The 57,671-nt window shown below is 39.3% G+C and carries 52 protein-coding genes, 2 tRNA genes and 1 pseudogene (1 of these 55 running past the window's edge); 40 read left to right on the top strand and 15 right to left on the bottom strand.

The features are described from left to right. A partial coding sequence (locus tag ABVT42_RS00005) for a transposase (protein ID WP_367023312.1) occupies positions 1 to 493 on the bottom strand: 493 nt, incomplete at its 3' end. A gap of 140 nt (positions 494 to 633) precedes the next feature. On the opposite strand from ABVT42_RS00005, the gene ABVT42_RS00010 reads away from it, so the two are divergent. Continuing rightward, the gene (locus ABVT42_RS00010; RefSeq protein WP_367023314.1) at positions 634 to 828 is read left to right on the top strand and encodes a hypothetical protein; all 195 of its coding nucleotides are present in this window, start codon (positions 634 to 636) and stop codon (positions 826 to 828) included. A gap of 239 nt (positions 829 to 1,067) precedes the next feature. Here ABVT42_RS00010 and ABVT42_RS00015 read toward each other — a convergent pair whose 3' ends face one another. From ABVT42_RS00015 to ABVT42_RS00025, 3 genes and pseudogenes are all read right to left on the bottom strand, one after another. Further along, positions 1,068 to 1,451 carry a hypothetical protein gene (locus ABVT42_RS00015; protein WP_353898132.1) on the bottom strand — a complete coding sequence of 128 codons (384 nt, stop codon included), beginning with the start codon at positions 1,449 to 1,451 and terminating at the stop codon, positions 1,068 to 1,070. Next, positions 1,414 to 1,890, bottom strand: coding sequence for a type VI secretion system amidase effector protein Tae4 (locus ABVT42_RS00020; protein WP_353898131.1), 477 nt, complete (start codon positions 1,888 to 1,890; stop codon positions 1,414 to 1,416). The genes ABVT42_RS00015 and ABVT42_RS00020 overlap by 38 nt, the downstream gene beginning before the upstream one ends. A gap of 491 nt (positions 1,891 to 2,381) precedes the next feature. After that, positions 2,382 to 2,546, bottom strand: a pseudogene (locus ABVT42_RS00025) (transposase); the annotation flags it as partial. A 61-nt stretch (positions 2,547 to 2,607) separates the two neighbouring features. Between ABVT42_RS00025 and ABVT42_RS00030 the strand changes: the two are divergent. Beyond that, complete coding sequence (locus ABVT42_RS00030; RefSeq protein ID WP_353873039.1) at positions 2,608 to 3,048, top strand: hypothetical protein; 441 nt, start codon at positions 2,608 to 2,610, stop codon at positions 3,046 to 3,048. Positions 3,049 to 3,202: 154 nt separating this feature from the next. On the opposite strand, the gene ABVT42_RS00035 is transcribed toward ABVT42_RS00030, so the two are convergent. Further along, complete coding sequence (locus ABVT42_RS00035) at positions 3,203 to 3,391, bottom strand: hypothetical protein (protein WP_353873040.1); 189 nt, start codon at positions 3,389 to 3,391, stop codon at positions 3,203 to 3,205. Between the two features lie 310 nt (positions 3,392 to 3,701). Here ABVT42_RS00035 and ABVT42_RS00040 point away from each other — a divergent pair, with 310 nt between their 5' ends. From ABVT42_RS00040 to ABVT42_RS00050, 3 genes are read left to right on the top strand one after another with little or no spacing between them, the layout of a single operon-like run. Next, positions 3,702 to 3,986 (top strand): BrnT family toxin, encoded by a 285-nt coding sequence (locus ABVT42_RS00040; RefSeq protein WP_353873041.1) that lies wholly within the window; start codon positions 3,702 to 3,704, stop codon positions 3,984 to 3,986. A gap of 4 nt (positions 3,987 to 3,990) precedes the next feature. Then, positions 3,991 to 4,194: a hypothetical protein gene (locus tag ABVT42_RS00045; protein WP_353873042.1), complete on the top strand. Its 204-nt coding sequence runs from the start codon at positions 3,991 to 3,993 to the stop codon at positions 4,192 to 4,194. Continuing rightward, positions 4,187 to 4,378 carry a hypothetical protein gene (locus ABVT42_RS00050; RefSeq protein ID WP_353873043.1) on the top strand — a complete coding sequence of 64 codons (192 nt, stop codon included), beginning with the start codon at positions 4,187 to 4,189 and terminating at the stop codon, positions 4,376 to 4,378. The genes ABVT42_RS00045 and ABVT42_RS00050 overlap by 8 nt, the downstream gene beginning before the upstream one ends. Positions 4,379 to 4,390: 12 nt before the next feature. Here ABVT42_RS00050 and ABVT42_RS00055 read toward each other — a convergent pair whose 3' ends face one another. Next, positions 4,391 to 4,570, bottom strand: a complete 180-nt coding sequence (locus ABVT42_RS00055) for a hypothetical protein (protein WP_353873044.1) — start codon at positions 4,568 to 4,570, stop codon at positions 4,391 to 4,393. Positions 4,571 to 5,422: 852 nt separating this feature from the next. Between ABVT42_RS00055 and prfC the strand changes: the two genes are divergently transcribed. The 3 genes from prfC (at position 5,423) to tfpB (ending at position 10,146) form a co-directional block, all read left to right on the top strand. Next, a complete protein-coding gene (prfC, locus tag ABVT42_RS00060) occupies positions 5,423 to 6,994 on the top strand; it encodes a peptide chain release factor 3 (protein WP_353873045.1) in 1,572 nt (523 codons plus the stop codon). Between the two features lie 314 nt (positions 6,995 to 7,308). Beyond that, positions 7,309 to 8,091 (top strand): TatD family hydrolase, encoded by a 783-nt coding sequence (locus ABVT42_RS00065; protein ID WP_353873046.1) that lies wholly within the window; start codon positions 7,309 to 7,311, stop codon positions 8,089 to 8,091. A 285-nt stretch (positions 8,092 to 8,376) separates the two neighbouring features. After that, the gene (tfpB, locus tag ABVT42_RS00070) at positions 8,377 to 10,146 is read left to right on the top strand and encodes a type IV pilus assembly ATPase TfpB (RefSeq protein WP_353873047.1); all 1,770 of its coding nucleotides are present in this window, start codon (positions 8,377 to 8,379) and stop codon (positions 10,144 to 10,146) included. A gap of 79 nt (positions 10,147 to 10,225) precedes the next feature. On the opposite strand, the gene ABVT42_RS00075 is transcribed toward tfpB, so the two are convergent. The 3 genes from ABVT42_RS00075 to pepA all read right to left on the bottom strand — a co-directional run bounded on the left by ABVT42_RS00075 (position 10,226) and on the right by pepA (position 15,298). Next, a complete protein-coding gene (locus ABVT42_RS00075) occupies positions 10,226 to 13,054 on the bottom strand; it encodes a valine--tRNA ligase (protein ID WP_353873048.1) in 2,829 nt (942 codons plus the stop codon). A 50-nt stretch (positions 13,055 to 13,104) separates the two neighbouring features. Further along, positions 13,105 to 13,536 carry a DNA polymerase III subunit chi gene (locus ABVT42_RS00080; RefSeq protein ID WP_353873049.1) on the bottom strand — a complete coding sequence of 144 codons (432 nt, stop codon included), beginning with the start codon at positions 13,534 to 13,536 and terminating at the stop codon, positions 13,105 to 13,107. A gap of 268 nt (positions 13,537 to 13,804) precedes the next feature. Next, positions 13,805 to 15,298 carry a leucyl aminopeptidase gene (gene pepA, locus ABVT42_RS00085; protein WP_353873051.1) on the bottom strand — a complete coding sequence of 498 codons (1,494 nt, stop codon included), beginning with the start codon at positions 15,296 to 15,298 and terminating at the stop codon, positions 13,805 to 13,807. Between the two features lie 500 nt (positions 15,299 to 15,798). Here pepA and lptF point away from each other — a divergent pair, with 500 nt between their 5' ends. The 10 genes from lptF to ABVT42_RS00135 all read left to right on the top strand — a co-directional run bounded on the left by lptF (position 15,799) and on the right by ABVT42_RS00135 (position 25,105). After that, positions 15,799 to 16,911 (top strand): LPS export ABC transporter permease LptF, encoded by a 1,113-nt coding sequence (gene lptF, locus ABVT42_RS00090; protein ID WP_353873053.1) that lies wholly within the window; start codon positions 15,799 to 15,801, stop codon positions 16,909 to 16,911. Positions 16,912 to 16,927: 16 nt separating this feature from the next. Next, positions 16,928 to 17,998, top strand: coding sequence for an LPS export ABC transporter permease LptG (gene lptG, locus ABVT42_RS00095; protein ID WP_353873054.1), 1,071 nt, complete (start codon positions 16,928 to 16,930; stop codon positions 17,996 to 17,998). Between the two features lie 108 nt (positions 17,999 to 18,106). After that, the gene (locus ABVT42_RS00100; RefSeq protein WP_353873055.1) at positions 18,107 to 18,589 is read left to right on the top strand and encodes a hypothetical protein; all 483 of its coding nucleotides are present in this window, start codon (positions 18,107 to 18,109) and stop codon (positions 18,587 to 18,589) included. Positions 18,590 to 19,191: 602 nt separating this feature from the next. Continuing rightward, complete coding sequence (locus tag ABVT42_RS00105; protein WP_353873056.1) at positions 19,192 to 19,917, top strand: RNA methyltransferase; 726 nt, start codon at positions 19,192 to 19,194, stop codon at positions 19,915 to 19,917. A 173-nt stretch (positions 19,918 to 20,090) separates the two neighbouring features. Further along, positions 20,091 to 21,269 carry an IscS subfamily cysteine desulfurase gene (locus ABVT42_RS00110; RefSeq protein ID WP_353873057.1) on the top strand — a complete coding sequence of 393 codons (1,179 nt, stop codon included), beginning with the start codon at positions 20,091 to 20,093 and terminating at the stop codon, positions 21,267 to 21,269. 193 nt (positions 21,270 to 21,462) lie between these two features. Then, positions 21,463 to 21,538: transfer RNA gene (locus ABVT42_RS00115), tRNA-Lys, on the top strand. Between the two features lie 561 nt (positions 21,539 to 22,099). Then, positions 22,100 to 22,175: transfer RNA gene (locus tag ABVT42_RS00120), tRNA-Lys, on the top strand. A gap of 250 nt (positions 22,176 to 22,425) precedes the next feature. Next, positions 22,426 to 22,896, top strand: coding sequence for a methylated-DNA--[protein]-cysteine S-methyltransferase (locus ABVT42_RS00125; RefSeq protein ID WP_353873058.1), 471 nt, complete (start codon positions 22,426 to 22,428; stop codon positions 22,894 to 22,896). After that, positions 22,889 to 23,830: a site-specific tyrosine recombinase XerD gene (xerD, locus tag ABVT42_RS00130; protein WP_353873059.1), complete on the top strand. Its 942-nt coding sequence runs from the start codon at positions 22,889 to 22,891 to the stop codon at positions 23,828 to 23,830. Before ABVT42_RS00125 ends, xerD begins: the two co-directional genes overlap by 8 nt. A gap of 393 nt (positions 23,831 to 24,223) precedes the next feature. Beyond that, a complete protein-coding gene (locus ABVT42_RS00135; protein WP_353873060.1) occupies positions 24,224 to 25,105 on the top strand; it encodes a thioredoxin fold domain-containing protein in 882 nt (293 codons plus the stop codon). Positions 25,106 to 25,203: 98 nt separating this feature from the next. On the opposite strand, the gene ABVT42_RS00140 is transcribed toward ABVT42_RS00135, so the two are convergent. Next, positions 25,204 to 25,572, bottom strand: coding sequence for an MTH938/NDUFAF3 family protein (locus tag ABVT42_RS00140; protein WP_353873061.1), 369 nt, complete (start codon positions 25,570 to 25,572; stop codon positions 25,204 to 25,206). A 379-nt stretch (positions 25,573 to 25,951) separates the two neighbouring features. On the opposite strand from ABVT42_RS00140, the gene acs reads away from it, so the two are divergent. The 4 genes from acs (at position 25,952) to recJ (ending at position 33,271) form a co-directional block, all read left to right on the top strand. Next, positions 25,952 to 27,898: an acetate--CoA ligase gene (gene acs / locus ABVT42_RS00145; RefSeq protein ID WP_353873062.1), complete on the top strand. Its 1,947-nt coding sequence runs from the start codon at positions 25,952 to 25,954 to the stop codon at positions 27,896 to 27,898. A gap of 238 nt (positions 27,899 to 28,136) precedes the next feature. After that, complete coding sequence (locus tag ABVT42_RS00150) at positions 28,137 to 30,122, top strand: methyl-accepting chemotaxis protein (protein ID WP_353873063.1); 1,986 nt, start codon at positions 28,137 to 28,139, stop codon at positions 30,120 to 30,122. A gap of 323 nt (positions 30,123 to 30,445) precedes the next feature. Next, positions 30,446 to 31,372, top strand: a complete 927-nt coding sequence (locus ABVT42_RS00155; protein ID WP_353873064.1) for a hypothetical protein — start codon at positions 30,446 to 30,448, stop codon at positions 31,370 to 31,372. Positions 31,373 to 31,432: 60 nt separating this feature from the next. Further along, a complete protein-coding gene (gene recJ, locus ABVT42_RS00160; protein ID WP_353873065.1) occupies positions 31,433 to 33,271 on the top strand; it encodes a single-stranded-DNA-specific exonuclease RecJ in 1,839 nt (612 codons plus the stop codon). On the opposite strand, the gene yacG is transcribed toward recJ, so the two are convergent. Continuing rightward, the gene (yacG, locus tag ABVT42_RS00165; protein ID WP_353873066.1) at positions 33,257 to 33,448 is read right to left on the bottom strand and encodes a DNA gyrase inhibitor YacG; all 192 of its coding nucleotides are present in this window, start codon (positions 33,446 to 33,448) and stop codon (positions 33,257 to 33,259) included. The two genes, recJ and yacG, sit on opposite strands and share 15 nt — an antisense overlap. A 234-nt stretch (positions 33,449 to 33,682) precedes the next feature. On the opposite strand from yacG, the gene ABVT42_RS00170 reads away from it, so the two are divergent. After that, a complete protein-coding gene (locus ABVT42_RS00170) occupies positions 33,683 to 33,961 on the top strand; it encodes a peptidylprolyl isomerase (protein ID WP_353873067.1) in 279 nt (92 codons plus the stop codon). Positions 33,962 to 34,143: 182 nt separating this feature from the next. Here the strand turns inward: ABVT42_RS00170 and ABVT42_RS00175 are convergent, their stop codons facing one another. Together ABVT42_RS00175 and ABVT42_RS00180 are read right to left on the bottom strand one after the other, a co-directional pair. Then, on the bottom strand, positions 34,144 to 35,679 hold the full coding sequence (locus ABVT42_RS00175) for a phosphoenolpyruvate carboxykinase (protein WP_353873068.1): 1,536 nt from the start codon (positions 35,677 to 35,679) through the stop codon (positions 34,144 to 34,146). A 288-nt stretch (positions 35,680 to 35,967) separates the two neighbouring features. Continuing rightward, the gene (locus ABVT42_RS00180; RefSeq protein WP_353873069.1) at positions 35,968 to 36,936 is read right to left on the bottom strand and encodes a polyprenyl synthetase family protein; all 969 of its coding nucleotides are present in this window, start codon (positions 36,934 to 36,936) and stop codon (positions 35,968 to 35,970) included. A gap of 319 nt (positions 36,937 to 37,255) precedes the next feature. On the opposite strand from ABVT42_RS00180, the gene rplU reads away from it, so the two are divergent. The 3 genes from rplU (at position 37,256) to cgtA (ending at position 39,188) form a co-directional block, all read left to right on the top strand. Beyond that, positions 37,256 to 37,567 carry a 50S ribosomal protein L21 gene (gene rplU, locus ABVT42_RS00185; RefSeq protein WP_353873070.1) on the top strand — a complete coding sequence of 104 codons (312 nt, stop codon included), beginning with the start codon at positions 37,256 to 37,258 and terminating at the stop codon, positions 37,565 to 37,567. A 31-nt stretch (positions 37,568 to 37,598) separates the two neighbouring features. Next, positions 37,599 to 37,856, top strand: a complete 258-nt coding sequence (gene rpmA / locus ABVT42_RS00190; RefSeq protein ID WP_353873071.1) for a 50S ribosomal protein L27 — start codon at positions 37,599 to 37,601, stop codon at positions 37,854 to 37,856. Positions 37,857 to 37,994: 138 nt separating this feature from the next. Continuing rightward, on the top strand, positions 37,995 to 39,188 hold the full coding sequence (gene cgtA, locus ABVT42_RS00195) for an Obg family GTPase CgtA (protein ID WP_353873072.1): 1,194 nt from the start codon (positions 37,995 to 37,997) through the stop codon (positions 39,186 to 39,188). A 164-nt stretch (positions 39,189 to 39,352) separates the two neighbouring features. Here cgtA and rpsT read toward each other — a convergent pair whose 3' ends face one another. After that, on the bottom strand, positions 39,353 to 39,616 hold the full coding sequence (gene rpsT, locus ABVT42_RS00200; protein WP_353873073.1) for a 30S ribosomal protein S20: 264 nt from the start codon (positions 39,614 to 39,616) through the stop codon (positions 39,353 to 39,355). 370 nt (positions 39,617 to 39,986) lie between these two features. On the opposite strand from rpsT, the gene murJ reads away from it, so the two are divergent. The 12 genes from murJ to ABVT42_RS00260 all read left to right on the top strand — a co-directional run bounded on the left by murJ (position 39,987) and on the right by ABVT42_RS00260 (position 54,946). Then, positions 39,987 to 41,534, top strand: a complete 1,548-nt coding sequence (gene murJ / locus ABVT42_RS00205) for a murein biosynthesis integral membrane protein MurJ (RefSeq protein ID WP_353873074.1) — start codon at positions 39,987 to 39,989, stop codon at positions 41,532 to 41,534. A 168-nt stretch (positions 41,535 to 41,702) separates the two neighbouring features. Continuing rightward, positions 41,703 to 42,641: a bifunctional riboflavin kinase/FAD synthetase gene (gene ribF, locus ABVT42_RS00210; RefSeq protein WP_367023319.1), complete on the top strand. Its 939-nt coding sequence runs from the start codon at positions 41,703 to 41,705 to the stop codon at positions 42,639 to 42,641. A 48-nt stretch (positions 42,642 to 42,689) separates the two neighbouring features. Beyond that, the gene (ileS, locus tag ABVT42_RS00215) at positions 42,690 to 45,542 is read left to right on the top strand and encodes an isoleucine--tRNA ligase (protein ID WP_353873076.1); all 2,853 of its coding nucleotides are present in this window, start codon (positions 42,690 to 42,692) and stop codon (positions 45,540 to 45,542) included. Beyond that, positions 45,535 to 46,062: a signal peptidase II gene (gene lspA, locus ABVT42_RS00220; RefSeq protein WP_353873077.1), complete on the top strand. Its 528-nt coding sequence runs from the start codon at positions 45,535 to 45,537 to the stop codon at positions 46,060 to 46,062. The genes ileS and lspA overlap by 8 nt, the downstream gene beginning before the upstream one ends. Then, positions 46,055 to 46,504: an FKBP-type peptidyl-prolyl cis-trans isomerase gene (fkpB, locus tag ABVT42_RS00225; RefSeq protein ID WP_353873078.1), complete on the top strand. Its 450-nt coding sequence runs from the start codon at positions 46,055 to 46,057 to the stop codon at positions 46,502 to 46,504. Before lspA ends, fkpB begins: the two co-directional genes overlap by 8 nt. 24 nt (positions 46,505 to 46,528) lie before the next feature. Next, positions 46,529 to 47,458 (top strand): 4-hydroxy-3-methylbut-2-enyl diphosphate reductase, encoded by a 930-nt coding sequence (gene ispH, locus ABVT42_RS00230; protein ID WP_353873079.1) that lies wholly within the window; start codon positions 46,529 to 46,531, stop codon positions 47,456 to 47,458. Positions 47,459 to 47,824: 366 nt separating this feature from the next. Beyond that, positions 47,825 to 48,283: a GspH/FimT family pseudopilin gene (locus ABVT42_RS00235; RefSeq protein WP_353873080.1), complete on the top strand. Its 459-nt coding sequence runs from the start codon at positions 47,825 to 47,827 to the stop codon at positions 48,281 to 48,283. Beyond that, positions 48,277 to 48,906, top strand: coding sequence for a type IV pilus modification protein PilV (pilV, locus tag ABVT42_RS00240; RefSeq protein WP_353873081.1), 630 nt, complete (start codon positions 48,277 to 48,279; stop codon positions 48,904 to 48,906). The genes ABVT42_RS00235 and pilV overlap by 7 nt, the downstream gene beginning before the upstream one ends. Next, entirely contained in the window at positions 48,903 to 49,745 is an 843-nt protein-coding gene (locus ABVT42_RS00245; protein WP_353873082.1) for a PilW family protein, read from the top strand. The genes pilV and ABVT42_RS00245 overlap by 4 nt, the downstream gene beginning before the upstream one ends. Before the next feature lie 27 nt (positions 49,746 to 49,772). Next, positions 49,773 to 50,321: a pilus assembly PilX family protein gene (locus ABVT42_RS00250; protein ID WP_353873083.1), complete on the top strand. Its 549-nt coding sequence runs from the start codon at positions 49,773 to 49,775 to the stop codon at positions 50,319 to 50,321. A 120-nt stretch (positions 50,322 to 50,441) separates the two neighbouring features. Further along, complete coding sequence (locus ABVT42_RS00255) at positions 50,442 to 54,506, top strand: PilC/PilY family type IV pilus protein (protein ID WP_353873084.1); 4,065 nt, start codon at positions 50,442 to 50,444, stop codon at positions 54,504 to 54,506. Positions 54,507 to 54,526: 20 nt separating this feature from the next. Then, positions 54,527 to 54,946, top strand: coding sequence for a type IV pilin protein (locus ABVT42_RS00260; RefSeq protein ID WP_353873085.1), 420 nt, complete (start codon positions 54,527 to 54,529; stop codon positions 54,944 to 54,946). A gap of 47 nt (positions 54,947 to 54,993) precedes the next feature. Here the strand turns inward: ABVT42_RS00260 and ABVT42_RS00265 are convergent, their stop codons facing one another. Continuing rightward, entirely contained in the window at positions 54,994 to 55,608 is a 615-nt protein-coding gene (locus tag ABVT42_RS00265) for a hypothetical protein (protein WP_353873086.1), read from the bottom strand. Positions 55,609 to 55,820: 212 nt separating this feature from the next. On the opposite strand from ABVT42_RS00265, the gene queA reads away from it, so the two are divergent. After that, positions 55,821 to 56,861, top strand: coding sequence for a tRNA preQ1(34) S-adenosylmethionine ribosyltransferase-isomerase QueA (gene queA / locus ABVT42_RS00270; protein ID WP_353873087.1), 1,041 nt, complete (start codon positions 55,821 to 55,823; stop codon positions 56,859 to 56,861). 110 nt (positions 56,862 to 56,971) lie between these two features. Beyond that, positions 56,972 to 57,671, top strand: the 5' portion of a protein-coding gene (gene tgt, locus ABVT42_RS00275) for a tRNA guanosine(34) transglycosylase Tgt (protein ID WP_353873088.1). The gene runs 419 nt beyond the window's last position; the window shows 700 of its 1,119 coding nt (coding positions 1-700); its start codon is at positions 56,972 to 56,974; its stop codon lies off the right edge, out of view.

A 57,671-nucleotide genomic window follows, 5' to 3' on the forward strand; every position in this document is an offset into this window, starting at 1 on the left:
GATAAACAATGGGGTAAACTGGGTCAAGGGGGCGTGATTGCCATTCCACAACTTGCTCTATCACTGCGTTAGTTACTCGAGATATCAAAGAGGCTGAGACCTCAGCCCCATACATTTCTTCAAAGGATTTGACGATTTCTCGGGTACTCAAACCTTGTGAATACAGGTGGAGTATTTTGTCATCCATTGAGGTAAAGCGCGTTTGATGCTTCTTAACTAATTCCGGTTCAAAGTTACCTTGACGGTCTCGGGGGGTGTTTAATTCAAACTGACCATCTTCCGTTCGAATCGTTTTGGAAGAATAGCCATTACGGCTATTGCTAGACTGGCTTTTACTATTTTTCTCATAACCAAGGTGTTCATCGAGCTCAGCATTTAATGCTGCCTCGACCGTTACCTTAGTAAGTACTTTTCGGAATTCATTCAAATCATGCTCTGATTTGATGCCTTTGGCCATTTCTTTGCCAAACTTTTCTAACTCTTTTTTATCTATCATTTGCCTATCTCTCCTATAATAAGGATACTAAAGATAGGCAGTTACACAAAATAATTTATAGTCTCATTTCCGCACCTAATTACCAAAGCGGAAAAATTCAAAATCTTACAGCTACTACTGATGGCATAATGTTCATAATGGATACAGGGCTTCCTGATAATTGTAAAGATACTCCATATGGTTGGATGTTGATCAAACAAGAGCATACTGCAATTATATCAACAGTTTTAGCGGCTTGGGCTTCGGATAACAAGTCGGGTACTGCATATACTTCAGGTCGTTCAGGTGGAACAGGTTATTGTATTGTAAATCAGTTTAATCCAGTCAATTAGTATTACAAGTGGCATTATGCAAAACTAAGAACTAGACAGACAAAGATCATGCTATGCCACTACTAAACTCTCACCTACTAAATTCTCACCACTCGTTACTCCTTGCTCACCTACTCAATACTCACCACTCGTTACTCGCCACTCATCTACTCATCATTTTAATTGATGGCTGTCCCCGTTCAGTTTTCATATTCAAACAAACTTTTTCTATAACTAATTCTATGGATGTCTTTTTCTGGTTAACTAAAACAATTAATTTGTTGCCTCTGTTCATTGGCAACTTTAAGACAGTTGACAATATCAACTAACTGTTTAGCTGTTTTGCCATCAAGCTTACTTAAAGGAAAGTCAGATTCAGTACTGTACCAATCTAACGATTGGTTAAATATTTTAACATTCTCTTTTTTCAATGTTTGTGTAATTTGGTCAATATTTTTTAAACCTTCATTTGGAATAAATTGAATTACTATTCCTCCTATTGGTAATGAGTTTTCAAATACGGCATCAGATGGTCGTTCCTCTAATTGACAACTAACAGTAACCAATAAAATTAAAGATATTAAAAAACGGATAGCCACATCAATATTATTGTATCGGCCAGAACCAAATTGTCGCCTTTTCATAATGTTCTCCATCTCTCCAGTTAAATTCGAACCAAGTTGAAAACTTTGTTAGCCGGTTAATATTCCATAAATCAATATGATCACCTTGATTATTTTCTCCGTAATAATCTTTAAAAAATATTATTCCTTTTTTACCATAAATCTTTTTAAATCCTTCAGATGCTTTAAACTCAATTATTCTATTAAATGGAGAAAATGAGCTTTTTAACCATTTTGCTAATTCTTCTGCTCTTAATATATGTGAAGGTTTATGTCCATGCCAGCAACGAACGCCTTTAAAACTTTTCAAATCAACCCCCGCCTTTTCTAGACTGACTCCCAATCGAATAGCACATTGATTTGTAAATGCCCTCGCGCCATTAGTAAGACAGGGTGCATCATCTGAAAATATTGACGCGCTTACTGTTGGGTGATTATCCCATAATTCTTTGAATTTCATTTTGTTTTTTTACCTTTATCGCTATTCAAACTCCTTATGTGGGATGATTGTACTGCAAACATTTACAAAATTCACTTTATAGTGACTACTTAACTTATATTTTACAGATTGAAATCATCCACATTTATATTATGGTTAATAGTATCTAAGTAAATTGATGGCTGTCCCCGTTCAGTTTTTTCAAATACTATGAAAATTAAGACTAATACCAAAATCAAAATTAACCAATTAGAACCATACTGGTTAAATAGAAGAAATGTTAAAACTATAAGAACATTTCTTACTATCGCACCACTTGATAATCTTAATTCTATATCACATGCTTCACATTTAATTTCACCCAAAACACTTGTGATTTCCCACATTAATGTCGAACCATTCAATCCTTTTCAGCCAAATTAACATGATCATTCAATTCTTCTTTATAACGTGAATTCGGGAAACTTAATTTTTCTGTAGAANTGCGAATCAATGAACCCACAACAGAGTATACCTTGTTGTGCTTTTTTGAGTTGCCTTACCCATTTATCCATGGTTGATTTACCAACCCCCATGGCGATAGCTGCTTCACGAATTGAATAACCTTTTTCTGTGACTAATTGCGCAGCTTCTAAACGAAATTCGGCTGTAAAAGTTGGTCTGTTTCTTTTGTTCATTCTGTCACCTATTTTATTCACGAGGTATAATAGCACCTCTTGTTAGGTGGCCAAAATTAGTATGCCACTACAGGGTAACAAAGAGATTCCATCTTACTTTTTCAAACAAGAAAATTCTAAATATGTAAGTGCCATACTTTTTTCAAATGCGGCGACCATTACTACATTTAATCGTATGGGCAAGCTTGCTGGTTTAGGTAGTAGTCGGGTAAAAATGCTTCGTCAGGGAATGAAAGCTCATCCAGAACCATCATCGTTTTCAGCAATGCCTTTCGTATGTGATGTTGATGATGAAAATTATGAAGAAGCTTGGGGGGATGGAGTTGTTATGTACCATAATCCATTTGCTCTTTATCCCGTAGATCCTGATATGTTTCCTGATATATCTCACATTATTTATGATCCGAATACTGACGACTTTATGGCTATACCAAATCCTAATGAAGTTTTTTCATCAACGACAATGGTTATCACAGAAACAAAGGAAGATACTGAAGAATAGTTAGAAAGATTTTATATTTACCGTCTTTTTCTTTTCCTTCTAACTTCCGCCGCAAACTGATGGGCAAAAAAGTTGGATTTAGCATGAGTTTCATTTAGCTCAACTTATCCCTAGCGGGGTTCTTTGTTTTTCTTCGGGTGAGGTGGGTTTTGTGTTATTCGTCATTGTCATCATCCTCATGAACAAAGCTGCCGTCAGGTGCGGTTTTTCCTGATACTAAATCTTTGGGTTCGTCTTTGGCCTTACGGTTTTTAAAGACCTGCTTTTTTGCCCATTCAGCAATTTCTTTATCGCTCATTGGTTTATCTTTTTTCTTTTCATTGATATCGACTATCTTGCTCATGCTTTAAAGCCTTTTGTATAAAAAATCACCATGCTTGTATAGATAGAGCTGAGGTGGTGGTTTGATAAGAACTAAACCAAATAACTGACTGACAGTATCGGCTATTTTAGCATGGGAGAGAATGGTTCCGATAATAGCTCAAAAAGCCATACTTTCATCTTTAGATAGAGTTTTTATTGTTAACTGAGATTGTTTTTAACACGATTTTTCAAGTTTTATAATAATTGATAAAACTGTGAACAATCCCAAATTCACGACCTTCATAGTTTGGTAGGGCTGCCTCATATTATGGCATAATAAGGGGAGAGCCGTGAATTTTGAGTGGGATGAAAACAAAAACCAGACCAATATAAGGAAACATGGTATTGACTTTAGGGCTGCTTCTAAAGTTTTTAAAGATGCTAATTTTATTGTAAGCGAAGATACACGATATGATTATGATGAAAATCGATTTCAAATTATTGGTGCAGTAGATCCTCATGGTGTTTTGGTTGTAATTTATACAGAATGTTATGAAGACACAATTAGGCTCATTTCAGCTCGTAAAGCAGATAAGAGAGAACGACGTTTATATCAACAAAGTAATTCATGGTGATGCGATGACGATTAAAAAATATACGCAAGAAGAACTTGAAAATTTGGAAGATAGATCTGATATCGAGCGTCTTAGAAACATGACCGAAGAAGAAATAGAAGAAGGTGCTAAATCAGATCCCGACAATCCGCCTTTAACCGAAGAAGAACTCAAGAAGTTTAAACGTCCTAGTGACGAATACCGTAAGAGGTTTCAAAGCGGTGACTAAATATACACAAAATGATATCAATAACATAGGTGATGGTAAGACAGATTGGAAGAAGGTAGAAAAGCTAACCGATGAAGATATTAGAAGAGCTGCTTTAGCTGATAAAGATGCACCTTTGATTTCTGATTGTGATGCCAACAAGTTTAAACCTAGAAAATTAATGCGCCATAAACTCGGCTTATAGTGTGCCACTGTATTAAGGGCAAGGTGCCCTTAATGTCATTTCAATTTCGATATTTTCCAATGATTTTTTTGCGGCAATTTGTTCAGCAGAACAAGGCTTGGTATTCACTATCCAGTTAAATACTTCTTTGTGTAGTACTTTAAGCTCTGTGGCAGTTTTTGTGGCTAATTCAAATCTTGTAATCAATCTCATTTTTACCTCCTGTATTGGAGGCCGTGACATTCACGACTTTTGATAAGGCCGAGGGATGCATTTGAGATTTAAGGCTCACACCGTTGGTCGTAACGTATGTGTAGAAGCTTTACGCTTGGTAAGGTTTAAAGCTTTATGCTTGGTTTGGAATTAGAAAAGGTATGAAATGTTTCGTCTTAAGAAATAGGAATGTAAAAAAGATGATGGGAGATTGGTTGAAGTAAAAACAACTGAGTTTTTAAGTATAAAAAGAGAAATGTTCTAAAAGGGAAAAGTCTTTCCTCTGCTGCAAACACTTTAAAAAAACATAAGTGTTTTCCGGCACCCCTTTCTAACGGGATTCCCGTAACGCCCTTTAAAATCCATTAGGTTACTTTTTTCAAAAGCAGGTTTTTAAGAATTTATTGTCCCCCCGCAGGGGAGGACACAGCGTAATCTGCGCGATTAAAAAATCAAGCCATCGTACTCACCCGTTCCCACTGGTAAAGCTGGTGTGCGTGCGGACTTGCGTGTGCTAGCTGGATTTTTTTCTCTAGGCGCAGCTTTAACGCTCAATCGATTCACTTGGGTTTTCTCTATCGCTTTTTCACAGGGGGGTTCAACCCCTGCGGGGGGAATGTGAAATTGAAGATTAAGGAGCCAAAGACTATGACACAGCCAAGAATTTATGTAGCGGATTTAGCAGCCTATAACAGTGGAGAACAAAAGCAACTACACCCCAGCTAAAAACTACATGCCTACTGGCTATTTTCCTCAGATTTGCTAAAATCTCGCTCCTTTTATGTATACGCCATTATTAACAAATTTGTGCCAGACTAGTGACACAAATAGTAACTTGTGAACCTCACTAACATGTCAACAGAATCAAACCTTAGAAGAACATTTGCTATTATCTCTCATCCGGATGCTGGTAAAACAACCATTACTGAAAAGCTCCTGTTATTGGGCCAGAAAATTCAGGAAGCTGGGACAGTTAAAGGCAAAAAGTCCGGTAAACATGCCACCTCTGATTGGATGGAAATGGAGAAACAACGGGGTATTTCGGTTACTACGTCTGTCATGCAATTTCCCTACAACGGACGAATTGTTAACCTCTTAGATACCCCCGGCCACGAAGATTTTTCTGAGGATACTTATCGTACTTTAACGGCAGTTGATTCGGCATTGATGGTGATTGACAGTAGTAAAGGGGTTGAGGATCGTACTATTAAGTTAATGGAAGTCTGTCGTCTGCGTGATACGCCAATCGTTACTTTTATGAATAAACTCGATCGGGATATTAAAGATCCGATTGAACTGATGGATGAAGTCGAAGAAGTCCTGAATATACAATGTGCACCCATAACCTGGCCTATTGGAATGGGGAAACAGTTTAAAGGGGTTTATCATATTCTCGAAGATAAGATCTATTTTTACTCAACAGGGCAAGGACATATCATACAAAAAGAAGACTGTATTGAAGGACTTGATAATCCGGAGCTTGATAAACGAATTGGTGCAATGGCGCAAGACTTACGGGATGAACTTGAGCTGGTTCTTGGTGCCAGTCATGAGTTTGAACTGGAAGCTTTTTTAAAAGGGCAGCTGACGCCCGTATTCTTTGGGACTGCATTAGGGAATTTTGGGGTGACACAAATGCTTAATGGATTTGTTAACTGGGCACCCGCGCCTTTGAGCCGACAATCGAACGAGCGCGAAGTTGAGTCTAACGAAGATCAGTTCAGTGGCTTTATTTTTAAGATTCAGGCCAATATGGATCCCGCGCATCGTGACCGGATTGCTTTTATGCGTATTGTTTCAGGTAAGTACGAAAAAGGTATGAAAATGAAACATGTACGTTTAAATCGAGATATTCAGGTTTCTAATGCGGTGACCTTTTTGGCTGGTGACCGGGCTAATCTTGAAACTGCTTACGCTGGCGATATTATCGGGTTGCATAATCATGGCACAATTCAAATCGGTGACACTTTTACTGCCGGTGAAATGCTTAAGTTTTCGGGCATTCCCAACTTTGCGCCAGAACTGTTTCGACGGGTAAGGTTAAAAGACCCACTTAAAAATAAAGCGTTACTCAAAGGGCTTATTCAACTATCGGAAGAGGGCGCAACCCAGGTTTTCAGGCCATTTCATTCTAATGAGCTGATTTTGGGTGCCGTGGGTGTACTTCAGTTTGATGTTGTAGCGCATCGTTTACAAGATGAATATAAGGTGAACTGCATTTTCGAGCCCGTTTCAATTCATACGGCACGTTGGATAATGTGCGATGATGAAAAAATGTTAGAACAATTTAAAAGCAAGGCAGATGATAATTTGTCTTTAGATGGTGGCGATAATTTAACCTATTTAGCACCTACAAGGGTTAATTTGAATTTAATGCAAGAGCGTTGGCCTGATATTCAATTTTGTGAAACACGAGAACACTAAACTACCTGCAAGTGGATTTAGTCAATAGCGAATAGGTAGATTATCTGAGGTAAATTAAAAGAAATACAAACTAATTAGTTTTAAATAGTTGTGCATATTATTAAATATTTTGCCAAAATTACCAATTAAACTAATTTTTGTATGTTTGTATGCGAAATGATTGAAATGTAAGTAAGTTTTTACAGATTAGTTAATTTTGTCGAGACAAAATAGTCTATTTATCTCACTAGAATTTGCTAAATTTAAAGAGTCAATCTACATTACAAACAGCAAATCATATTTCAATTTGAGATGTGATGGTTTTTAGGAAGTACATGACAGCCCAATTACAATTATTTGATTCACATTGCCACCTGGATTTTCCGCAGTTTGCGGGAAAAATTGATGCGTTGCTGCACAAGGCCGAAGAAAGCGGAATTTGTGGTATTTTAATACCCGGTGTTAAGCGTGAAGGATGGCGAGTTATTCGCCAAATTACTGCGCGTCATCGAATCTGCCATACAGCCTTGGGTCTTCATCCCATGTTTATCGATAGTCATCAGGAGAGCCATTTGCACGATCTAGAAATGGCCTTATCGGTGGGGCCTTTGGCTGCTGTCGGTGAAATTGGACTTGATTATTATAAATCTGATAGTAATCGTGATGAACAGCGAAAATACTTTCAAGCACAAATTGATATTGCAAAAACGGCACGATTACCCATTCTTTTACATGTGCGCAAAGCACATGATGAAGTGTTGCAAATGCTACGTAATAGCCATTTTAATTTGGGTGGTATTTGTCATGCGTTTAATGGCAGCGAATATCAAGCTGAGAAATATATTGAGCTTGGCTTTAAGTTGGGTTTTGGTGGTGCAATGACCTTTCCAAGGGCTGCAAAATTGAGAAAACTGGCAGCTACTTTACCCTTGGAGTCGATTGTGCTAGAAACTGATGCGCCAGATATGCTACCAATCACTTGTAAAATGCCATTTAATACACCACTTCATATTTTTGATAATTTTCGTTCATTGGTCGAGTTAAGACAGCAAAGCGGTGTACTGATTGCCAAACAAACTACCGCTAATGTTTTGTCGGTACTTAAGCTGGATAAATAGCCTCACCTCAAAGTCAAATCAAGATAAGCACTATGATACCGCTACTATACAAATAAAAATATTGGGCCTGTCTTGCAATAAAGCCCAACGCTGATGAATGCCCAAGCATAAATAAAATGTTCAGATTGTCATTATTATCGTTGTTGTGAATAGTAGATATCGGTCGCATTTCATGGTGTGAGGTATTTGCGATTTATTATCAATAGGTTAGACTTACTTTAGGCAACTAACCAATTTTTCAGTCTGGTTAACAAATTGAGAATTAACCCAAGGTAAAACTGATTTATGCTGAAAACTGCTCATTCAAAAACGGATATTGTCAGTATTTTAAGTCAATTAGAAAAAATGGAAATTATTGATGCAACACAAGCTAAGGAAGCATTGACTAAACTGCGTGCGTCAAAGCCGGTAGGTCATCCACTCAATCAAATCGGTTCTTTGAAAATTCGCTCTAAAATGCGCCGAAATCAAATTTTAACGGGTGAAGTTTTATCGGAATGGTTTGCTGAGTTACATCAATTACCTTATGTTCGCATCGATCCCTTAAAAATTAATGTGGATCAGGTTACCTCTGTGATGTCGAAAGCTTTTGCTATTCGTCATGATATTTTGGCGTGTGATGTGAATAAAAATGAAGTGGCCATTGCAGTAATAGACCCAGATGAACAAGGTTGGGAAGCCGGTTTAACACATATTTTACGTCGTCCAATCAAGCGAGTGTTTGCTAATCCTGAAACGGTGCGTCGCTTGCAGCACGAACTTTATAATTTAAGCCATTCAATTAAAGGCGCATCGGGCGAGTCTTTACAAAATCTAAAAGTTTCCAATTTAGAACAACTATTGGAAGTTGGTAAAGCAGGAGATATTGATGCAAATGACCAGCATGTTGTGCAAATTGTTGATTGGTTACTGCAATATGCATTTGCTGAACGGGCTAGTGATATTCATGTTGAGCCTAGGCGTGAAATGGCCAATATTCGCCTTAGAATTGATGGGGTACTACATCAGGTTTATGAAATGCCTGCTAATATTGCGGCAGCAGTCACGGCAAGATTTAAAATCCTGGGGCGAATGGATGTTGCTGAAAGACGCAAGCCATTAGACGGACGAATTAAAACCAAAACACCGAACGGTTTAGAAATCGAATTACGTCTTTCTACTTTGCCTACCGCATTTGGTGAAAAACTGGTCGCACGGATATTTGACCCAACGGTTTTGTTACGTGATTTTAAAGCGCTGGGCCTAGATCGACAGACTGAAAAAAGTTGGTTGCAAATGGCAAAGCAGTCAACTGGCATTGTGTTATTAACCGGACCTACAGGTTCGGGAAAAACGACCACTTTATATACCACGCTTAAGTTGATAGCCACTTCAGAAGTCAACGTTTGTACCATTGAAGATCCTATCGAAATGGTCGAGCCGTCATTTAATCAAATGCAGGTTCATCACGATATCCAGTTAGATTTTGCCAGTGGGATCAGAGCTTTACTACGACAAGATCCCGATATTATCATGATTGGAGAAATTCGAGATCGCGAAACGGCTGAAATGGCTATTCAAGCTTCGTTAACCGGACACTTGGTCATTTCAACCTTGCATACAAATGATGCGTCTTCAGCCATTACTCGCTTGCAGGATATTGGGGTACCGCCTTATTTGATTAACGCAACGCTGTTAGGGGTAATGGCCCAACGATTGGTACGAACTTTATGTCCTCATTGTAAGGTCGCTATTCAGCCTGATGAAGCGGGTTGGCGAGAATTAACTGTTGGTTTTAAAGTGCCATTACCCAAGTTAATGTTCGAGCCGGGTGGATGTGATGAATGTCGCCATTCTGGTTATTCGGGACGAGTGGGAATTTACGAATTGTTAGAGGTTGATAGTGATATCAAGGCATTAGTTTCTGAACAATGTGAAGTCGCGCCCATTAAACGCCAAGCACTCAAAAACGGGATGAAATTATTACGTATTAGTGGTGCTAAGAAAGTGATGGAAGGACAAACAACGATTGCTGAAGTGATGCGAGTGGCATCACCCGCGATGGAAGAGCTTTAAATTATTTTTTGATAGGACTTAATTAACAGAGCCGTTAATATCGGCGCTAATTAAGTCCTATATTTATTGAGTAAGAAGACTAAATATTTTCTAATTGCCGCTTTTGCTCGTTTAGTTTGCTGATTGCCTCACTCGCTTCTGCCAGCTTTTGTTTTTCTTTCGCAACAACATCTGCTGGCGCACGATCAACAAAGTTGGCATTTGACAGTTTACCTGCTAATCTGGCGTGATCTTTAGCTAATTTATCTAGTTCTTTTTCCAGCCTTGCCAGTTCGGCACTGACATCGATCAAACCTGCTAAAGGAACTAGCACTTCAAGGTGGCCAGCTAAGGCTGTTGATGCTGGTGGTGTTGTTTCCGATGCCGGTTGAATACTTTCAAGCTTTGCCAACGCAGAGATGAAGTTCAGGTTTTCAGTTAAACAGCGATGATCATTTTCTGTCATGTTTTTGAGTAAAACATTCACGGGTTTACCTTGTGAAATATTCAGCTCACCGCGAATATTTCTGACGCCAACAATCAGTTTTTTCAACCACTCTAAATCCTGTAAGGCTGTCTCGTCAATTAATGCCGAATCAAATTGTGGGAAAGAAGAAATCATAATTGACTGTTGCGAAGTATTTACCATTGGTACCAGACGTTGCCAGATTTCTTCGGTAACAAATGGAATCATAGGATGTAATAAACGCATCATCGTTTCTAAAACATTCACCAGCGTGTGCCGCGTGCCGCGTTTTTGTGCTTCATTATAGTTGTCGCTGTATAAAATAGGTTTAGATAGTTCTAAATACCAATCACAATAATCATTACGGCTAAACTCATAAAGTGCCTGTGTGGCTAGATCGAAACGGTATTCATTAATGTGTTTTTCAAACGCTTGAATACTATTTTGCAGGCGACTGATAATCCAACGATCGGCAAGGCTTAATTCAAACTCAGAGTTATCTTTACCGCAATCTTGATCTTCAGTATTCATTAAGACATAGCGCGCGGCGTTCCAAAGTTTGTTGCAGTAGTTGCGATAGCCCTCAACTCGACCTAAATCAAAGTTAATATCACGACTCGTTGAGGCCAATGCACAAAATGTCATTCTGAGTGCATCCGTTCCGTAAGCTTCGATACCTTGTGGATATTGGTCTCGTGTACGTGCTTCGATTTCTTCGGCGTCTTTAGGATTCATCATGCCACTGGTTCTTTTACTTACCAGTGTTTCCAAATCAACGCCATCAATCAAATCGATCGGGTCAAGTACATTGCCTTTTGACTTTGACATTTTATTGCCATGTTCATCACGGATTAAACCAGTAATGTAAATTTCGTTAAATGGCACTTTGTCAGTAAATTTGAGTGTCATCATTATCATTCTGGCAACCCAAAAGAAAATAATATCAAAGCCGGTAACTAATACGCTGGAGGGGACAAATTTTTCAAGCTCGGCTGTTTTTTCTGGCCAACCCATTGTAGCAAATGGCCATAAAGCCGAAGAAAACCAAGTGTCGAGTACATCATTATCCTGACGCAAAATGACTGAGTCAGCCAGTTGATGTTTTTCTCGAATCGCTTGTTCCGTTTTGCCAACATAAACTTTTCCCGTTTCATCATACCAAGCAGGAATGCGATGTCCCCACCAAAGTTGGCGGCTGATACACCAGTCTTGAATATTTTTCATCCAGTGAAAGTAAGTTTTATCCCAGTTTTCGGGAACAAACTTTACCTGGCCAGATTTGACTACATCTATGGCTGGTTTCGCTAAAGACTCTACCGCTACGTACCACTGATCGGTTAACAGTGGTTCGATGATATCGTTACTGCGATCACCTCGCGGAACCTTTAATGCATGATCAGCAATTTTTTCTAATAAGCCTGCTTGGTCAAATTCACCGACAATTTGTTTACGCGCATCAAATCGATTGAGTCCCTGATAGTTTTGTGGGAGGGAAAGGTCGATATCTGTTAATAGCTGTCCGTTGTAATCAAAAGCTTGTGCTGAGGGTAAAATATCAGCAGTGGGCGAGAGAATATTAATTAGCGGTAATTGGTGTCGCTTTCCGACTTCATAGTCATTGAAATCGTGAGCAGGCGTTATTTTTACACAGCCAGTTCCAAACTCTTTATCAACATAAGTGTCAGCAACAATGGGAATTTTACGATTGACCAGCGGTAACATGACAGATTTGCCAATCAAACTTTGGTAACGTTCATCTTCAGGATGAACGGCTACGGCGCTATCGCCTAGCATTGTTTCTGGACGTGTTGTTGCAACGACTAAATAATCTTTTCCATCGGCGGTTGTTGCGCCATCTGCAAGCGGATAGCGAAAGTGCCATAAAAAGCCTTTTTCATCGTGATTTTCAACTTCTAAATCAGACAGTGCCGATTGAAATTTAGGATCCCAGTTAACCAATCGTTTACCACGATAGATAATTCCTTCATCAAATAGCTGGATAAATACTTCCTGTACTGCATTGGACAAATCTTCATCCATTGTAAAGGCTTCACGTTGCCAGTCTGGTGAATCACCCAGCCGACGCATTTGTGCGGAAATGTTACCGCCCGAAGTTTCTTTCCATTCCCAGACTTTTGCGATAAATTCTTCGCGAGTAAAGTCTTGTCGCTTTTTTCCTTGCTGGTTAAGGATGCGCTCGACAACCATTTGGGTCGCAATACCGGCATGATCGGTACCGCATTGCCATAAGGTATCATCGCCTTTCATTCGATGATAACGAGTCAGCAAATCCATGATGGTATGCTGGAATGCATGTCCCATATGCAGGCTGCCAGTGACATTGGGTGGCGGAATCAAAATACAATAGGGGTCGCCTGTACCACTGGCTTGAAAATAATTGGCATCTTCCCAGGATTGATACCACTTTTGCTCAATATTCTGGGGAGTGTATGATTTTTCCATGATTGCAAAACTCGATAAGTTAATGGTTATTTAGTTAATAAAGGTTGAATTTAGCTATTGATTTTACGGTGATTCAGCGGATAGCCTCGTTCACGGTAAAAGCGAAACCGGTTGCGGGCGAGTTCTTTTTGTTCTTCATCTCCCCACGCATATTCAAACACCCAGGCAAATTGACTAAAAAACTGAGGTACCTGTGCCGCCATATTGATTAAAACATCAGGTTTTACCGCAGGATTTTGACCAAATCCAATTTCAATGGGGGGCTTGGTATCTGGTGCTTCATCAGCGAGTTGGTGAGGCAAAAAACTGGCCGCATCTAAAGACCAGAGCAGTTCATCAATGGTTTCTGCTTGTTTGCGGTCCTGAGTATGTACAAAAACCTTTTGTCCTTTACGATAGGCACGCTTGATGACTTCACACATATGTGAGTAGGGGACTTTGGGATCCGCTGATTCTACAGAATAAAACTCTACCTGGGTCATCAATTGTTTTCCTGAATGTCGATCGGCTCAATAAATTAATTGGGTTTTCGCTAAGGCTACTGAGTTAGTGAATAATTTAATCTTGTATAAATAGAGTTAGATAAAAATTTATTCTATTTAAACTCAGTCTTGTATATTAATCATTTAAATTGAATTTTAAAATTATTCTTTTATATCAACTCACTTGCAGCCAAAAAGAAAAATGCCGGTACATAATATCAACAGGTCGATAATAACTCCGGCACTGTGTTTGTTTCTTGTTTGTTAATTAACTCTCACATCGGTTAATTAAGTACTGCATCAATAGCGGCACGGGACGTCCTGTTGCGCCTTTTTCTTTACCTGATTTCCAGGCCGTGCCTGCAATGTCAAGGTGAGCCCAATGATACTTTTTGGTAAAACGTGATAAGAAACACGCCGCAGTAATTGTTCCTGCGCCTTTGCCGCCAATATTGGCGATATCGGCAAAGTTAGAATCCAATTGTTCCTGATATTCATCCCATAACGGTAATCGCCAGACTTTATCTCCACATTGCTCGCCTGCATTAAGTAAATCGTGAGCTAGTGGGTTATGGTTGGAAAGTAATCCTGAGGCATGTGCACCTAATGCTACAATGCAAGCACCGGTTAAGGTAGCAACATCAATAACAATTTCTGGCTCGAACCGCTCAGCATAGGTTAGTGCATCACACAACACTAATCGACCTTCCGCGTCGGTGTTTAATATTTCGATAGTTTGCCCAGAAAGCGAAGTAACAATATCTCCCGGACGACAGGATTTACCACTTGGCATATTTTCGGCCGCAGCGATAATCGTCATCAGGTTAATAGGCAGCTGCATTTGTGTTGCCGCAATAAATGCGCCGTACACTGCCGCTGCACCACCCATGTCATACTTCATTTCGTCCATGCCCTCGCTGGGTTTGAGTGAGATTCCGCCACTGTCAAAAGTGATACCTTTACCTACCAGAATAACAGGCTTCTGGTCTTGCGACGCACCCTGGTAATTAAGAATAATTAATTTTCCAGGAATATCGGAACCCTTTGAAATCGCCAGAAAGGCACCCATGCCCATGTCTTCCAGCTCAGCTTCATCGATGACCTGACAACTCACCTTATCGCAACTGCTGGCATATTCTTTGGCTTGGTCAGCTAAAAAGACGGGATTAGCAATGTTGGGTGGAAGATTTCCCCAATCTTTTGCCTGACAGGTCCCTTTGGCGATTGCAAGTCCTTCTTCGATAGCTTTTTCGCCAACGGTAAGCTCTTTACGAGTGGTTACATTAAATGTCAAACGACGTAAAGGGCGACGTGCGGAGTCTGTTTTACTTTTAAATTGTTCAAAGGTGTAAAGTGTATTTTGTGCGGTTTCAACAGCCTGGCGTACTTTCCAGCGGGTATCTCGGCCTTTGACATTGAGCTCGCTCAAGAAACAAACGGCTTCCATTGAACCGGTGTCATTTAAAGTGGTGATCGTCTTGGCTATAACCTTACGATATTGTTTGTCAGAAAAATCTCGCTCTTTGCCGCATCCAATTAATAAGACACGATCGGACAGCGTATTTGGCACATTATGTAACAGCAATGCTTGACCCAATTTTCCCTCGAGATCGCCTCGTCGCAATATATTGCTTAAAAAACCTTCACTGACAGCGTCCAGTTGTTCACCCATTGCCGAGAGTTTACGTGACTCGAAAACGCCGACAACCACACAGGCGCTACGTTGCTTTTCTGGATTACCGCTTTTGACATTAAATTCCATTCACTTCTACCTTATCATCTTGTTCTTTTGATGAATCTCTTTTTAATTCAATGGGTTAAATAAAAATTAAGTTTGTCGTTTTCATTGTTTAACAAACTCACCTAGTAATCAGCTGTTATTAAATTTTAATCTTTCACTATTTTTCGGCAGCTTTTTGGAATACTTTCTATCTAGCTAACTATTCAAATTAAACCAAACCAACTCAGGATGTAAAACTCAATTTGTATCGCATGCTGCAACAAAATAACTCAAACTCAGCGTTATCAATCCATCGCAATTTGAGCTGGTCAGCAGTGCCACCCAGTCTGTCTTTCGCTAAACTGTCGGTTGGCTGTACCATTTGATTTTCACCGCTACTGATATCGCCAATCGTATGGTATATTGCCCCCGTATGAGCCGGATTCAGTGGTTAAGTATGGCAACAAAAGCCGAAAAAACGAGAGTCTAACTGAAAAAAAGCCAATTATTAAGTGAAAGTCGTACTTTTCTGAGTAATTAACTTGATTCTTAAACGATATATCAACAATGAAATCCTACGAACTACCGGTGCTATTCTGGTTGTGCTGATATTAATTTTTATCAGTACGCGTTTTATCAAATATATTCAACTGGCAGTTGATGGCACCATCTCATCCGATGCGGTGTTTAGCTTACTTGGCTTGCAAATACCGGGGGTTGCCGGTTTTTTATTACCCATGTCTTTTTATATTGCGATTTTATTAACTCTCGGGCGGCTATATAGTGAACATGAAATGGCAATTATTAAATCAGCAGGTATTGGTGAAAAACAACTGGCTGATTTTGTTTTTCCAATGGCATTAGTGCTTGCCTTACTGGCGGGCTGTTTATCGCTGATAATTACGCCTTGGGCAAATCAGCAGGTTAATTTAATTATGGCGGCAGAAAAAGCTGAGGCCAAGTTTGGCGTATTTACACCCGGACGTTTTCAGGAAAACTCTACAAAAACAGGGGTGATGTTCGCCAATTCAAAGAATAATGAAGGGGTTATTCATGGGGTTTTTGCGTTAAGTGGATTTAACGATCCGGAAGCATCGCTGCAAATTCAGGTGGCGCGAAGTGCACAAATTAAATCGGCTGAGCAAATTGACATTGCAGTACCTGATCAAACCAAAGAAAACTTTTTAGCGATGCAAGATGGCCTGACCTATGTCTTTAATCCATTTAAAAAGCAGTGGCAAATTTCTGAATATGACAGTTATTTTATGCGAATTAAAGCTGATGCGACTGAGTCCCCTTCGAAAAAAAGTAAAGCGCTTTCAACTTTACAATTGCTACAAAATCCGCAACCGGCAGATTGGGCCGAGTTGCATTGGCGTATATCTGCACCCATATCGATTTTGATTTTATGTTATTTGGCAATCCCCCTTGCGCGGAGCGCCCCGCGCAAGGGAAAATTTTCACGTTTGTTTCCTGCAATAATGGTTTATTTGGTATACGCACTATTATTGATGAACGGAAGGCGCTTAATTGAATCTCAAGCAATCCCCGTTGAAATGGGCTTTTGGTGGATTCATTTGTCGGCGATCATTTTTACCTGGTGGATGTTCGCAGAACGAATAACGTTAACCAAATACCGCAAGGTGAGTTCATGATATTTAGAGATAACACATGAAATTTAAAATCATCGATTGGTATATTATTCGTCAGGTTGTCGTTAGCAGTTTATTTATTTTGGTGTTGTTGTTAATGCTGCGTAGTCTTTTCAGTCTGATTGATGAATTGGCTGATATTGAAGCAGGGAGATATCAGATTGCCGATGCTTTGCTTTTTATTGGCTTAATGTTGCCTGCTAGATTACTGGAGTTTTTTCCGATGAGCGTGTTAATTGGAGCGCTTTTTAGTTTGGGAAATCTTGCCGCAAATAGCGAACTAACTGCAATGCGAGCCGCAGGTATTACCACCTGGAAAATTGCCGCTTCAGCAATTAAAGGTTCGATCATTTTGATGATTGCCGCAATCATTATCGGGGAGTGGATTGCGCCAATAGCAACCAAATCAGCGCAACAGCTAAAAACCTCCGCCATTAGCGAGGGCGAAGTGAGTGTTTCTAGTTCAGGGATTTGGGCCAAACACGAAAACCAGATTATCCATATTGGTCAGGTTGATGCTAAAGGACAAATTAGCGATGTGATGATATTTGAAATGAATGAAGGTTATCAATTGCAGCGCATAATTCAAGCTCAGCAGGCAAATCGGCAAGAGAATAATTGGTTGCTTAAAGAGGTTGTGGAAACCCGCTTTTTTGCAAAGCATATCGAGACTCGTCAAATAACATCTACGGTATGGGAAAAGCCACTCAAGCGTAAGCAGTTAGAAACTTTGGTAGTAGAGCCCGAATCGCTTAATTTCGTGGGTTTAATTCGTTATATTGACTACTTGTCGCGTAATAAAATGCAAACTGAGGCTTTTGAACTGGCTGCTTGGGGAAAACTGATGCAACCCTTGGCATTAGCTGTAATGATGTTTCTCGCGGCATCTTTTGTCTTTGGTCCAATGCGTAATGTTTCTATGGGGGCTCGAATATTGGGGGGCGTTATGGTGGGATTTGGTTTTCATTTAACCAACCAAACCTTTGGTCCTGCTAGTTTGGTATTTAATTTGCCTCCATTATTTGGCGCGGTTTCACCGCTATTAATTTTTGCCTTAGTTGGTTTTTATTTAATGAAGCGAAATCATTAATTTATCATCTCTTCGGTTAACCAATAAATTTTTGCTATACTCATCGATAATAAGAATTAAGCGGGTTAATTCCATTTACCCGGTTAATCAATAAATGCTAGGTGGTATATGCTGACATTATCTGATTTTTTTGGTTTGGCTATCGATGAAGATCGTTCCGATGTTAATCACTTGATGGAAATTGTCGATATTACGAAAAAGATTGAAACAACTAATGTGGTCAAAACGCTGACGAAACAAAATGGTAAAAATGCTGCAATCGTTAATGTTGCCCGCCGTCAGCAAATATTAAAAATGATTCGACCATTAATTAATGAAAACATGCTTGATTATGATCCAAATTACTATATCAAAGAAGTGAATACCTCAAGTGAGCATGATCGAAGATATGGTGCCGAAGAACATTTGCTAGAATTTGCTCTTATCGTTGCGTCTACCAAAAGCAAAAAGATTTTGTTAGGGGAACCAAAGTTTATTACCAGTAAACTATTGAGAGAGGCGGCTTTTTTGGAGTCACGCTTTGATCGTTGTTGGGAAATTCTTTCACAGGAGTCTCAACATGTTGTATCTGCCTATCGTAAGTCAAAATAAAGTCAGTTTAAAAATCATTCTTTTGGTACAGATGAGATTTTATTGAGATTATCTGATCTAACTATATCAAATAGGGCGAATTAATAAATTCGCTAGTCCTTGGGTTAATCATTTTTATAAGACAAAAAAATCCCGGACGGATTGGCAGATCAGGCCGGGATGATAACTCCATGACAAGGAGAGTTAAAACTACTGAAATTTTAGTACTTACATCTCGTACTTAAAAAAATAGCACTTAAGATCTAGCACTTAATCTAATAGCGCTAAATCTAGCGTCATCTTCTAAGACGATATTTGATAGCAAAAAGTTTCACATTCCTTATAATCACTTGCTATTTAAGATATCTGGAAAAACACACTACTCATTGATTATAGACTAATGAATATATGAAGAAGTGTCGAAATGTTGAAGAATGTTTCAGTGCTGAAGTTCCACAGATCGCTAAAGTCAGCATAGAATATCGCTAAGTAGCAGTGAACTGCCGAACTTGGCCTATTATGTTATAGATTAAAATTCTATAAAGTTTTTTATATAGTTGGCTTTATTATAAACAACTATTCGAATCCGTTTGTTTAAAATTAAATTTGGTAAAAAACTAGAAATGCTTGAAAATTTTAAATTTGTATTATCTCATACCACTCATCCTGGAAATATCGGTGCTTCGGCAAGAGCCCTTAAAGTCATGGGATTATCACAGTTGGCGCTAGTCAATCCGTCTAATTTTCCATCTGCTCAGGCTACCGAAAGGGCCTCTAGAGCTGATGATATTTTAGCAAGTGCTCAAGTTTTCGTTACGGTGGAAGAGGCGGTTGCAGACTGTCGGTTGGTTGTCGGAACAAGTGCCCGAACGCGCACTTTACCGAGTCAGTTGGTTACCCCGAGAGAGCTCGTTGAATTAATATTGCAACAACCTGCCAGGGTTCCTGTTGCAATTTTATTTGGTACAGAAAACTCTGGTTTAACAAATGATGAACTGCATATGTGCAATTACCATGTGTGTATTCCAACGAATCCTGAATATTCTTCACTTAATCTTGCATCTGCGGTTCAGTTGATTGCTTATGAACTTCGCTTGGGTTTTGCACAAACACCCGAATTGCCAGAACAGCGCATTTTAGATAATGAGCAGCCTATTTCCAGAGAGCAATTAAGCGGACTGCTTGAACATTTTGACGAAGCTATGCGCAAAACAGGTTACTTAAAACAAAATCATGAAAAGCAAATTGATATACGCATGAACCGATTATTTAGCAAAGCTAATCTAACGCATAGTGAAATGAACATTTTACGTGGCTTTTTGCGTTCTGTGCTTTATCGTTGCCAATAATTAAGTCATTCGCTGTTTGAAATTAAAGGATAAAAATTGATTGAGTATTTACTAATCTGTTGATTTTTTAGTGTTTGGAAAGTCTTTGGATTGATAAAATACGAATTGATAATGCTAACACAAATGATGAATTGAAAATCAGAAATCAGAAATCAGAAATTAAAAATTAGACTATGAAGAAAGTAATTTATCTTGATTATGCCGCAACCACACCGGTTGATCCGCTGGTAGCACAAAAAATGGCCGAATGTTTGACACTTGATGGTTGCTTCGGAAATCCTGCTTCTCGGTCTCATCGCTTCGGCTGGCAAGCTGAAGAAAAAGTCGATATAGCACGTAATCAGGTCGCAGATTTAATTGGTGCGGATCCGCGTGAAATTATTTGGACTTCGGGAGCGACTGAAGCGAATAATCTGGCGATTAAAGGCATCGCTCAATCGTCGGGGCAGGGACACATTATTACCAGTGCTTTTGAACATAAGGCTGTATTGGATACTTGCGAATACTTGGCAACTCAAGGTTTTCGAATCAGCTATATTCAACCGGAACAAAACGGTATTGTTGACCCAGCGAATATTGAAAAGGCAATACAAGCCGATACAATATTAATTTCAATCATGCATGTAAATAATGAGCTGGGGACAATTCAAAATATTCAAGCCATAGGTGAAGTCGCTCATAAACACCATATTCCTATGCATGTTGACGCTGCACAAAGTGCCGGTAAGCTACCAATTGATGTTACCCAATTACCTGTTGATTTTATTTCGATGTGCGCCCATAAAATCTACGGTCCTAAAGGAATTGGTGTACTGTATGCAAGGCGTAATTTACAACCCAATATCATGGCTCAAATTCATGGGGGCGGCCACGAACGAGGATTGCGCTCCGGTACATTACCGACCCACCAAATTGTTGGTATGGGGAGTGCGTTTGAGCTGGCGCAATCTAATCGGGTTGCAGAAGGTGAAAGAATTAATGAATTAAAACAACGCTTTTGGTCTGGCATTGAGAGGGTGGGGCACATTCATATCAATGGTGATTTAGCGCAAACGGTCGCAGGAATTATTAATATCCATTTCGAATACGTTGATAGCGAAACATTATTGATGGCATTTAAAGATCTCGCTGTTTCATCAGGTTCTGCATGTACTTCGGCTAGCGTAGAGCCTTCGCATGTATTGAAATCTATTGGGCTTGATGATGGTGCAGCCCATGCATCACTTCGGTTTTCATTTGGTCGTTTTACCACTGAAGAAGATATCGATAAGGCAATAGAAATTGTTACACAAGGCGTTATGAAATTAAGATCAATGTCGCCCGAGTGGAATACATTACAAAAAAATAAATGAGTGTGATTGAAAATGAGCATATTCGCTAAGCAATCCTTCATGCATCAATAAAAGAGTATTCTATTTTGACGTATAATATTTATTCAAATTGCCTAAAAAATAGTAAATTACACTAATAATATGACCTTAAATGACTTTTAAATTAAAAAAGACTTGTTTTTTTTTCTAAAACCCGCATAATGCGCTCCGCATCGGGTCGTTAGCTCAGCCGGTAGAGCAGTTGACTTTTAATCAATTGGTCGGGCGTTCGAATCGCCCACGACCCACCAATTTTCTTTTAATTAAAACTAATGAATCTTTTAGTTTTAACATTTCATTATTTATAAGCTTTAGACGACAATAATTTATTATTACTTAGATTGTTTGTCTCCTTATCTTTTTCGTAGCAACTTGCTGTTGGATATTGCCTCTCCAGTTTTTAAGAGGGTATTTACTGAAGAATTATTAGTGTGACTTATCACATGAATTAAATTTTTTAAATATGTCGAGATTAAAACTTAAATGTTTTTACTCTTTGAAAAGACAGGAAGAGGAAGGTGAACACTTTAAAATTTTATTTAAGTTTGTTTCGTTATTTTGATAGTAATTATAAGTTGGCTTGCATTAATAGTTTGAGTCTCTGTCGTAATTTTATGCGCTTTACAATTCGCTATTGTATTAACTTTTAATAGCTTTCAACTGTTCGGCAAAAACATGAAATTTAATCGTAAATTGACAGTTTACAGATCAATAGTATTGCTCTGTAATCAAGCAGTTTGACGGTTTTATATAAAAAAATAAAAAAAGTCTTGTTTTTTTTTTCAAAACATGGATAATGCGCCCTCCGCATCGGGTCGTTAGCTCAGCCGGTAGAGCAGTTGACTTTTAATCAATTGGTCGGGCGTTCGAATCGCCCACGACCCACCATTTTTTCTTAAAGCTGATGTGAGTTCTTTTGCTAAGTGGGAGAATTATCCTAAGCCACTAAGTTTTATCTCAGTTTTAATCTGTTTTAGGTATAAAGTGAATATAATACCTTAATATCCATTTAGTCTTGTTTGATTCTTAGTTGCTTATTTTGTTATTTTTAAACTGTAATGTGTAGTTTCGACGGTTTTATCAAATAACTGGGTAATGATTTGTTTAAATCCAGATTAACAGCGGAGATAACCCATCTTTGACTAAAAATATCACGGTAATTGCTTCTCCAATAGGTAATTTAGCGATTTACGTAAAGGAAGCTCAGCTAAAAGCGATTGAAATAGGAACTGAACTGCCTCTAAGTGACGCTAATGATAGCGCAAGTCAGCTTATCTGTGCGCAAATTGGCGCCTACTTTTCTAAGCAAAGTAACTCATTTAAAGTGCCTATTTATCGACAAGGTACTGATTTTCAACAGCGAGTCTGGCGAGCTTTGACTCGAATACCGGCAGGTGAAGTAAGAACTTATGGCCAAATTGCCGCTGAATTGGGCTCAAGTGCTAGAGCGGTTGGTACGGCTTGTCGTAAAAATCCAACACCGGTAATTGTGCCTTGTCATCGAGTTGTATCAGCTACGGGAATTGGTGGGTTTTCAGGGCAGCAAGTTGGTCATTTGGTTGACATTAAGCGGCAGCTGCTAATGCTTGAAGGCGTTAATTTTGAGTAAGTCTAGCTCTTCAGCGGTTGCTCTTTTACCAAAAGAATTAGCAGAAGCTGATGCGAATCAAATTATGCTTTTTATTGATTATTTATGGGCACAGGATGGCTTAAGTACGCATACTTTAGATAGTTACCGAACAGATTTATCACTGTTTGCCCGCTGGTTGCTAACGATTTCCAGTTCTTTGTTGGCTGCAGATAGTGCTGATATTCAACGATTTTTAGCATTTCGTAGTGAGCATCATTATTCTTCACGTTCTACTGCTCGGTTACTTTCCTGCCTAAGGCGCTTTTATGCCTATCTATTAGAGTCCGGAATTATTACTCAAGAACCCACTGCGCGAATAGAATCTCCCAAACTGAGTAATCCGCTACCTCACTCGCTGTCGGAGGAAGAAGTGGAGCTTTTATTGTCTATGCCCGATCTTGATGAGTTAATTGGTATTCGAGATAAAGCCATGCTTGAATTGATGTATGCTAGTGGCCTGAGAGTCTCTGAATTAGTTTCTCTCGAATTTAATGGCATTGATTTGATTCAGGGGGCGATACGCGTAACCGGCAAAGGCAGTAAGGAGCGATTAGTGCCATTTGGAGAACAGGCTGGCGCAGCAATAGAGCGATATTTAAAATTTGCGCGAAACCAATATATTGGACATCAAACCTGTGAGTACTTGTTTATTTCGAAACAGGGTAAAAAAATGACCCGGCAAACATTTTGGCACCGTATTAAGTTCTATGCAAAGCTTGCTGGAATCAGCCGACACTTGTCACCGCATACACTTCGTCATGCATTTGCTACGCACTTATTGGCTCATGGCGCCGATTTACGCTCGTTACAAATGTTATTGGGGCATAGTGATTTGTCAACTACTCAAATTTATACTCACATTGAGAAAGAGCGCCTAAAATTGATTCACCAGACTCATCATCCCAGAGGATGACGGGAAATTGTATTAAAGTTTGGGTCTGTTATTGTGAAGTAGCGTTCGTATCCTGGCTTAAATCTTAATTCGTCGGAAAGGTTATAACGTTTGTCGATTCTATGTTGAGTCATTTATAGCTTCGCCGAATTATCAAGTAAATTAACTGGCTGCTATGAGAATGATTGGAAATATTCAACGGTTTCAACTTTTGTCAGATTATGATAATTTGGTAGTATTAAACTGTGCATTCTAGCGTAATAGGGTTAATTAACCCATTTTAGCCGTCTTGGTGAAACTCAATGCTACATTTTTTGTTATATTTTTTGTTATATTTTTTGTTATATTTTTTGTTATATAATGGATTGACCAAATTATATTATTTTTAAATTTACCTTTTAAAGAATCATGACTATGTCTCTTACTAAAAATATTGGTGTTATCGCAACTTTAGGATTGGTTGCCGGATTGGCTTTTCTGGGTGCTCAATCACAAAAGCAATTGGCTGAAAATTCTACACGACCTTTAGTTGCTTATCAGAATAAAACTCAAGATATGCTAAGTGTATCGCCTGAAGCCCAAGCGCTGAAGAATATGCTGGAAGAAAAACTCCCTGGTATTGAAATTAATGATATTGAAAAAAGTCCTGTTGAAGGTTTTTATCAGGTATTTTATTCGGGACAATTACTTTATGTTTCAGATAATGGTCAATATCTCTTTATGGGAAATTTGCTTGAATTAGCGGAAGGGTCTCCGGTTAATCACTCGCAAGATGCTCTTGATAATTTTCAAAACCGCCTTTCTCCAATGAGAGCGCAGGCGATCGCTTCATTGAAAGAAGCAGATATGGTGATATATCGGGCAAAAGATGAAAAACATGTTATCACAGTCTTTACCGACGTCGATTGTGGTTATTGCCGTAAGTTGCATCGTGAGATAGAAGATTTTAATGATCGAGGCATAACCGTCAGATATTTAGCTTATCCTCGTGCAGGCATTGGTTCAGATGCTTATCAAAAGTTGGTTTCTGTATGGTGTGCCGATGATCGATTAGCCGCAATGGATGATGCAAAGTTAAGACGCAAATTTGAATCGAAATCCTGCAATAACCCAATTAATCAGCATTATGATTTAACCCGCCAATTTAATTTAGCTGGTACTCCCGCAATTATTCTTGATGACGGTGAGTTGATCGGTGGATATGTTCCTGCCCAAAAATTGGCAAGTCATTTAGCTCAAAAAGAAACCACCACTAATAACCGATTAACCAGCGCTCAAGCGGATGCTGCTCACTAATCAATTTTTGAGGGTAGCTTGATAGTTTTCAATACTGCAAGCTATCTAAAAAGCATAATGCTTTAAAGGCACAATATTAATGAGTTGATGTCGTTGTGTTATAAAAATAACAGCGCTACTACTTTACGCAGTTCGTAATTTAATACTTGAAATGTATGACAAGCCTGTCGGGTTGCCATCACCTCAATTGCCACGCCTTGCTGATTTAGGGTTTGAACTATATCTGTCGAAATAAATTGATGAGATTCGCCTGTACCGATAATAAGTACCTCTGTTTCTGAGTCGGTTAGTGACAGCAAATAATCAGTTGTTAATGTCGAAAATTGGATATCATCACCGACAGGTGTCAGACTGGTTGGGGTGAGGTGAAGGGTACATTGATAATCCTGTCCCGAAATATGTATTTTGCCAGGCGAGTAATGTTTGATTGAAACAGGGCCTGTATTGGGTTCTTTTTGTATCAACATATTATTTAGTTCCATCTAGAATTCAGCATCATTGAGTTGTCATTTTTACTTGGAAGTCGTTACTAAATATCGTATCTAAGGCATTCAAGTAACCGACATTTCCCATAAACTTTGCTAAATTCCATTATTAAATTATGTTAGTCTAATTGACAAGTTTACATTATCTCTTTAGTTTTATTCAAAGTTTGTCGTCTAGGTTAAAATAGTATGACACCGACTATTGGTTAGGGTAAAGCAAAAGGCTTTGATTTCTCATAATTAGATAGAGATGATTAAATTAAAATTTATCACATAAATTGGCGCCACTAATTAATTACCGCTATTTAGCAATGACAATTATTTAAAAAATTACAACTAATCGTGTGACAGGAAAATAAAAATGTCTAAAATATTTCCCGTAGATGCCGCTGTTGCCGCAAGCGCATTAATTAACGAATCTAAATATTTTGAATTATATCAAGCATCTCTCGATAACAATGATGCTTTTTGGGCAGAGCAAGGGATGCGAATTGATTGGATTAAGCCTTACTCGCAAATACAGGACGTATCTTATGCAAAGTCTGACTTGCATATTCGTTGGTATCACGATGGTACATTGAATGTTTGTGCAAACTGTGTTGATAGGCATTTACCTGAAAAAGCATCACAAACTGCAATTATTTGGGAAGGGGACAATCCTGAAAACTCAAAGCACATTACCTATCAGACACTTTTTGATGAAGTTTGTCGAATGGCTAATGTGTTGAAGTCACTAAATGTCTCCAAAGGGGATCGAGTGACTCTATATATGCCGATGATTCCTGAAGCCGTTTACGCGATGCTTGCTTGTGCTCGAATTGGTGCGATTCACTCTGTTGTCTTTGGCGGGTTTTCAGCTGATGCACTTGCTGGACGAATTATTGATTGTCAAAGTAAATTGGTAATCACCGCCGACTTCAGCCATCGGGGGGGTAAATCAATTCCTTTGAAGAAGAACGTGGATGATGCTGCTAAAATCGCTGGGGTGAGCGATTATTTAGAGTCTGTATTGGTCGTTAAAAATTCTGAAGTGGCGGTTGATTGGAACGACTCACTTGATCACTGGTATCACCAAAAAGCGGAGCAGGTTCCTGCTGAATGTCCTGTAGAAGAAATGTCTGCAGAAGACCCATTATTTATTCTTTATACTTCTGGTTCAACAGGTAAACCTAAAGGTGTTTTACACACAAGTGGGGGTTATCTGGTCTATGCCTCTTTGACACATCAGTATGTATTTGACTATCACCCAGATGATATTTATTGGTGTACCGCCGATGTAGGTTGGATTACCGGGCATAGTTATATTGTTTATGGACCACTGGCCAATGGGGCGACCACTTTAATGTTTGAAGGGGTACCAAATTACCCTGATTCAAGCCGGTTTTGGCAAATTTGTGATAAACATCAGGTTAATATTTGTTATACCGCGCCGACCGCTATTCGTGCGCTAATGCGTGAAGGTAATAGCTATGTTGAGTCAACATCACGCCTGTCTCTCAAGCTCTTGGGCAGTGTCGGCGAGCCGATTAATCCAGAAGCATGGCAATGGTATTATGATGTCGTTGGTGAAGCCAAATGCCCAATTGTTGACACTTGGTGGCAAACTGAAACAGGAGGAATTTTAATTTCGCCATTGCCAGGTGCTACGCCCTTAAAACCAGGTTCTGCAACTCGCCCGTTCTTTGGTATAGAGCCTGCGCTAGTAGATGGCGAAGGAAAAGAGCTGTCAGGGGAAGCCGAAGGGAATCTGATTATGAAGCGCAGTTGGCCTGGACAAATGCGAACGGTTTATGGTGATCATCAACGCTTTATCGAAACTTACTTTAGCACTTTTGAAGGCGCTTATTTTACGGGGGATGGTGCTAAACGTGATAAAGATAACTACTACTGGATTACTGGACGAGTTGATGATGTTTTGAATATTTCAGGGCATCGTATGGGGACTGCCGAAGTTGAAAGTGCGCTGGTTGCGCATCCTAAAGTTGCAGAAGCTGCGGTAGTGGGCTATCCACATGAAATCAAGGGCCAAGGTATTTACACATTTGTCACCCTGAATGCCGGTTTAGAAGGAAATGAAGCACTACGTGATGAGCTGGTCAAGTGGGTGCGAAAAGAAATTGGTCCTATTGCTACGCCAGATATTATTCAGTTTGCACCAGGATTGCCTAAAACTCGTTCTGGAAAAATTATGCGTCGAATCTTAAGAAAGATAGCAGAAGATGAATTTGCTAATCTAGGGGATATTTCCACATTAGCTGAACCGGCGGTAGTTGAAGATTTAATCGCTAACCGTCAAAATAAAAAGTAATCTTCTCGTACATTTTGCGGCCTGTCGATGCAGGTCGCCGCTTACGATTAAACGCATCGGCTATTTTTTTAAATAAATTAATACCTTACAGCCTCTATGCATAAGCCAATCTGTTAGCTGCTGGTAAATATGCTCAAAAACATTATTTAACTGACTGATTTATTTGAAAATTAATCATTTCAAGTCTAAATTGAATAATAATCTCTCAATTAATTATTTTTCACTAACTTAAAGTTGTATGTCGATTTCTCGAAAGCTTCTCATATATTTGCTTGGTTCTATTTTTGTTTTACTGTTGGCAAGCTGTTACATTGTTGTTTCTAGCCTGGCGCAAGATAGCCGATACAGTGTTCGTAAAGAATTAACGGATATTGTCGAACTCGAGGGTGAAAAAATCAAAGCGTTTTTTGAAGAAAAGGGCCGACGTTTAGAAACTTTTTTTCGAAACCAATATATTGTTGAATGGTTATCTAACTATAAAAATAAAGAACAAGGCGTACCTGATCGTGAAGCCTATGACAAGATGATCAAAAACTTTCAATTGGAGTCGCAAAGTGATCCAACAATAAAGTCGATATTTTTTGCACATAACCAGAGTGGAGGATACTTTTATGAAAAAGGCATTGTCTATCGTGAAGGTTACGATATGCTTACTCGCTCTTGGTATGTTGATGCAAAAGCAAAAAATAATTTACATGTTGGAAATATCGATGTAGATACCCTTGATAAGGCGATTTACTGCGCCACTTATGTGCCTGTGAGAAGCGCTTCGGGAGAGTTTATTGGTCTGGGTGGAATGGATATATTATTGACAACGATGGGCAACATTGTCGACGAAATTCGTTATCGAGAGCAAGGGATTGCTTTACTGACCAAAAAAAATGGCGATATCTTGTATATGCCAAAAGCCGTTAATGAAAAAGCATTACCACATAATTCTCCACTGGTGACTCTTGATGAACAACCAGGAAATGAAGGTTTTGCTGAGTTAGGAGAACTTTTTAAAAGTCAGTCCACTGGAACCAGTTCGTTAATATGGAATGGTGTTGAGCAAGAAGTAACTTTTGTTGAAGTAGCCAGCCAACAACCGGCATTTGAGTGGGTCTTAACATTGATGGTGCCTAAAAAATTAATTGAAGAGAAAGTTAACCAATCAATCACATCCAGTATTATTTTTATTTCAATTATTTTAGGTGCTATTGCATTTGTTACCTTACTGGTAACCCGCTCAATTGTTAAGCCATTAAAACATATTGAATCAGTAATGGCTGAAATTGCTCATGGTGATGGCGATTTAACAAAGCGGTTAACTATCAATTCAAATGACGAAGTGGGGCATGTGGCATTAGAATTTAACCGATTTGTTGATCGTATCCATGAACTGATAAAACAGGTTTCCTCATCAACTGAAAGTTTGCGTGAAACCGTTGATGATTTTTCTGAACTGAGTACTTCGGCATCTGGGCGTTCTACCCATGCAATGGAACAAGCAAATACTGCGGGAGATACGGTTGACTCAGTGGTCATTACTGCGCAGGAAATTTTTGATAATGCCAAACTGGCCAGTGAGTCAGCAGAAAGGGCAAACAGTAATGCCAGTCATGGACGTACTGAAGTGATGCAGTCAGTCGAGGCAATTCAGCGTACATCAGAAGGATTAGAGGAAGCATCCTGTGTCATGGATAAGTTGCGAGTGGACTCTGAAGGAATTGGTGAAGTTTTGGATGTTATTAAAAGCATTGCAGATCAAACTAATTTGCTGGCATTAAATGCTGCCATAGAAGCCGCACGAGCTGGAGAACAGGGGAGAGGATTTGCGGTAGTTGCCGATGAAGTGCGCACGCTAGCAAGCCGTACTCAGGAGTCGACTAATAGTATTCAGTCTATTATTGAAGGGGTACAGACCAGTTCAAAACAAGCCAGTTCGGTGATGTTGAGCAGTTGTGAACAAATGCGACAAAGTGTCGAGCAGGTTACTCATATTCATCAAATACTCGAAGAAATTTTGACGAGTATTGCTTCAGTGCAAAACCAAAATCAGCATATTGTTGTGTCTACTGAACGACAAAATCAAGCGGCAGCGGACGTTGCTAAAGTTATCGATAGCTTTCGCTTAATGGCAAATAATGGAACAGAAGCCGCAAAAATAATGAGAGAGCGGTGTGAGTCTCTGAATAATAATTCTGAGCAACTGAGTCAGCTGGTTAAACGGTTTAAAATCTAGCTCATCTTGCTATACGGTTGGTATTCTGATTGGGCTGTTTAAAATTGTTAATCGCATACTTGTTGATTTGTATTAAACTCGAGAATGCTAAAATATTTGCGTCATTTTATGGTGCTCTTTCCTTGAACGTGAATGTAAGTCGGTCCTGAAAACTGAAGTGCGATAATTTTGTCGTGTATCCCCTCTAGGGCTATTATTTGAAAAGTGATACTATGGTCAAATAGACCAATAATCCAATAATTTGCTGTATAAATGCTGCCCGCTTATTAGCCATTAGACGGCGATCAGATGTAATTTGATAAGTCAATATTGATTCAAATAATATGAAAAAACTAACAATATTTTTACCTGATTTATCGGCACAACAAATTTTATCTCTTGTTGAAATTGATACTTCAATGATTGACATTCAACCAATCAATGAGAATTGGGAAAAAACATTTAATCGTACTGTTGGATTAAACCAACCTGAACTTCCTTGGACACAACTTCGAGTGGCGCAATTCGATATTGGTGAGGAAGTCAAAACTGCCTGTACTTGTCAGCCTGTTCTCATTCAAATGACTCATCGCGGGGCTTATATGCTGGGGCAACAGCCTTTAGCGCTCAGTGCGAATGATTCTTTGCGTATAGTTTCTCAAATTAACGAAAAGCTAATGCGGCCCGGAGAAAAATTACTATTTATTGATAAAAATGCTTGGGTTTATACCAGTGAGAAAGCACTTCAGTTATCGGCATTATCGGTCAGCGACTTAATTGGAAAGGACTTGTTTAATTATCCTTATGCAGGGAATGATGCTTCTTTTTGGCAACAACTGGGCACCGAGTTACAAATGTTAATTAAACAGATGGTTGATTATCAGGGGTTGGCTGCAACAGCGCCTGAAACGTTAATGAGCGTGCACTTTTCTGATCTTATTAATCCGCAGCAGTTACCCGAATTAAAATTTATTAAGAATGAAAATCTAACGGTTGTTAGCAACAATGACTTAATTCGATTGTTTTGTTTACAAAGTATGTTGGCCTGTAAACCAGTAGCGCAGTTACCACAAGTAAATACCGAATATTGTGTTCTGATCGCGCACGACGAAGAAAAAGAAAGTTATCCTGCCGTTGTTCAAACCTGGGTAAAGTACGCTATAGAAAAGTCGCAAGTCAGTTGTCAATTAATCGGTCAGGATGCGAAATTAACTGTGAAAAAGCCATTAGGGCTATTGGCAAAAATGAAACGCGTTATTATGAGAAAGTAAAGTCGTTGAAATTGATCTGTTTTTTCTTGTACCGATATTAATGAAATAAGTTTAAATTATATGTTTTTAAAAAAAATTGTTCATCGTCAAAGTGTTGAAGTTGATATTAGCTTGAATCATTATGATCAGAAAATTCAGCATATACTGGCTACTCGTGGGATAGAAAATAAAACACATTTAGACTATGGTCTTGCACAACTGATATCACCTGACAAATTAAAAAATATAGATGTTGCTGCAGACTATTTGTTTACGGCTATTAAATTACAGCAAGCGATTTTAATTATTGGCGACTTTGATGCAGACGGCGCGACCAGCAGTGTTGTTATGATCAAAGCATTAACAATGCTTGGTGCAACAAAGGTTAACTTTTTGGTGCCAGATCGTTTTAAGTTTGGTTACGGACTATCCGTTGACTTGGTTGAATTTGCCAGTTCACTTAAACCTGACTTGATTGTCACAGTTGATAATGGCATTGCCAATGTTGAAGGCGTTGAGCGAGCAAAGCAATTAGGTATTCCTGTGATAATTACCGATCATCATTTAGCTGGTGAAAGGTTGCCGGATGCATTAACAATTGTCAATCCTAACCAACCAGGAGATAAATTTCCAAGTAAAAACTTGGCGGGAGTTGGTGTTGCTTTTTATTTAATGCTAAAGCTCAGATCGTTAATGCGTCAAGCACAATGGTTTATACAGCAAAATATTCAAGAACCCAACTTAGCTGAATTACTCGACATTGTTGCTTTAGGGACTGTTGCAGATGTTGTGGTACTCGATCAAAATAACCGTGTTTTAGTTGAGCAGGGATTAAAAAGAATTCGGCAAGGGTTAGCGTGTCCTGGTATTCAGTCATTATTGCAGGTGGCTAAAAAAGATTATACAAGCTGTCAGGCGAGCGATTTGGGTTTTTTAGTTGGACCTCGGTTGAATGCTGCGGGGCGATTAGAAGATATGTCGATAGGGATTCGCTGTTTATTGGCTGAAACATTGCAAAGTGCTTTACCTATTGCCATGCAGTTAGATGAATTAAATCGTTCTCGAAAGTCCATAGAAAAAGAAATGGTTGAACAAGCTAATCTTGACATTGCAGCCTACCTAAATGAACAAAGTTCTTTACAGTCGAATGATGTTAATCAATTAAACCAACAAATCGCAGGTTGCGCATCGATAGAATTAAGACCAACAGCCCTTTGCTTATATGATCCTAAATGGCATCAAGGTGTGATCGGAATTTTAGCATCGCGAATTAAAGAGCAAATTAATCGTCCGGTTATTATTTTTGCTTTAGATAGCGAAGTTATTGAGCATTCGCAAAACTTAAATCAAACTGATAGCCAGAGTACTGAGGGTACAATGATAAAAGGTTCTGCGCGCTCGGTAAAAGGCGTGCATATTAGGGATGCGTTGGCATTAGTCAATGCTAAAAATCCCGGTTTGATCATAAAGTTTGGCGGTCATGCTATGGCTGCTGGCTTATCGATTTTTCAAAAAGATTTTTTATTATTTACTGAACAGTTGAATATGGCGGTTGAATCATTGTTAGGTGGTCAATCAATTAAAGATGAAATTATTACCGATGCGGGTCTTGTTGTTGAGCATTTTAATTTAAATTTTGCTCAACAATTACGTGCCTTAGGACCTTGGGGACAAGGATTTCCTGAACCCTTGTTTGATGATATTTTTGAAGTAACCAGTAGCCGATTACTTGCCGATGAACATCTGAAACTACAGTTGAGAAAAGATGATATTCAGGTGGAAGCGATATTTTTTCGCTGTCCCAATTACTCATTAGCAGAACGCGGTGATAAGGTTCATATTGTTTACAAGTTAGACATTAATGAGTTTAGAGGAAATTATAACCTTCAGTTATTAATTGAACAGTTAGAAATCTTGTGAGTCTTCATTATCTGGTAATATAACAGATTGGCCCGCAATCGTATGCTTTTCATTAGCCCATTCTCCTAAATCAATCAGTTGACAACGCTTGGAACAAAATGGGCGATGTTCTTTACAATCTTTCCAGCGCATACTTTTTCGACAGGTTGGGCAGGCAATGATGAGATCGTCGTTCATGTTTTTTACCAAAATTTTAACGGGTTTTTGCTATGAAAAAATGAGATTTGTGGGTAAAGTAAACGCAATTAATTATTCAACTTGATTGCAAATTGTTGCATTTAATCTTGCCATTATCCATGACTCGCTACTCTAACGCAAAAGGAAAGGTAAACTTTTACTTCAACTCTTTTTTATTGACTATTATACTGCAGGCTATTCAATTAAAAAACTGTCATAACTTGGGAGAGCGCAATGACAACTGCAACTGCTAGACATATTCTTGTTTCAACTGAAGATAAATGTAACGAACTTAAACAACAAATCTCTGACGGTGCCGACTTTGCTGAATTGGCCAAAGCACATTCCAGTTGTCCTTCTGGTAAATCTGGTGGCGATTTAGGTTCGTTTGGACCAGGAATGATGGTTGCTGAATTTGATAAAGTTTGTTTTAACGATGAAGTTGGTGTTGTACATGGACCTGTTAAAACGCAATTTGGTTATCACCTGGTTGAAGTGACGAGTAGAACTTAATGGTCTTAAAAGCTCAGCTAAAGCCTTGAGATAAAATAATATATCTTAAAGTCAGTGAGCTTGGCGTAAACACTGAATTTTATAATAATATAATTTCAGTACTCAGTTAACTGCCAAAGGCTGCAATAAAGGAAGCGATAACCGCTTCCTTTATTATTTCAATCTGTCATTTAGTGAGTTGATCAGGCTTGAGGGCCTGCACTTTTAATGGCATCGGAAACATCAAATCGAGCAAAATTTTCTTGGAATAGAGCCGCTAAGGCTTTCGCTTCTTTTTCATAAGCATTTTTATCTTGCCAGGTATTTTTAGGCTGTAGTAGTTGGCTATCAACATCCTTAACAGCGACTGGAACATCGAGATTTAATTCATTGATATGTACCGTTTCGGTTTCGGCTAGCGCGCCAGACTGAATTGCTGCAATGACTGCTCTGGTCGTTGGAATACTGAAACGCTTTCCACCATCGGCATAGGAGCCTCCTGTCCAACCGGTATTTACTAAGTAAACTCTTGCATTGTTAGCTTCGATTCGCTTCATCAGCAACTCTGCATAAACTCCGGCTGGACGCGGGAAGAAAGGTGCACCGAAACAGGTAGAAAAAGTTGACTCGATGGCCGCTGTAGAACCAATTTCTGTAGAACCGACTTTGGCGGTATAACCACTTAAGAAGTGATAAGCTGCTGCTTCTTTGGAGAGTACTGATACTGGTGGTAAAACCCCGGTTAGGTCACATGTTAAAAAGATAACGGCGCTTGGTTCACCTGCGCGGTTTTCATCGACTCTCAATTCAATATGCTCACGAGGATAACCCGCACGGCCGTTTTGGCTTAATGTTGTATCACTATAATCAGGAATTCCTTCATTATCTAAAACAACATTTTCAATAATGGTTCCTTTGCGAATAGCATTCCAGATCACCGGCTCATTCTTTTCAGACAAATCGATGGTTTTTGCATAACAACCGCCTTCAATATTAAATACGGTGCCAACTCCCCAGCCATGTTCATCGTCCCCAATTAAGTAGCGTGATGGATCGGCAGACAGCGTGGTTTTTCCAGTGCCAGATAAACCAAAGAATAAAGTTACATCACCTTTTCCGTCTGTATTGGCTGCGCAGTGCATGGGTAATACATCTGATTCTGGTAATAAAAAGTTTTGTACCGAGAACATAGCTTTTTTCATCTCACCTGCATAGCGCATACCGGCTATGAGCACTTTACGTTGAGCAAAATTAAGAATAACTACACCATCACTATTGGTTCCATCTCTCTCGGGGTCGCAATTGAAGTGAGCACAATTCAAAATTTGCCAGTTGGGCTTGGCTGAGGGGTTGAACTGCGTTGGACGAATAAATAAATTTTGTCCAAATAAATTCTGCCAAGCCGTTTCCGTTCTAACATTTACTGGCAGATAATGTTCGGGATCAGAGCCTACATGTAATTCAGATTCAAAGAATGCCTCTTTAGTGACAAGGTAAGTTTCTACGCGATCCCAAAGAGCGTTAAATTTATCTTCGTCGAAGGGACGATTTACATTGCCCCAATCAATTGCATTTTCGGTTGATGCCTCTTTGACGATAAATCGATCTTTTGGTGAACGACCAGTTCTCGCTCCCGTTTCTACACTGAGTGCGCCATTTGCGGCCAGCTTTCCTTCATTTCTTTCAAGAGCCTGATTGATTAATTCGTCGCTGGTTAAATTGAGATACTGTATTGCCATTATTGTCCACCAATAGGTTTTTGAGATGCATATGCTTTTTTGGCATATTACTGGGTAAAAATTGGGCGCGATTTTAACAGATAAAAAAATGCTAAACTACCCCAAATTGGACTTAACTGGGAATTTTAAATTGACCAAAAAATAAGGTTACATCCTTACGGATATATGGCTAATAACCTAAGATAATAAGGTTTTTTGGATAAATTTCTGGATATAGTTTGTCCGAAAAACAATGTCTGAATTTCGAACCTATATTTTTTGATTTTTGCCTTATAAGAAATTAGTCTATTAAAACTTTCTGTCTACCGAAAGCTCGGCTAGGTGATAAAGTGATGTTGAAAATGGATTTTGAGGTAAATCTGTTAACTGTTGCTTAGCTAACTCGACTTGATGTTTTGCTTGTTGAATTGTGTAGCCAATGGCATCTGTCTGCTCGATGATCGTCTGGATCTCTGCTAAATGCTCAATACCACCATTTTCAATGCACTGAGTAATTAATTGCTGACCAGATAAATCGGTGTGCTGTTTGGCATAAATAAGGGGGAGGGTAGGTTTTCCTTCGGCTAAATCATCACCAACATTTTTGCCAAGTGTGTCATTATCGGCAATATAATCCAGTGCATCATCCATTAGCTGAAAGGCAAGTCCAAGATGAAGGCCATATTGATGTAAAGCTGTTGCAAATTGCGGTTGCCCGGCGATGACCGCGCCTAGCTCGCATGCCGCAGCAAATAAAATAGCAGTCTTATTATGGATAACTTTAAAGTAGCTTTCTTCAGTTGCATTGGGATCATTACAATTCATTAATTGTAAAACTTCACCTTCTGCAATTTGATTGGTGGTATTGGCCAGAATTTGCATGACTTTCATTTGATCAAGCCCGACCATCATTTGGAAAGAACGAGAATATAAAAAATCGCCTACTAATACGCTAGCTGCATTACCAAATACTGCATTAGCCGTTTGTCGACCTCGTCGCCGGTCACTTTCATCAACGACATCATCATGTAATAAGGTCGCAGTATGAATAAACTCTATAATAGCCGCGGCTTTATGATGCTGATCTCCTTGATAACCAAGTGCGTTTGCACTAATCAGTACCAGTAAAGGTCGTAATCGTTTTCCTCCGGCAGATACTATATAATGACCTAGTTGGTTAATGAGTACGACATCGGACTGCAACTGATTGAGTATGACTTGGTTGGTCGCGTCGAAGTCATTCTTGACAAGGTTTGTAATGCTTTTTATATCTGACATGTAATTCTTTAAATTATCCGGAATAATTAAACTGCAGAGCTGAAAATCAATAAAGATTTGTCTGACAGATGAGTTTATCGAATGCTAGGACTTGATTCTTGCCTGGTCAAGGAAAAACTGCGCAGACTAAAAATCTCAAGTGTTTCAGAGAGCTATTGATAAAAATTATTCGAAATTGACTTGATAGAATAAGTTTTATAGCTTAAAATGCGCGCCCTTAATTACAGGAATCCTAATAAAACAGGAACCTATTAACCTTATTTAACCTGGTATACCTTTAATACTTTGGTATGCTTTAAGAGACGGAGAGATAGTCGCTATGTACGCGGTGATTCAAAGTGGTGGTAAACAGCACCGAGTATCAGAAGGTCAAGTAGTTCGCCTTGAAAAAATTGATGCCGAAAAAGGTGCGTCGATTGACTTCGATAAAGTTTTGATGGTTGGTGAAGGTGCCGATCTGGAGCTTGGCGCGCCGTATCTTGAAGGTGCTAAAGTGTCTGGTGAAGTGGTTGAACACGGTCGTGGTAAAAAAATCAAGATCGTTAAATTCAGACGTCGTAAGCATCATCGTAAGCAGATGGGCCATCGTCAATGGTTTACTGAAGTAAAAATTACTGGCATCAGTAAGTAAGTTCAGCTAATTATTATTCTGGAGAAAGCAAATGGCACATAAAAAAGCTGGTGGTAGTACGCGTAACGGTCGCGATTCGGAAAGTAAACGCTTAGGTGTTAAACGTTTTGGTGGTGAGCAAGTTAGTGCAGGTAGCATTATCGTTCGTCAACGTGGTACGCATTTCCATCCTGGTGCAAATATGGGTATTGGTCGTGACCATACATTATTTGCAACAGCTGACGGTGAAGTTAAGTTTGAGGTCAAAGGACTTCGTAATCGCCGTACGGTAAGCATTATCCCTAACTAAATTTAGTTTGATAGTGCCGTTAACTGAGAGTTATCAGTTAACGACAAAATTGAAGTTTTAATAAAAAAGCTCCGTTAAATCGGAGCTTTTTTATAATGGTCGTATTGTCAAAGTCTGTTAGTAGACAAGCAGGTAAATATGAAATTTGTTGATGAAGTGACAATTAAAGTGAAAGCCGGTGACGGCGGTAGTGGTCTTTGTAGCTTCAGACGCGAAAAGTATATACCTAAAGGTGGTCCTGATGGCGGCGATGGCGGAGATGGTGGTAGCGTCTATTTGTTGGCTGACAGCGAACTAAATACACTGGTCGACTACCGATATGTCAGATTTTACGGTGCTCAAAATGGCCAAAAGGGTGGTGCGAAAAATTGTACTGGTGCTAAAGGTGAGGACTTAATTCTTCCTGTTCCTGTTGGTACTCGTGTCGTTAATCAGGAAACTAATGAACTGATTGGCGATATGAACGAAGTAGGCAAAAAGTTGTTAGTTGCCAAAGGTGGATTTCACGGTCTTGGCAATACGCGCTTTAAAAGTAGTGTTAACCGAACACCAAGACAAACAAGTCGCGGAACACCTGGCGATTTTCGCGAATTAAAACTGGAACTACGTGTATTAGCTGATGTAGGCTTGCTTGGTTTACCGAATGCAGGTAAATCGACTTTTATTCGCAGTATTTCTGCTGCACGTCCTAAAGTTGCAGATTATCCTTTTACGACTTTAATCCCTAACTTAGGTGTTGTTGCTCCTGAACCTCATCGTAGTTTTGTTGTGGCAGATATTCCTGGTGTTATTGAAGGTGCTGCTGACGGTGCGGGATTAGGCGTTCGCTTTTTAAAGCATTTGGCGCGTACGCGACTATTACTCCATCTGGTCGATCTCAAGCCTTTCGATGAATCGAATCCGCTGGAAAATATTCGAGCAATTCATCAAGAGTTACGTCATTATTCTGAAGAATATCAAAGTAACTTGGCTGAAAAAGAAGTGTGGTTGATATTCAATAAGTGCGACTTATTATCAGAAGAAGAGCTGACAGATTTAAAACAAGATCTGCTTGAAAAGCTAGCCTGGGAAGGGCCATATTATGTGATTTCGGGACTTGAAGGTACAGGGACCAAGTCGCTATGTTTTGATATTTTAGAACATATTGAAGCGCAAAATGCTGCTTTGGATATTGAAAGTGAAATTGAGCATGGTAATGACAATGTTGAGGCCAAAGCTCATGAATCTGGCGAGGCAGAAAATGCTATCACTGAACACCGAGTTAGCGATAAGGCAATCGAAAAGTCTGATTTTGGTGCGAGTGCTGATTCGGTTGAGCCTGATAATCAGTAATTAATTGCTAATAGAGGAAGTTTGAAAGATTATTGAAAAAGGATGTTGTTCGATACGGAAGTTAAAGTGCTAACTAAATGTGTTTAAACTAGAAAGCATAAACACTAAAAATATTAACAAAAAAACCCGCCGATAGCGGGTTTTTTGGCTAATGATAAATTATTTTATACCATTGCTTTAATTTGAGCACTAAAACGGCTTTTATGGCGCGCTGCTTTATTCTTGTGAATAAGACCTTTTCCTGCTGCAACATCTAACACAGAAATTGCAGTATTATAAGCCGCTTGAGCAGCGTCTTTGTCACCAGATGCGATTGCGGCAACAACTTTTTTCATGTACGTGCGCATCATTGAACGACGACTAGCATTGTGCTGGCGACGACCTTCAGCCTGACGTGCACGCTTTTTTGCGGATTTAATATTTGCCAAGGCTTTGCTCCTGAAATCTAGGCTTAAAAATAAGGTGCAGGAATATACCCGTTTTTTAAAGCAGAGGCAAGGGGATTTCGGTGTTTTTCATTCTATTCAGCCATATTTTACCTTGTAACTGTCACTATTTATCATCTACTGAAAATAAAGTTGCCTCCCAACGGGCTGGTTTAAACCGTATGTTGTCATAAATAATTAGGTTGAGCAGGATAATAGATATACTTGCTTGAGCTTGATTTAACTAATTGACGCCTAACTCTAGAGTCGCTAATCTTACCCGGTTTTTTGAGCGGTATTTTATATTATATAGCGGTTAATATTGAAGATTATCGGGTTTAACAATGGTGTCGCCTAATTGGAGTTTTCGTTGATGTCAAAGCAACTATTAAAATCAGGCATTATCGTCAGTTTAATGACACTATTGTCGCGTATATTGGGTTTGGTACGTGATATTGTTATGACTTATGTACTGGGAGCTGACTGGGCAACAGATGTTTTTTTGGTTGCCCAAAAAATCCCTAACTTTTTGCGTCGATTGTTTGCTGAAGGGGCATTTTCTCAAGCTTTTGTGCCCGTTCTATCTGAATATCAAACCAATAAAACCCTATTTGAGGTTCGGCGCTTGATTGCGGAAACATCTGGCACGCTTGGGTTGATTTTGTTGTTAATTGCCATACTTGGGGTTATTGGTTCTCCTGTGTTAGTGTCTATTTTTGGTCCCGGTTTTGTGGGTAAAGATAGAGAATTTGAATTGGCTTCTTTGCTTTTAAAAATTACATTTCCCTACATTCTTTTTATATCACTCACCGCATTTTGTGGCTCTGTTCTAAACAGTATTGGACGCTTTGGGGTGCCTGCATTTACCCCAGTGTTATTGAATCTATCAATTATTTCTGCGGCGATTTTTGTGTCACCGGCTTTACCTGATCAAACAGCCATGGCTTTAGCTTGGGGGGTGTTTGTCGCTGGCATAGCACAGCTAATGCTTCAATTGCCATTTTTATGGAAAGAAGGCTTATTGGTTAAACCAACCTGGGGATGGCACTCGCAAGGCGTGCAGAAAATCCTGACTTTAATGGGGCCTGCTTTGTTTGGCGTTTCAATAGGACAAATCAATCTGTTGTTGGATACGATTTTGGCATCATTTTTAGAATCTGGCAGCATTACTTGGTTATATGTATCTGATCGAATGCTAGAGTTTCCATTGGGAATGTTTGCAATTGCTATTTCTACCGTAATATTACCGGCGTTATCTCGTCAACATGCCAGTGCGAATGTTGTGGAGTTTAATCAAACACTTAACTGGGGATTACGATTAGTATTTCTGATTGGGGTACCTGCCGCGGTTGGATTATTCATGATGGCAGAGCCAATTATATTAACAGTATTTCAAAATGGAAAATTTACATTGAACGACGCCCATTTGGCGTCATTAAGTTTAAAGGCTTATATTATTGGTTTGCTGGGTTTTATGCTCATTAAAGTGTTGGCAACTGGATTTTTTTCAAGACAAGATACAAAAACACCAGTAAAAATAGGTATTGCTGCGATGGTGACAAATATGGTTTTTAATTTGATCCTGTTTTTTCCATTTGCTCACGTAGGATTGGCTGCTGCTACTGCGATTTCAGCAATCGTCAATGCGTTATTATTATTTTACAAGCTAACGCAGCAAAAGATTTTTATTGCCGATAGTCGTTGGCGAAGCTGGTTTGCAAAATTAGTGACTGCCAATATCATTCTAGCGGTAGCAATTTATAGTTATATTCCATCGACTGAGGATTGGCAAAACTGGGGAAATATTCAGCGAGCAACCCAAATGGGGCAAATGGTTGTTGGATGCATTGCTGTTTATGCAATATCGTTATGGATTATGCGCGTTAAGATGAGTGATTTACGTCAAAGTGATGCGGTCTAGTTGAATAATCTCAAATTCTCATTCGAAAATAGAAAGATTGCTAGTGTTGCAGTTCAAAGCCAGTGCTAAAGCTGGCTGTTGTGACTGCCTTTGCTCTATCAGACTGGCGTTGAGTAGTATATAATTCAGCGCTTTATTGCGTAAACCTTGCTGAATTTAATTGGTCTTATGGAATTAGTTCGCGGATTAATCAATCTGCAAAAACAATCTACCGGCTGTGTTGCAACCATCGGTAACTTCGATGGTATTCACCTGGGACATCAGGCAATTATCGAACGGGTCATAGTCAAAGCAAAGAGTCTTGGGCTTCCTGCTTGTGTGTTAGTGTTTGAACCACACCCGAAAGAATTTTTTATGGGGGAAAATTGTCCACCCAGGCTTACCTGTTTTCGAGAAAAATACCATCGGTTAAATTTACTAGGTGTTGATAAACTAGTTGTACTGCAATTTAATCAGACCATACGGCAAATGAAAGCCAGAGATTTTGTGTTACATATCTTGCTCGATAGGCTTCAGGTAAAGCATCTAGTCATTGGTGATGACTTTCAGTTTGGGCATCAAAGGCAAGGTAATTACCAGCTTTTATGTGAAATGGCACAGCCGCATTACACACTTGAACCAACACCTTCAATTGTTATTGACCACGAAAGAGTCAGTAGTACGCTAATTCGTCAGGCTCTGGCCAATAATGAATTTGCAAAAGTAAGTCGCTTGTTAGGACGGGAATATACAATTTCGGGTCGGGTTGGTTATGGTCAGCAAATAGGAAGAACTATAGGATTCCCTACGGCTAATGTTGCGGTAAAGAGAAAAAAAATTGCACTTACAGGCGTTTTTTTGGTGAAGTGCATCTGGCAACAAGATGGGAAGGACAAGGTAGCCTGGGGTGCCGCCAACTGTGGCAAGCGACCAACCGTCAATGGCTGTACTGAGCGTCTTGAGGTACATCTTTTTGGTGTCAGCCAAGAATTATATGGGATAGAATTAGCTGTCGAGTTTAAAGCACAAATTCGTCAGGAAATTAAATTTAACAGCTTGACTGAACTTCAAGCACAGATTAAGCAAGATATTAATCAGGCAAATCAATTAATAAATCAGTTTAAATAAATAAATTAAAATTTGAACAAACCTAAAACTATAGTTGGAAACATAACAATGACAGATTACAAACCTACCCTTAACTTACCGGATACTGAATTTCCGATGCGTGGTAATTTGGCACAAAATGAACCCAAGTTACTGGCTAAGTGGATTAAAGAGGGTTTGTATTCCAAGATTAGAAAGGCCTGTGAAGGCCGCCCAAAGTTCACGCTGCACGATGGTCCCCCTTACGCGAATGGCGAAATACACATTGGCCATGCGGTTAATAAAGTTTTAAAAGACTTTATTATTAAAAGTAAAACGCTCAGTGGTTTTGATGCACCCTATGTACCTGGTTGGGATTGTCATGGCTTACCAATAGAACATCGAGTAGAGAAAAAAATTGGTAAAGCCGGTGCGAAAGTGCCTTTTGGTGAGTTTAGAGAAAAGTGTCGTCAATATGCCAGTGAGCAAGTAGAAGGTCAAAAGAAAGACTTTATTCGCTTAGGTGTGTTGGGAGATTGGGATAAACCTTATCTTACTATGAACTTTGAATTTGAAGCGGATATTATTCGTTCGTTGGCTGATGTTATCGATAATGGTCATTTACACCGAGGTTTTAAACCGGTTTACTGGAGTGTTGTTGGTGGATCGGCTTTAGCGGAAGCCGAAATTGAATATCAGGAAAAAGTTTCTGCTTCAATTGATGTGCGTTATCAGCCTCGAAATGAGCAAGAATTATTAAACGCTTTTTCTCCTTTAGATGGTATCACCGATGAATCTATGGGGACTGGTCCTGTTTCGGTAATTATTTGGACGACAACGCCCTGGACCATTCCATCTAGTCAGGCGGTGTCTATTCACCCTGATCTGACCTATGCGTTAGTGCAATTTGATGCAGCTACAGAAGCGTACCCAGAGTTAGGAATTGGTTCAGAAAGAATTGTTTTAGCCGAACAAATGGTGGAAGCAGTGATGAATCGCTGGGGAGTAACTGATTATCAGGTATTGGCAAGTGCAAATGGTTCGGCACTGGAAAATATAATATTAAAACACCCTTATTTGGATCGTGATGTCCCGTTAATTTTGGGTGATCATGTAACCACAGAAGCTGGGACTGGATTAGTTCATACCGCGCCCGATCACGGGGCGGATGACTTTGTCGTTGGTAAAAAATACGGTATTGGCACGCTTAATCTGGTGAATGCAAATGGTGTTTATTCTGATGAAACAGAATTTTTAGCCGGCCAGCATGTTTATAAAGTGGATGATGCCGTTTGTGATTTATTGTTGGAAAACAAGCAACTTATTCGGAAAAGCAAATTAAAGCACAGTTATCCTCATTGCTGGCGTACTAAAACTCCGCTGATTTTTCGAGCCACACCACAGTGGTTTATTTCAATGGAGAAAAACGGACTACGCGATAAAGCGATGCAAGCAATTAAAGAGGTTAACTGGGTTCCCAGCTGGGGGCAGGCAAGAATAGAAGGCATGATTGAGGGCCGGCCTGACTGGTGTATCTCTCGTCAGCGAACTTGGGGTGTCCCGTTAAGCCTGGTTGTTCATAAAGATACCGAAGAGTTGCACCCAAATACTACTGAAATTATGCGTAAAGTCGCCCAATTAGTCGAAAAAGAGGGAATTCAAGCTTGGTTTGATGTGCCTCTGGAATCTTTAATTGGCGACGATGCAGAGCATTATCAAAAAATTGATGACACTTTAGATGTTTGGTTTGATTCGGGGGTTACCCACAAATGCGTATTAAGCAGAAGTGATGAATTGGAAGAACCGGCGGATCTTTATCTGGAAGGCTCTGATCAACATCGAGGCTGGTTTCAGTCATCCTTGTTAACAGGATTGGCTATTAATGGACATGCCCCCTATAAAACTGTTTTAACTCATGGATTTACGGTTGATGCAAATGGCGTCAAAATGTCTAAGTCGATTGGTAATGTGGTTGCACCGTTAGATGTAATTAATAAGCTTGGCGCTGATATTCTGCGTTTATGGGTTGCCTCAACAGACTATCGAACAGAAATTACGGTATCGGATGAAATTCTCAAGCGTACCGCAGATAAATATCGGCGAATGCGTAATACCGCCCGTTTTTTCTTGGCTAACTTAAAAGGTTTTAATCCGGCAACCGATATTGTTGAACCAAAAGATATGCTACCGCTGGATCGGTGGGCTGTTGATAAAGCCTTACAAACTCAAAATGAAATTGTAAAAGCCTTTAATGAATACAACTTTTTAGTGGCAATTCAAGCGATGCACAACTTCTGTTCTTTCGATATGGGCAGTTTCTATCTGGATATCATTAAAGATAGACAATACACCGCTAAAGCAGGCTCAATCGCACATAAGTCTTGTCAAACAGCGTTATATCATATCGTTCATGCGGTTTGTCGCTGGTTTATGCCAGTGCTCTCTTTTACGGCTCATGAAATTTGGCAACAAATACCAGGTATCAAGGATGACTCAATTTTTTGGGAAACCTGGTATACCGGATTATTTGCCGCTGAAGAGTCCGTTGGTATTAGCGAGCAGGACTGGCAAACGATTGATGCGGTAAAAACAGAATGTAATAAACTACTTGAAATAATGCGTAAAGATAATCAAATTGGTTCGTCGTTAGAGGCAGAAGTTACACTTTATGTCTCTGATGAATTAGCCAATATTCTGGAAAAACTTGAAGATGAATTACGCTTTGTATTAATCACTTCGTATGCCAAAGTAGTCAGAGGTGAAGGCGGTCAAGCGACTGATATTGATGGTTTAAGCTTATCGATTATTGCTTCTGCGCACCAAAAGTGTGAGCGTTGTTGGCATCGCCGAGAAGATGTCGGCAGTGATCAGGCACATCCATTACTGTGCAGTCGGTGCGTGACCAATGTTGATGGTGATGGTGAAGTGAGACATTATGCCTGATAACGCCTCGCAATCTATTAAATTGCTACCATTGCACTTATCGGGCTTGCGTTGGATTTGGCTAACCGCAATTTTTATCGCGCTTGATCAGTGGACTAAGTATTTAGCTCAGACCTATATTGGTGAGTTTGAAACCATTGAAGTGATGCCGTATTTCAACTTAGTACTTCGCTATAATACAGGCGCTGCATTTTCATTGTTTGCCGACCAAGGTGGATGGCAGGTGGCGTTTTTTAGCATTGTTGCGACAGTCATTAGTCTGGGCATTATATTTTGGATGTGGACAACACCCGCCAAAAATAAAATTTTGGGGCCTGGACTTGCGCTGATTTTGGCGGGTGCAATTGGAAATTTATATGATCGACTGACTTTAGGTAAAGTCGTCGATTTTATCGACTGGTATTATGCTGATTATCATTGGCCTGCATTTAATATTGCTGACAGTGTAATTTTGCTTGGCGCAATATTAATGCTGCTTGACGGATATTTTCACTCTAAAGAGAGTAAATCAAATGACTGATGAAACAAATGAAGTAGTTGGAAGTAATAGCCGGGTTCTAGCCGATATTACAGTTAAATTAATGGATGGTAGTATTGCCGACAGTACCAAAGTTAGTGGCAAACCGAGTTGGATGATTATGGGCGATGGCAGCTTTAGTGAAGCATTTGAAGCTTACTTAATTGGCGCTCAGGTAAATGATGTTTTGACCTTTGAACTTCCTGCAAAAGATGCATTTGGTGAACTTGAGCCAGATAATATTCACTTTATGGACATCAGCATGTTTCCGCAAGATATCAGTATTGAAAAAGGTACAATTCTCTCTTTTACTCAGGCAAATGGTATGGAGTTGCCGGGTATTATTCGTGAAATAGAAGCTAACTCAGTTAAAGTTGATTTTAATCATCCATTAGCTGGTGAAGATGTTGTTTTTGAAATTGAAATTAAACGTATTGCTGCTTAAATCTTAAAAAAATAGGCCTTTAAAATGAAAATTGTTTTGGCAAATCCTCGAGGTTTTTGTGCGGGTGTTGACCGTGCGATTGAAATTGTTAATCGCGCAATTGACTTATTTGGTGCCCCCATTTACGTTAAACACGAAGTGGTACATAACCGATTTGTAGTTGATGGCCTGAAGAAAAAAGGCGCCATTTTTATAGAAGATTTATCTGATGTGCCAGAAGGTAGTACTTTGATTTATAGTGCACATGGCGTATCACAAGCAGTAAAAAATGAGGCAAAGTCTCGAGGTTTTAGAGTATTTGATGCAACGTGTCCGTTGGTAACTAAAGTCCATATGGAAGTTGTTCGTAAAAGTAAAAACGGTGAAGAAGGAATCTTAATTGGACATAAAGGTCATCCTGAAGTTGAAGGTACTATGGGGCAGTACGCCAACGAAAATGGTGGGATGTATCTAGTTGAAGATGCCAAAGATATTGAAGCACTAGAAGTTAAAAATCCTGACAAACTGTTTTATGTTTCACAAACCACATTGTCGGTTGATGAAACGAAAGACTTGATCGAACTGCTAAAAGAGCGGTTTCCTAAAATTCAAGGACCGAAAAAAGATGATATTTGCTACGCCACTCAAAATCGTCAAGATGCAGTTAAAACTTTGGCTGAAGATTCATCATTAATTCTGGTTGTTGGTAGCCGTAACAGTTCAAATTCTAATCGTCTGAAAGAGCTGGCTGAAAAAGAGGGTAGTAAAGCCTACTTAATTGATAATGCCACAGAAATTCAAAATGAATGGTTAGAGGGTATTGAAAGTGTTGGTGTGACTGCAGGTGCATCAGCACCGGAAATATTGGTTGAAGAAGTGCTGGAAAAACTGAAATCTATGGGGGGCGAAATGCAGGATTTCCCTGGTGAAAATACAGAGAACATGTATTTTCCTGTACCTATTGAGCTTCGATAATTATATTGTCCGAATTAATATTGTACTTTTTAAAACTCGCTCTAGATTAATGCTTGCATTGTTGATAACCATTATTAATAAAAAGGTTGCTTACAGTGCAAGGTATTTTCCTATTATTTAGTTGATAAACATTACAGAATAGCCATTCAAAGATAAATAAATATTGGCATGACCAGTTAAGGAATATCGGACCAATATAAATTTTAAAGTGTGATAATCTTCACAACTCACGGGATTTATTTCCATTTATCCTTTAAAGCCATACAGCTATCGGCCTTAGGTTGATATATTGCCTGAAACATATAATAGTTTATTCTAACGAAGCATTCGAAGGATTATTAATTAATTCCCGAGCCTAAATTATCTATGAACAAAATTCGCGGTTTTACATTATTTGAACTATTGATGGCGCTACTTGTAATTGGCGTTTTAACTTCATTTGCATTGCCATCATTTAGAAGCACAATTGCTCGTACCCAAGTGAATACTGACAAAGATGCACTGAAAGGAGCACTCAATTTTGCGCGTATGGAAGCCATCGACAAGCGCATTCAAACGGCATTTGAATCCAATGGCAGTGGTGGTTGGCAAGTTCGTAATGTTGCCACTGATGAGGTGTTAAGAACGTTTAATATTTCTGGAGTCAATTCGAGTATTGTTACGGTGAAAAATCCAATTATTTATGAACCTTCAGGATATCGTCAGTTTGGTGGTGCGGCTGTTGTTTTTAACATTTGTAATGATAAAGGGAATGGAAAAGAGTCTGGAAAGCGAGTTACTGTTTCAACGGGTGGGAGTCTTAAGACGGAGAATATTCAATGTTAACATCCCGTCAGCTTTCTCATAATATGGCGCGTAATAATGCCTGGCGCCAAACTGGTGTTTCGCTCATTGAAGTTTTAGTCACAACGTTAGTGCTTGGTATTGGTTTACTTGGTGTCGCAGCATTGCAGGTTTCCAGTATTAGTAGTAGTCAGGAAGGTTTTTATACGACGCAGGCAAATGCGTTAGCTGAGGATTTAGCTTCTCGGGTACGTACCGCTAAAATGCAGTCAATTATTCCGCCGCCTACACCACCGGGTTCACCAAGTGAGGCACCGGTACCATATCAAACTTTACTTGGTTTTTATGTGAAGGACGCAAATCCGGTTAGCTGTAATGCAATGCCTGTTAAATGCCGTACAAATAGTAGCGGTGCGCCAGCTGCATGTACGCTAGAGGAACTAGCGCAGTTCGATTTACAAGATGTCTGTTGGCAAGCTGGGGAGACTTTGCCCGAACCAAAACTAAGAGTGGTTCAACTAACTGGTAAAATAACCATTATTATCGATTGGGCTTCGGCATCAGCTAGAACTGACCTAGGGCAAAAGGAGAGCGTGAGAGCCGAGTGTAAGCAATATACCAATGATGCAACTCGCAATTGTATTATTATGGAGCTTGTACCATGAGAAATTATTCGTTTTATTCATCGTTGGAAAAAATGAAGCGACAATCCGGATTTAGCGTTGTTGAATTAATGGTGGCCGGCTTTTTAGGCTTAGTACTGATTGGTGGCGTAATTCAATTATTTATCAGTTCTAATCAGGCATACCGTACACAAGATGATCTGGCGACGATTCAAGAAGATGGTCGTTTAGCTCTGATGTTTTTGAAACAACAGATTCAAATGGCGGGTTATATCAGCTCGCTAGATGTTGATCCAATACCCAGTCCAGTCACTTTTGGTAATCTTGCTTCTCGTGATGACACTACCGATGTGCTAACTATTTCTTATGAAGGCGATATCGATACAGTAACCGGGCTGGTTTACGACTGCAATGGTGTAGGTGTTGCGGGAAGAGTTATAACCAGTACATTTTATATCGATGATAAACAGCTACTTTGCCAGGGAAATGGTGTGGGTAGTGTTGCCCAGCCGTTAATTGATGGTGTTGCTGATTTTCAGGTTATGTATGGTGTTGAAGAGTTTGTCGCTGGTGTATTACCAAATTGTCGCTCGGGTAGAATTAGCCGCTATTTAAATGCAACACAGGTTGTTGCTCAAAATTTACAGGAACGAATTTTATCAGTACGAATTGCGTTGTTACTGGAAAGTTCAAACGAAGTGTTACCCGAAGTGAAATCTATTAATTTTAATGTATTGGATAAAGAAGTTAGTACTGACGATAAATTGGCAAGGCGTATATTTCAGCAGACGATCTTTATGCCTAATGCTGTCTTTGTGTCAGTATCAAACCCAGAAGCTTTAAATACTTGCCAAATTCAGTTTGAGCTACCTACGCCATAATTTACTTAAGTGTGCAGAGACGTTTATATGAACCAATATCAAACTCTAAACCAATTAAAAAATCAGCAAGGTGCTGCGCTATTTGTTGCGCTAATCATGTTGGTTGCATTAACTATAATTGGGCTTACTGCAACTCAACGCAGTAATTTGCAAGAGCGAATGGCTTCTAATATGCACGTTCAAAATCTAACCTTTAACGCATCTGAAAGTGCAATAGGGTCTTTTCTAACAGAAGCGAACACTGGTGATAGCATCGATGACCCTAACCATTTGATTTTTAACTTGAGAATTAACGGAGTCTTGGGGCCATTTTGTATTGATAAAGAAGGACTACGAAAGGCTTGTGATGGTAAAAACAAATTGGATAAAGACGGCAGAGTCGAGTCGCGTTATAGCGCTAGAGTAGTTGGACAATGTAGTGTTGCTCAATGTGGAGGCTTCAGTTTCGGTGCTGATTTTGGTTGTCGCGTGTTTCGTGTTGATAGTGCTGGAACGACAGGAGGGGCTTTTGGTGATGCTGATACACAAAGTTCTGAGAGTTCATTTTGGGCTTACGAAGTATCGCCATGTTTGTAATTAATTAAACTACGAAAACATCGAACTTATGATGTCAAGAAGCTTTCATTTTAAACGGTGTTAAAATAGATTGGGTCTGTTAAATTTTTATATTTGCCGGAGTGATCCGAGGTAATGAATATGAAGCGTTTTAAATTTTTTAAAAGTGCCGGTATTGGTGGATTTCTTTATTCTTTTTTTATGTTGCAAGCTGCAATCGGCGACGATACCGAAATCTTTTTTGCTAAGCAAAGCAATACCGATACCATAATACCAAATGTAATGTTCATAATTGATACCTCTGGCAGTATGACCAATTATCCTGAAGGTTCTTCGCAAACCCGTATTCAAATTGTTAAGGATGTAATGAATGATGTGCTTACTGAAATTAACAATGTCAATGTTGGGTTAATGCGATTTAATAAGGGGGATACTAATGGTGATAATTCTGCTGAAGGTGGTCCGGTTTTATACCCCGCAACTTATATTGATGAACCCGCCGATCCCACTGTTACAAAAATAATTTCTAATGGAAATAACGATGCCAGTCAGGTTGGTGGTGCCGGGACGGTCACATTAAATGGAAATGAATTAAAGTTAGGTGAAGCTGCTGATTCTTATGTGGCTGTACGATTTGAATCGTTATTGATCCCTCAAGGAGCAACAATATCTTCAGCCAACTTAGTCTTTACTGCTAAAGGTGATCAAACTGGTAATGCCGAATTTTCTATTGCTGCGGAACTTGTCGGTAATGCTAGTGCTTTAACCGCAACTGATTTTAATTTGTCTAGTCGAGATGCCACTACAACAACTCCCGTAACTTGGAAAGTAATCAACGATTGGAAAAATGGTGATTCTTATTCTTCCAGTGACATTACCACAATCGTTCAGGAAGTTGTCGATCAGTCTGATTGGTGCGGGAATAATAGTATAGTTTTCTTAGTTAAAGGAACTGGATCTCGAAGTGTTTATAGTTTAGAAGGGAGTGTTGCTGATAGTAACGATGCAAATTATTATCCTGCACCAAAGCTTCACTTGAAATTTGAGAATAATTTGAAAGGTAGTGCTAAAGGTTGCATCGGTGGTGAGGTAACATCGCAAGTCTCCAGTAGTAGACATGATTGGGAAAGGGGAGGAGTGAAAGATAATTGGTATGACAGCTCTGATTTAGATCTTTACTATGGAAATAATGGTACGCCTGTTGTGGGGGTTGGTGTTAGTTTTACTGGGATTAATATTCCGTCAAATGCGACTATTAAGGAAGCCTATTTAGATTTTACTCCATTAAGTGACGAAGGAAGTAGTGGTTCAGTTTTTATTAAAGGGGTTAACTTAGGTGACCCGAATCCACGTTCTTATGAAGATCTTTATAATAATCTTTTTTCAACGGGAGTTAATTGGCCTCTTGGGGTATGGGTGACTGATGTGGTTGAGCGTACACCGAATATTGCTTTGATAGTGCAAAGTATTGTTGCTAATAAAGATTGGGAACTAGGTAACACGATGTCGTTTTTTCTAGAAGGAGTTAGTGGACATCATATGGCTCGAGCGTACGAAAATTCTGCTTCGAAAGCACCGAAACTTTATATTCGATATGAGGGGGTATATCAACCAGGCGTTATTACCAAGCGGGAAGAATTAAAAACAGTTGTTTCAGAATTGCCCGCAGATGGATATACCCCAATTAGTGATGTGATGGCTGAAGCTGGATTATACTTCCGTGGTGGTCCTGTTACTTATGGGATTGATCGTGATAATCAGCGAGTCAATCGTACTAGTCATATTGACTCATGGGAAAACACTGGGACTTTAGTTACTCCGCCTCCGCCACTTTGTACCTTGGATAATTATAGTGCCTCAGGTTGTGCACCAGAAAAAATTATAGGTAATCCCAATTATAAAACGCCGATTAAAGAGTCTTGCCAAACGAATCATATTGTATTTTTGACAGATGGTTATCCAACGAGTCATCACCAAGAAACAAATGATGCTTATGCGGATTGGTCGAAATCGACGTGTAGCTCAAGTAATTTTGGTTCTGATTGTGCAGTAAAAATTGCCGGCTATTTACATAATAATGATCAAAATAACTTGCTTCCAGGTAAGCAGTCGGTAACCACTCATACTATTGGATTTGATATAGATTTTCAGTTACTTGAGGATATGGCTTCAGCTGGCGGCGGTGGTTATTATACCGCCAATAATAAAAGTGGATTGGTTGACGCCATTACCAGTATTGTTGCTTCAATTGTTAATGTAAATACTTCATTTGTTTCCTCGGGGGTATCAATTAACCAATATAACCGTAGAACGCATAACGAAGAATTGTATTTTTCGTTGTTTTCGCCGGCTTCAGGTAATGTCTGGCCCGGCAATATTAAGCGCTATAAACTCGTCGGTAATAGTATTGTTGATGTGAATGATACTGTTGCTGTCGACTCAACAAACGCACAGTTTTTAGATTCGGCTAAAAGCTGGTGGAGTTCATCAAAAGATGGTGCTGATGTTAATAAGGGAGGGGTTGCAGAAAAACTGGGATATCAGCGTAATGTATTTACCAATATCAGTGGTAGTGATCTAACCGCTCCTGATAACCGTGTTAAAGATGGCAATAGTTCTGTAACTGAGGGTATGTTGGGGGCGACTGATGCAGATGACAGAAAGACAATTTTAAATTGGGCCCAAGGGTTAGATGTAGATAGTGCTACCGTTAAATCGCATAATTTGATTGGTGACCCCTTACACTCTCAACCAACTTTAGTTGTTTACAACACGGGAAGTTCTACATCTCCCACATACGATACCAAAGTTTATGTAGGTACTAATCATGGTTTTTTGCACTCATTTAACTCACAAGATGGTACGGAAAACTGGTCATTTATACCCCAGCGATTACTAAAGTTATTAACCGATTTACAAAAAGGGGCGCCAGTTGCCCACGCTTATGGACTCGATGGTAGTATTAGTATTTATATGAGTGATGAAAATAATAATGGTGTGGTTGATACAAATGCGGGTGAAAAAGCCTATCTTTATATCGGTATGCGCCGAGGTGGTAACGCGTATTATGGATTAGATATTAGTAATCCTAATAAACCTCAACTGTTATTTAAGATCGATCCTAATTCCAGTAATTTTGGTAAGCTTGGTCAAACTTGGTCTAAACCTGAAGTTGGAAAAATGAATATTGGTGGTGTTGATGCTCAACCAGTCATTATCTTTGGTGGCGGCTACGATACTGTTCAAGATACTGCTGGAACTGGTACTACAACATCCTCACAGGGTAATCGGGTATATATTGCAAATGCTAAAACAGGCGCATATATTTGGGATTCTTCAAAAGCTATTAAACCGTCAGGATCTTTAGCTGGTGATATTTCAACAATGGATGCGGTCCCTTCTGATGTAACGGCATTTGATATTGATGATGACGGGTTGATTGATCATATTTATGCTTCAGATATGAAAGCACAAATTTTCCGTTTTGATATTGATAATAAAAGTCAGTCAATTTCAGGTGGACGAATAGCTCATTTACAAACGGCAACCGATATTCAAAATAATCGACGTTTTTATTACAAGCCAGACGTTGCTTTGATACGCCTAAAACAAGAAACATTTCTCAGTGTGTCGATTGGTTCTGGGTATCGTGCACACCCACTTGATGAAAATATTACTGATCATTTTTATATGATCAAAGATAAAGGCGTATTGGTGAAAAAGTTTGATATGGATATTGCAATGTCAGATTTACTGGATGTTACCGATATTATAGGATTTGATTCGCAGGGTAATTCAATTCCAGCAGATAAAATTAAAAGTACCAATAAGAAAGGGTGGTATATTGGATTTTCATACTCAGGTGAAAAGGTCATTCAAAGCTCGATAACGGTAAGTAATACGGTGATTTTCTCAACATATTTGCCGCCAGGAAGTTCTTCAAATGTTTGTGAAGCAGCTTCTGGGAGTTCTCGTTTATATACGCTAAATGTGAGTGATGGGAACCCTTATATTGATACTAATTACGATGGAAAAATCGATAAAAGCGATAGAGAGCAAGTTTTGAAGGTTCCTGGTATTGCACCACCGCCGCAAGCTATTATTGGTAAAGATGGTAAGTTGAAAATTTGTATAGGGTTAGAGTGTAAAGATCCACCTGAACCCCCTCAAGGTGTAGTTGGTTTACGTTGGCGCACTAATAATTAAACGACAAAGGATAGAAAAGTATGTTAGCAAAACAGAAAGCTTTCACGCTGGTCGAGTTGATGATCGTAATAGCGATTATTGGCGTCATTAGTATGTTTGCTTACCCTTCATACACTCGTTATGTTGAGCGCTCAAAGCGTACAGAGGCAATGGGTGTTTTGACAAATGCTGTACAGGCAATCGAAAAATATCGTGCTAATAATTATACTTATAAAGTAGCAGGTGATGATATTACGCTGATTTTTTCTAATCGGGTACCAGTCGATGTTGGTAAAGATAAATATTATGATATTGCTTTGGTGAGCACTGCCAACTCTTATACCTTTACTGCAACACCAACCGGCTCAATGGCTGGTGATGGGAATCTAACAATTAACAATACCGGGGCGAGAACTTGGGGAGCTAAATCTTGTTGGCCAGAGGGAACTAATGATTGTTAATATTTTAATTAAGTAACTTTATTATTTAACCAGACGATCCTTATCAACTATCGATAAGGATCAGGCTGTGAATGTAAAGGGTTAGGTAATTCCTCTTGTTTTTCTTCTATTAGTTTATTTGTAATTTCACTCGAATAACTATAAATAATTTTAAAGTCATTATTTATCCAGGCATAAACATTCGATTTGCCTGATAGTTCATGTACTTCAAGGGCATTATCGAACTGATATTTTATTGTTTGATTATTGGTTAACGAATCTAATCGAGAGCTATCTAATACACGTAAAAAAGTGCGTTTTGGAAATGCGCGATAAGTTTTTATTTGTTTGGTCGTATACCGTAATTCATTAGAAAGATAAACAATCAGTTCATACTGATCATTGCGATATACAAAGCCAGCCCAATCATTTTTGCCATCACCGTTAAAGTCTTTTTCTAATTGCCAGGGACAAATATATTCATAGCGATCAACATAATCTTTCAAGATGCCTGTGGGTTTTCTTTGGGGAGTTTTAACTGTTTCTGTTGATGTTACACGCAGCTGCTCAAATAGTTTCGATTGACAGTAAGAATTTTCTTGTGCGCTAACAAACGAAATTGTTGCCAGGTTAAGAGAGCTTATGAACAATGATCTCATAATAAATTGGTTATGTAGGCGCATGCTGACTCCTATTTAAACGAAAGAGTTGATTTATTAAGTAAAATTTTGATTTGACAGAGTGTTATTATCAATCGCTTATTCAATTGTATCAGTAAATATTCTGCTAGCGGGTGAATAATTTGGCTTAAACGTGACGATTATTGCGCAATTCTGGTAGAATTCGCGCCTGTTTGAGGCTGTTTGTCCGATAGATAAGGCAATTGACTGAATTTATGCAAAAACAAGATTTCCAATTTTTTCTTCCTGAGTCGTTAATTGCGAATGAACCAACAAATAATCGCTCTGAAAGCCGGCTTATGTTGGTTAATCCAATTCAACAATCGGTTGAGCACAAAATATTTTATGAATTAGTTGATTATCTTAATCCTGAAGATTGTCTCATTTTTAATAATACTAAAGTGATTCCTGCGCGACTTTTAGGTAAGCGAGATTCTGGCGGAAAAATTGAAATTTTAGTTGAGCGAGTGATACCTAATGACTCTGGTGACGAGTGTGTTGCTCAAATTAAAGCAAGCAATACGCTTAAACCAGGAACAACCATTTATATTGAAGAACAATTAAAATTAAATGTCATTGCTCGGGAAAATGGATTTTATCGTTTAAAGTCAATAGATTGCGATAACCTTCTTGAGCAAATCGAGCATTTTGGACATATGCCACTGCCGCCTTATATCAAACGGGCAGATAATGAGCTAGATAAACAACGCTACCAAACGGTCTATGCTGAAAAACAGGGAGCGGTGGCTGCGCCAACCGCCGGATTACACTTTGATTTGGCGTTATTAGATAAGATTAAGGCAAAATCTATTGCTATTGATTTTGTAACGCTACATGTTGGAGCAGGCACCTTTTCTCCGATACGAGTTGAAGATATTCAGCAACATCAGATGCATTCTGAATGGTTTAGTGTGCCACAATCGGTGGTGGATTTGGTTAAACAAACAAAGGCAAAGGGCGGCAGAGTTATCGCTGTAGGAACCACTTCGGTTCGATGTCTTGAGTCGGCCAGCCGATCCGGTGAACTGAGTGCTCAGACTGGCGAAACGGATATTTTTATTTATCCGGGTTACCAATTTAATGTGGTTGACGGTTTAGTAACGAATTTTCATCTATCTGAGTCAACATTGTTAATGCTGGTCAGTGCTTTTGCGGGTAAAGATTTTATGCTCGATGCATATAAAACGGCGGTTGAACAACAGTATCGCTTTTTCAGTTATGGTGACGCTATGTTTATTCAAAATAGTGTCAAATGAGAAAGCGTGTGAACAAGTCGGAGTTGGTGAAATCTCGCACCTACCTTTAATCGGCTAGGAAATTGGCAAGATTTAATTCAGGCAAATTATATAATTCAAAGTAAACTATCATGAAATTTACCTTAAAAAATAATGACGGAAGTGCTCGCAGAGGCGTATTAGAATTTCCTCGAGGAACGATTAATACACCAGCTTTTATGCCTGTTGGGACATATGGTTCGGTTAAAGGCATGTCGCCTGAGCGCGTTCAAGCAACTGGGGCCGAGATCATACTTGGTAATACTTTCCATTTAATGCTACGTCCGGGTACGGATATCATTCAAATGCATGGTGATTTGCATGACTTTATGCAATGGCAAGGCCCCATTTTGACAGACTCAGGGGGATTTCAGGTATTTAGTCTTGGTGAATTACGAAAAATTACCGAAGACGGCGTGACATTTCGCTCACCAGTTAATGGTGACAAAGTCTTTTTGGGGCCAGAAGAATCGATGCAGGTTCAAAAAGCCTTAGGTAGCGATATTGTCATGATTTTTGACGAGTGTACGCCATACCCCGCAACTCAAGAGCAAGCAAGAGAGTCAATGGAGTTAAGCTTGCGTTGGGCACAACGCTCAAAAGTGGCTCATGCTGATAACCCCGCTGCATTGTTTGGTATTGTACAGGGCGGAATGTATCCGGCACTTAGAAAAATCTCACTAGATGGACTGACTGCTATTGGCTTTGATGGATATGCGATAGGGGGGTTGTCTGTCGGAGAATCGAAACAGGAAATGTGCTTGGTACTGGATCATCTATTACCTGAAATGC

This window comes from Aliikangiella maris (assembly GCF_040719265.1).
GTDB lineage: Bacteria > Pseudomonadota > Gammaproteobacteria > Enterobacterales > Kangiellaceae > Aliikangiella > Aliikangiella maris.

Excerpts from the sequence above, each read along its gene's own strand:
- ABVT42_RS00080 (WP_353873049.1), bottom strand. The coding sequence starts at position 13,536 with ATGACCCAGGTAGAGTTTTATTCTGTAGAATCAGCGGATCCCAAAGTC.
- tfpB (WP_353873047.1), top strand. The coding sequence starts at position 8,377 with ATGCTGAAAACTGCTCATTCAAAAACGGATATTGTCAGTATTTTAAGT.
- cgtA (WP_353873072.1), top strand. The coding sequence starts at position 37,995 with ATGAAATTTGTTGATGAAGTGACAATTAAAGTGAAAGCCGGTGACGGC.
- ABVT42_RS00135 (WP_353873060.1), top strand. The coding sequence starts at position 24,224 with ATGTCTCTTACTAAAAATATTGGTGTTATCGCAACTTTAGGATTGGTT.
- ribF (WP_367023319.1), top strand. The coding sequence starts at position 41,703 with ATGGAATTAGTTCGCGGATTAATCAATCTGCAAAAACAATCTACCGGC.
- lspA (WP_353873077.1), top strand. The coding sequence starts at position 45,535 with ATGCCTGATAACGCCTCGCAATCTATTAAATTGCTACCATTGCACTTA.
- pepA (WP_353873051.1), bottom strand. The coding sequence starts at position 15,298 with ATGGAATTTAATGTCAAAAGCGGTAATCCAGAAAAGCAACGTAGCGCC.
- rplU (WP_353873070.1), top strand. The coding sequence starts at position 37,256 with ATGTACGCGGTGATTCAAAGTGGTGGTAAACAGCACCGAGTATCAGAA.
- ABVT42_RS00170 (WP_353873067.1), top strand. The coding sequence starts at position 33,683 with ATGACAACTGCAACTGCTAGACATATTCTTGTTTCAACTGAAGATAAA.
- ABVT42_RS00030 (WP_353873039.1), top strand. The coding sequence starts at position 2,608 with ATGCCACTACAGGGTAACAAAGAGATTCCATCTTACTTTTTCAAACAA.
- ABVT42_RS00065 (WP_353873046.1), top strand. The coding sequence starts at position 7,309 with ATGACAGCCCAATTACAATTATTTGATTCACATTGCCACCTGGATTTT.
- acs (WP_353873062.1), top strand. The coding sequence starts at position 25,952 with ATGTCTAAAATATTTCCCGTAGATGCCGCTGTTGCCGCAAGCGCATTA.
- murJ (WP_353873074.1), top strand. The coding sequence starts at position 39,987 with ATGTCAAAGCAACTATTAAAATCAGGCATTATCGTCAGTTTAATGACA.
- ABVT42_RS00250 (WP_353873083.1), top strand. The coding sequence starts at position 49,773 with ATGAACCAATATCAAACTCTAAACCAATTAAAAAATCAGCAAGGTGCT.
- lptG (WP_353873054.1), top strand. The coding sequence starts at position 16,928 with ATGAAATTTAAAATCATCGATTGGTATATTATTCGTCAGGTTGTCGTT.
- ABVT42_RS00105 (WP_353873056.1), top strand. The coding sequence starts at position 19,192 with ATGCTTGAAAATTTTAAATTTGTATTATCTCATACCACTCATCCTGGA.
- ileS (WP_353873076.1), top strand. The coding sequence starts at position 42,690 with ATGACAGATTACAAACCTACCCTTAACTTACCGGATACTGAATTTCCG.
- ABVT42_RS00140 (WP_353873061.1), bottom strand. The coding sequence starts at position 25,572 with ATGTTGATACAAAAAGAACCCAATACAGGCCCTGTTTCAATCAAACAT.
- ABVT42_RS00020 (WP_353898131.1), bottom strand. The coding sequence starts at position 1,890 with ATGAAATTCAAAGAATTATGGGATAATCACCCAACAGTAAGCGCGTCA.
- ABVT42_RS00075 (WP_353873048.1), bottom strand. The coding sequence starts at position 13,054 with ATGGAAAAATCATACACTCCCCAGAATATTGAGCAAAAGTGGTATCAA.
- ABVT42_RS00245 (WP_353873082.1), top strand. The coding sequence starts at position 48,903 with ATGAGAAATTATTCGTTTTATTCATCGTTGGAAAAAATGAAGCGACAA.
- ABVT42_RS00035 (WP_353873040.1), bottom strand. The coding sequence starts at position 3,391 with ATGAGCAAGATAGTCGATATCAATGAAAAGAAAAAAGATAAACCAATG.
- pilV (WP_353873081.1), top strand. The coding sequence starts at position 48,277 with ATGTTAACATCCCGTCAGCTTTCTCATAATATGGCGCGTAATAATGCC.
- ABVT42_RS00175 (WP_353873068.1), bottom strand. The coding sequence starts at position 35,679 with ATGGCAATACAGTATCTCAATTTAACCAGCGACGAATTAATCAATCAG.
- ABVT42_RS00015 (WP_353898132.1), bottom strand. The coding sequence starts at position 1,451 with ATGAAAAGGCGACAATTTGGTTCTGGCCGATACAATAATATTGATGTG.
- ABVT42_RS00055 (WP_353873044.1), bottom strand. The coding sequence starts at position 4,570 with ATGAGATTGATTACAAGATTTGAATTAGCCACAAAAACTGCCACAGAG.
- recJ (WP_353873065.1), top strand. The coding sequence starts at position 31,433 with ATGTTTTTAAAAAAAATTGTTCATCGTCAAAGTGTTGAAGTTGATATT.
- ABVT42_RS00045 (WP_353873042.1), top strand. The coding sequence starts at position 3,991 with ATGACGATTAAAAAATATACGCAAGAAGAACTTGAAAATTTGGAAGAT.
- ABVT42_RS00010 (WP_367023314.1), top strand. The coding sequence starts at position 634 with ATGGATACAGGGCTTCCTGATAATTGTAAAGATACTCCATATGGTTGG.
- fkpB (WP_353873078.1), top strand. The coding sequence starts at position 46,055 with ATGACTGATGAAACAAATGAAGTAGTTGGAAGTAATAGCCGGGTTCTA.
- ABVT42_RS00255 (WP_353873084.1), top strand. The coding sequence starts at position 50,442 with ATGAAGCGTTTTAAATTTTTTAAAAGTGCCGGTATTGGTGGATTTCTT.
- ispH (WP_353873079.1), top strand. The coding sequence starts at position 46,529 with ATGAAAATTGTTTTGGCAAATCCTCGAGGTTTTTGTGCGGGTGTTGAC.
- queA (WP_353873087.1), top strand. The coding sequence starts at position 55,821 with ATGCAAAAACAAGATTTCCAATTTTTTCTTCCTGAGTCGTTAATTGCG.
- ABVT42_RS00265 (WP_353873086.1), bottom strand. The coding sequence starts at position 55,608 with ATGCGCCTACATAACCAATTTATTATGAGATCATTGTTCATAAGCTCT.
- ABVT42_RS00150 (WP_353873063.1), top strand. The coding sequence starts at position 28,137 with ATGTCGATTTCTCGAAAGCTTCTCATATATTTGCTTGGTTCTATTTTT.
- ABVT42_RS00110 (WP_353873057.1), top strand. The coding sequence starts at position 20,091 with ATGAAGAAAGTAATTTATCTTGATTATGCCGCAACCACACCGGTTGAT.
- ABVT42_RS00260 (WP_353873085.1), top strand. The coding sequence starts at position 54,527 with ATGTTAGCAAAACAGAAAGCTTTCACGCTGGTCGAGTTGATGATCGTA.
- yacG (WP_353873066.1), bottom strand. The coding sequence starts at position 33,448 with ATGAACGACGATCTCATCATTGCCTGCCCAACCTGTCGAAAAAGTATG.
- rpmA (WP_353873071.1), top strand. The coding sequence starts at position 37,599 with ATGGCACATAAAAAAGCTGGTGGTAGTACGCGTAACGGTCGCGATTCG.
- ABVT42_RS00155 (WP_353873064.1), top strand. The coding sequence starts at position 30,446 with ATGAAAAAACTAACAATATTTTTACCTGATTTATCGGCACAACAAATT.
- ABVT42_RS00235 (WP_353873080.1), top strand. The coding sequence starts at position 47,825 with ATGAACAAAATTCGCGGTTTTACATTATTTGAACTATTGATGGCGCTA.
- prfC (WP_353873045.1), top strand. The coding sequence starts at position 5,423 with ATGTCAACAGAATCAAACCTTAGAAGAACATTTGCTATTATCTCTCAT.
- ABVT42_RS00180 (WP_353873069.1), bottom strand. The coding sequence starts at position 36,936 with ATGTCAGATATAAAAAGCATTACAAACCTTGTCAAGAATGACTTCGAC.
- ABVT42_RS00100 (WP_353873055.1), top strand. The coding sequence starts at position 18,107 with ATGCTGACATTATCTGATTTTTTTGGTTTGGCTATCGATGAAGATCGT.